This is a genomic window from Pseudomonas sp. P4_D7 (assembly GCF_056401755.1).
In genome coordinates, this window is record NZ_JBFUIR010000011.1 from 1 (window position 1) to 56115 (window position 56115).

Annotated in this window: 54 protein-coding genes (1 of these 54 only partly in view); 38 read left to right on the forward strand and 16 right to left on the reverse strand. The window is 59.6% G+C overall.

Annotated elements, in window-relative coordinates; translation table 11 throughout:
- The first annotated feature begins 236 nt into the window (after positions 1-236).
- The 6 genes from dsbC to AC1DVF_RS09790 all read left to right on the forward strand — a co-directional run bounded on the left by dsbC (position 237) and on the right by AC1DVF_RS09790 (position 6344).
- A complete protein-coding gene (gene dsbC, locus AC1DVF_RS09765; RefSeq protein ID WP_007908974.1) occupies positions 237-968 on the forward strand; it encodes a bifunctional protein-disulfide isomerase/oxidoreductase DsbC in 732 nt (243 codons plus the stop codon).
- Positions 969-1098: 130 nt separating this feature from the next.
- A complete protein-coding gene (locus tag AC1DVF_RS09770) occupies positions 1099-2403 on the forward strand; it encodes a homoserine dehydrogenase (RefSeq protein WP_093436800.1) in 1305 nt (434 codons plus the stop codon).
- 66 nt (positions 2404-2469) lie between these two features.
- Positions 2470-3879, forward strand: a complete 1410-nt coding sequence (thrC, locus tag AC1DVF_RS09775) for a threonine synthase (RefSeq protein WP_186621967.1) — start codon at positions 2470-2472, stop codon at positions 3877-3879.
- 120 nt (positions 3880-3999) lie between these two features.
- A complete protein-coding gene (locus AC1DVF_RS09780) occupies positions 4000-5373 on the forward strand; it encodes a transporter substrate-binding domain-containing protein (RefSeq protein WP_320335728.1) in 1374 nt (457 codons plus the stop codon).
- Between the two features lie 117 nt (positions 5374-5490).
- Complete coding sequence (locus AC1DVF_RS09785) at positions 5491-5898, forward strand: response regulator (RefSeq protein WP_093436788.1); 408 nt, start codon at positions 5491-5493, stop codon at positions 5896-5898.
- 164 nt (positions 5899-6062) lie between these two features.
- Positions 6063-6344 (forward strand): DUF3509 domain-containing protein, encoded by a 282-nt coding sequence (locus AC1DVF_RS09790; RefSeq protein WP_093436783.1) that lies wholly within the window; start codon positions 6063-6065, stop codon positions 6342-6344.
- A gap of 176 nt (positions 6345-6520) precedes the next feature.
- On the opposite strand, the gene AC1DVF_RS09795 is transcribed toward AC1DVF_RS09790, so the two are convergent.
- Positions 6521-7501 (reverse strand): TIGR02285 family protein, encoded by a 981-nt coding sequence (locus AC1DVF_RS09795; RefSeq protein WP_460130931.1) that lies wholly within the window; start codon positions 7499-7501, stop codon positions 6521-6523.
- Positions 7428-8627 carry a CaiB/BaiF CoA transferase family protein gene (locus AC1DVF_RS09800; RefSeq protein WP_093436780.1) on the reverse strand — a complete coding sequence of 400 codons (1200 nt, stop codon included), beginning with the start codon at positions 8625-8627 and terminating at the stop codon, positions 7428-7430. Before AC1DVF_RS09800 ends, AC1DVF_RS09795 begins: the two co-directional genes overlap by 74 nt.
- 146 nt (positions 8628-8773) lie before the next feature.
- Between AC1DVF_RS09800 and AC1DVF_RS09805 the strand changes: the two genes are divergently transcribed.
- The 3 genes from AC1DVF_RS09805 (at position 8774) to AC1DVF_RS09815 (ending at position 12457) form a co-directional block, all read left to right on the forward strand.
- Positions 8774-9316: a YaeQ family protein gene (locus tag AC1DVF_RS09805; RefSeq protein ID WP_007908961.1), complete on the forward strand. Its 543-nt coding sequence runs from the start codon at positions 8774-8776 to the stop codon at positions 9314-9316.
- Positions 9317-9371: 55 nt separating this feature from the next.
- The gene (gene recJ / locus AC1DVF_RS09810) at positions 9372-11081 is read left to right on the forward strand and encodes a single-stranded-DNA-specific exonuclease RecJ (RefSeq protein WP_095050352.1); all 1710 of its coding nucleotides are present in this window, start codon (positions 9372-9374) and stop codon (positions 11079-11081) included.
- A gap of 269 nt (positions 11082-11350) precedes the next feature.
- Positions 11351-12457 carry an NADH:flavin oxidoreductase/NADH oxidase gene (locus AC1DVF_RS09815; RefSeq protein ID WP_477782388.1) on the forward strand — a complete coding sequence of 369 codons (1107 nt, stop codon included), beginning with the start codon at positions 11351-11353 and terminating at the stop codon, positions 12455-12457.
- A gap of 207 nt (positions 12458-12664) precedes the next feature.
- Here AC1DVF_RS09815 and AC1DVF_RS09820 read toward each other — a convergent pair whose 3' ends face one another.
- On the reverse strand, positions 12665-14293 hold the full coding sequence (locus AC1DVF_RS09820) for a glucan biosynthesis protein D (RefSeq protein ID WP_099758089.1): 1629 nt from the start codon (positions 14291-14293) through the stop codon (positions 12665-12667).
- 392 nt (positions 14294-14685) lie between these two features.
- Here AC1DVF_RS09820 and AC1DVF_RS09825 point away from each other — a divergent pair, with 392 nt between their 5' ends.
- Positions 14686-14871, forward strand: coding sequence for a hypothetical protein (locus AC1DVF_RS09825; protein ID WP_007908956.1), 186 nt, complete (start codon positions 14686-14688; stop codon positions 14869-14871).
- Positions 14872-14921: 50 nt separating this feature from the next.
- Here the strand turns inward: AC1DVF_RS09825 and AC1DVF_RS09830 are convergent, their stop codons facing one another.
- Complete coding sequence (locus AC1DVF_RS09830; RefSeq protein WP_477782389.1) at positions 14922-15434, reverse strand: BRO-N domain-containing protein; 513 nt, start codon at positions 15432-15434, stop codon at positions 14922-14924.
- Between the two features lie 300 nt (positions 15435-15734).
- Between AC1DVF_RS09830 and AC1DVF_RS09835 the strand changes: the two genes are divergently transcribed.
- The 4 genes from AC1DVF_RS09835 to AC1DVF_RS09850 all read left to right on the forward strand — a co-directional run bounded on the left by AC1DVF_RS09835 (position 15735) and on the right by AC1DVF_RS09850 (position 18495).
- Positions 15735-16988: an AAA family ATPase gene (locus AC1DVF_RS09835; RefSeq protein ID WP_186622144.1), complete on the forward strand. Its 1254-nt coding sequence runs from the start codon at positions 15735-15737 to the stop codon at positions 16986-16988.
- Positions 16985-17623, forward strand: coding sequence for an RloB family protein (locus AC1DVF_RS09840; RefSeq protein ID WP_186621975.1), 639 nt, complete (start codon positions 16985-16987; stop codon positions 17621-17623). The genes AC1DVF_RS09835 and AC1DVF_RS09840 overlap by 4 nt, the downstream gene beginning before the upstream one ends.
- 114 nt (positions 17624-17737) lie before the next feature.
- Positions 17738-17932: a phosphoribosyltransferase gene (locus AC1DVF_RS09845; protein ID WP_225919965.1), complete on the forward strand. Its 195-nt coding sequence runs from the start codon at positions 17738-17740 to the stop codon at positions 17930-17932.
- A 5-nt stretch (positions 17933-17937) separates the two neighbouring features.
- A complete protein-coding gene (locus AC1DVF_RS09850; RefSeq protein ID WP_186621977.1) occupies positions 17938-18495 on the forward strand; it encodes a hypothetical protein in 558 nt (185 codons plus the stop codon).
- A gap of 58 nt (positions 18496-18553) precedes the next feature.
- Here AC1DVF_RS09850 and AC1DVF_RS09855 read toward each other — a convergent pair whose 3' ends face one another.
- From AC1DVF_RS09855 to AC1DVF_RS09890, 8 genes are all read right to left on the reverse strand, one after another.
- A complete protein-coding gene (locus tag AC1DVF_RS09855) occupies positions 18554-20038 on the reverse strand; it encodes an APC family permease (RefSeq protein ID WP_460130940.1) in 1485 nt (494 codons plus the stop codon).
- 226 nt (positions 20039-20264) lie between these two features.
- Positions 20265-21689 carry a gamma-aminobutyraldehyde dehydrogenase gene (locus AC1DVF_RS09860; RefSeq protein WP_477782390.1) on the reverse strand — a complete coding sequence of 475 codons (1425 nt, stop codon included), beginning with the start codon at positions 21687-21689 and terminating at the stop codon, positions 20265-20267.
- Between the two features lie 165 nt (positions 21690-21854).
- A complete protein-coding gene (locus tag AC1DVF_RS09865) occupies positions 21855-22679 on the reverse strand; it encodes an ABC transporter permease (protein ID WP_093436751.1) in 825 nt (274 codons plus the stop codon).
- Positions 22669-23589, reverse strand: a complete 921-nt coding sequence (locus AC1DVF_RS09870; protein WP_007908947.1) for an ABC transporter permease — start codon at positions 23587-23589, stop codon at positions 22669-22671. Before AC1DVF_RS09870 ends, AC1DVF_RS09865 begins: the two co-directional genes overlap by 11 nt.
- 16 nt (positions 23590-23605) lie before the next feature.
- Entirely contained in the window at positions 23606-24643 is a 1038-nt protein-coding gene (locus tag AC1DVF_RS09875; RefSeq protein ID WP_477782391.1) for an ABC transporter ATP-binding protein, read from the reverse strand.
- Between the two features lie 277 nt (positions 24644-24920).
- Positions 24921-26072: a putative ABC transporter substrate-binding protein YdcS gene (gene ydcS / locus AC1DVF_RS09880; protein WP_186621988.1), complete on the reverse strand. Its 1152-nt coding sequence runs from the start codon at positions 26070-26072 to the stop codon at positions 24921-24923.
- 83 nt (positions 26073-26155) lie between these two features.
- Positions 26156-27613 carry a gamma-aminobutyraldehyde dehydrogenase gene (locus AC1DVF_RS09885; protein ID WP_093436741.1) on the reverse strand — a complete coding sequence of 486 codons (1458 nt, stop codon included), beginning with the start codon at positions 27611-27613 and terminating at the stop codon, positions 26156-26158.
- Positions 27614-27744: 131 nt separating this feature from the next.
- Positions 27745-28659 (reverse strand): LysR family transcriptional regulator, encoded by a 915-nt coding sequence (locus AC1DVF_RS09890; protein WP_007949637.1) that lies wholly within the window; start codon positions 28657-28659, stop codon positions 27745-27747.
- Positions 28660-28836: 177 nt separating this feature from the next.
- Here AC1DVF_RS09890 and AC1DVF_RS09895 point away from each other — a divergent pair, with 177 nt between their 5' ends.
- The 15 genes from AC1DVF_RS09895 (at position 28837) to AC1DVF_RS09965 (ending at position 45552) form a co-directional block, all read left to right on the forward strand.
- Complete coding sequence (locus AC1DVF_RS09895) at positions 28837-29559, forward strand: tellurite resistance TerB family protein (RefSeq protein ID WP_477782392.1); 723 nt, start codon at positions 28837-28839, stop codon at positions 29557-29559.
- 292 nt (positions 29560-29851) lie between these two features.
- Positions 29852-31474: a methyl-accepting chemotaxis protein gene (locus tag AC1DVF_RS09900; protein ID WP_099758097.1), complete on the forward strand. Its 1623-nt coding sequence runs from the start codon at positions 29852-29854 to the stop codon at positions 31472-31474.
- Complete coding sequence (locus tag AC1DVF_RS09905) at positions 31474-32010, forward strand: chemotaxis protein CheW (protein WP_116254587.1); 537 nt, start codon at positions 31474-31476, stop codon at positions 32008-32010. Before AC1DVF_RS09900 ends, AC1DVF_RS09905 begins: the two co-directional genes overlap by 1 nt.
- A complete protein-coding gene (locus tag AC1DVF_RS09910; protein ID WP_320335722.1) occupies positions 32007-33278 on the forward strand; it encodes a CheR family methyltransferase in 1272 nt (423 codons plus the stop codon). Before AC1DVF_RS09905 ends, AC1DVF_RS09910 begins: the two co-directional genes overlap by 4 nt.
- Entirely contained in the window at positions 33275-33958 is a 684-nt protein-coding gene (locus AC1DVF_RS09915) for a chemotaxis protein CheW (protein ID WP_093436721.1), read from the forward strand. Before AC1DVF_RS09910 ends, AC1DVF_RS09915 begins: the two co-directional genes overlap by 4 nt.
- Complete coding sequence (locus tag AC1DVF_RS09920; protein ID WP_477782393.1) at positions 33955-36243, forward strand: response regulator; 2289 nt, start codon at positions 33955-33957, stop codon at positions 36241-36243. The genes AC1DVF_RS09915 and AC1DVF_RS09920 overlap by 4 nt, the downstream gene beginning before the upstream one ends.
- Complete coding sequence (gene cheB, locus AC1DVF_RS09925; RefSeq protein WP_320335720.1) at positions 36240-37250, forward strand: chemotaxis response regulator protein-glutamate methylesterase; 1011 nt, start codon at positions 36240-36242, stop codon at positions 37248-37250. Before AC1DVF_RS09920 ends, cheB begins: the two co-directional genes overlap by 4 nt.
- Positions 37251-37298: 48 nt before the next feature.
- Positions 37299-38300 carry a response regulator gene (locus tag AC1DVF_RS09930; RefSeq protein ID WP_093436712.1) on the forward strand — a complete coding sequence of 334 codons (1002 nt, stop codon included), beginning with the start codon at positions 37299-37301 and terminating at the stop codon, positions 38298-38300.
- 310 nt (positions 38301-38610) lie between these two features.
- Positions 38611-39706 (forward strand): peptide chain release factor 2 gene (prfB, locus tag AC1DVF_RS09935; protein WP_102900567.1). Its coding sequence is split into 2 segments (ribosomal slippage): positions 38611-38682 and positions 38684-39706, totalling 1095 coding nucleotides; the frame shifts between segments, so codons are not numbered across the junction.
- Positions 39707-39820: 114 nt separating this feature from the next.
- A complete protein-coding gene (lysS, locus tag AC1DVF_RS09940; RefSeq protein ID WP_007908910.1) occupies positions 39821-41323 on the forward strand; it encodes a lysine--tRNA ligase in 1503 nt (500 codons plus the stop codon).
- A gap of 104 nt (positions 41324-41427) precedes the next feature.
- Positions 41428-42141 carry a TetR/AcrR family transcriptional regulator gene (locus AC1DVF_RS09945; RefSeq protein WP_034154855.1) on the forward strand — a complete coding sequence of 238 codons (714 nt, stop codon included), beginning with the start codon at positions 41428-41430 and terminating at the stop codon, positions 42139-42141.
- A gap of 161 nt (positions 42142-42302) precedes the next feature.
- Positions 42303-42857: a hypothetical protein gene (locus AC1DVF_RS09950; protein ID WP_093436706.1), complete on the forward strand. Its 555-nt coding sequence runs from the start codon at positions 42303-42305 to the stop codon at positions 42855-42857.
- A gap of 60 nt (positions 42858-42917) precedes the next feature.
- The gene (locus AC1DVF_RS09955) at positions 42918-44168 is read left to right on the forward strand and encodes a flavohemoglobin expression-modulating QEGLA motif protein (protein ID WP_175559644.1); all 1251 of its coding nucleotides are present in this window, start codon (positions 42918-42920) and stop codon (positions 44166-44168) included.
- Between the two features lie 152 nt (positions 44169-44320).
- Positions 44321-45226, forward strand: a complete 906-nt coding sequence (locus AC1DVF_RS09960; RefSeq protein WP_477782394.1) for an alpha/beta hydrolase — start codon at positions 44321-44323, stop codon at positions 45224-45226.
- Positions 45223-45552: a PA3694 family proteiin gene (locus AC1DVF_RS09965; protein WP_034154859.1), complete on the forward strand. Its 330-nt coding sequence runs from the start codon at positions 45223-45225 to the stop codon at positions 45550-45552. The genes AC1DVF_RS09960 and AC1DVF_RS09965 overlap by 4 nt, the downstream gene beginning before the upstream one ends.
- Positions 45553-45802: 250 nt before the next feature.
- Here AC1DVF_RS09965 and lptF read toward each other — a convergent pair whose 3' ends face one another.
- Both lptF and AC1DVF_RS09975 read right to left on the reverse strand, forming a co-directional pair.
- On the reverse strand, positions 45803-46591 hold the full coding sequence (lptF, locus tag AC1DVF_RS09970) for a lipotoxin F family OmpA-related lipoprotein LptF (protein WP_016983302.1): 789 nt from the start codon (positions 46589-46591) through the stop codon (positions 45803-45805).
- A 55-nt stretch (positions 46592-46646) separates the two neighbouring features.
- The gene (locus AC1DVF_RS09975) at positions 46647-47051 is read right to left on the reverse strand and encodes a DUF4398 domain-containing protein (protein WP_093436697.1); all 405 of its coding nucleotides are present in this window, start codon (positions 47049-47051) and stop codon (positions 46647-46649) included.
- Positions 47052-47107: 56 nt separating this feature from the next.
- On the opposite strand from AC1DVF_RS09975, the gene AC1DVF_RS09980 reads away from it, so the two are divergent.
- On the forward strand, positions 47108-47416 hold the full coding sequence (locus tag AC1DVF_RS09980; protein ID WP_477782395.1) for a hypothetical protein: 309 nt from the start codon (positions 47108-47110) through the stop codon (positions 47414-47416).
- Positions 47417-47427: 11 nt separating this feature from the next.
- On the opposite strand, the gene AC1DVF_RS09985 is transcribed toward AC1DVF_RS09980, so the two are convergent.
- Positions 47428-47772, reverse strand: coding sequence for a pilin assembly protein (locus AC1DVF_RS09985; RefSeq protein ID WP_099758109.1), 345 nt, complete (start codon positions 47770-47772; stop codon positions 47428-47430).
- 213 nt (positions 47773-47985) lie between these two features.
- Between AC1DVF_RS09985 and ppc the strand changes: the two genes are divergently transcribed.
- From ppc to AC1DVF_RS10020, 7 genes are all read left to right on the forward strand, one after another.
- Positions 47986-50616, forward strand: a complete 2631-nt coding sequence (ppc, locus tag AC1DVF_RS09990) for a phosphoenolpyruvate carboxylase (protein WP_477782396.1) — start codon at positions 47986-47988, stop codon at positions 50614-50616.
- A 299-nt stretch (positions 50617-50915) separates the two neighbouring features.
- A complete protein-coding gene (gene adk / locus AC1DVF_RS09995; protein ID WP_093436683.1) occupies positions 50916-51563 on the forward strand; it encodes an adenylate kinase in 648 nt (215 codons plus the stop codon).
- A 93-nt stretch (positions 51564-51656) separates the two neighbouring features.
- Positions 51657-52331, forward strand: coding sequence for a tRNA (adenosine(37)-N6)-threonylcarbamoyltransferase complex dimerization subunit type 1 TsaB (gene tsaB, locus AC1DVF_RS10000; protein WP_414926616.1), 675 nt, complete (start codon positions 51657-51659; stop codon positions 52329-52331).
- 256 nt (positions 52332-52587) lie between these two features.
- Positions 52588-52899 carry a hypothetical protein gene (locus AC1DVF_RS10005; RefSeq protein ID WP_477782397.1) on the forward strand — a complete coding sequence of 104 codons (312 nt, stop codon included), beginning with the start codon at positions 52588-52590 and terminating at the stop codon, positions 52897-52899.
- Positions 52899-53759, forward strand: a complete 861-nt coding sequence (locus AC1DVF_RS10010; RefSeq protein WP_477782398.1) for a DUF72 domain-containing protein — start codon at positions 52899-52901, stop codon at positions 53757-53759. Before AC1DVF_RS10005 ends, AC1DVF_RS10010 begins: the two co-directional genes overlap by 1 nt.
- A 31-nt stretch (positions 53760-53790) precedes the next feature.
- On the forward strand, positions 53791-54612 hold the full coding sequence (locus AC1DVF_RS10015) for an isocitrate lyase/PEP mutase family protein (protein ID WP_093436671.1): 822 nt from the start codon (positions 53791-53793) through the stop codon (positions 54610-54612).
- Positions 54613-54614: 2 nt separating this feature from the next.
- Positions 54615-55307: an extensin-like domain-containing protein gene (locus tag AC1DVF_RS10020; RefSeq protein ID WP_150792465.1), complete on the forward strand. Its 693-nt coding sequence runs from the start codon at positions 54615-54617 to the stop codon at positions 55305-55307.
- A gap of 3 nt (positions 55308-55310) precedes the next feature.
- Here the strand turns inward: AC1DVF_RS10020 and AC1DVF_RS10025 are convergent, their stop codons facing one another.
- Positions 55311-55931 carry an energy transducer TonB gene (locus AC1DVF_RS10025; RefSeq protein ID WP_150792466.1) on the reverse strand — a complete coding sequence of 207 codons (621 nt, stop codon included), beginning with the start codon at positions 55929-55931 and terminating at the stop codon, positions 55311-55313.
- A 92-nt stretch (positions 55932-56023) separates the two neighbouring features.
- Between AC1DVF_RS10025 and AC1DVF_RS10030 the strand changes: the two genes are divergently transcribed.
- A protein-coding gene (locus tag AC1DVF_RS10030; protein ID WP_116254674.1) for a class I SAM-dependent methyltransferase crosses the window boundary here: on the forward strand, positions 56024-56115 show its beginning. The gene runs 691 nt beyond the window's last position; only the first 92 of its 783 coding nucleotides appear in the window; it begins with the start codon at positions 56024-56026; its stop codon lies off the right edge, out of view.

A 56115-nucleotide genomic window follows, 5' to 3' on the forward strand; every position in this document is an offset into this window, starting at 1 on the left:
GCGCCTGCTCGCGATAGCGGTATTCCTGACAACACAGTGCTGAATGAAGGACCGCTATCGCGAGCAGGCTCACTCCTACAGGTTCTCCAGTGCTCTCAAAATCTATGGCGACAGGCGCATTCGGCCACCGTGACCTTATGTGTTAGGCTTTGCCGGTTTGCACGATGGACGGTTATGACCCGGTGTTCCGGCACGGGCGTTCTGATCGATCCATTTGTCCGCCTTCAGGAGTTCTCATGCGTCTGACCCAGATTTTCGCCGCCGCAGCCATTGCGTTGGTCAGTACCTTTGCCGTCGCCGATGACGCGGCCGACAAAGCCATTCGTCAAAGCCTGGAAAAACTCGAACTCGAGGTTCCGGTAGAAAGCATCAGCGCCAGCCCGTTGCCGGGCATGTACGAAGTCAAGCTCAAGGGCAGCCGCGTGCTCTACGCCAGCGCCGATGGTCAGTACATCGTTCAGGGTTACCTGTTCCAGCTCAAGGACGGCAAACCGGTCAACCTGACCGAGAAGACCGAACGCCTGGGCATCTCCAAACTGATCAATGCCATCCCGGTGGCCGAAACCGTGGTCTACCCGGCCGTGGGCGAAACCAAGTCGCACATCACCGTGTTCACCGACACCACCTGCCCGTACTGCCACAAGCTGCACGCCGAAGTGCCGGAGCTGAACAAGCGCGGCATCGAAGTGCGTTACGTTGCGTTCCCGCGCCAGGGTCTGAACTCGCCGGGTGACGAGCAACTGCAAGCCGTGTGGTGCTCGAAAGACAAGAAAGCCGCCATGGACAAAATGGTCGATGGCAAGGAGATCAAGGCCGCCAAGTGCGATAACCCGGTTTCCAAGCAGTTCGCCCTAGGTCAGTCGATCGGCGTGAACGGCACACCGGCCATCGTTTTGGCTGACGGACAAGTGATTCCGGGCTACCAGCCTGCGCCACAAGTCGCCAAACTGGCGCTGGGCGCGAAGTGATTCGCATCGTCACGGTCAGCCGTGACGATCATGGTCCGGCAGCTGCATCGCCGGGCCATCAATAGAGAGCCGCGAGCACGCGGTTGTTTTCCGGCCGACCCCGCGTCGGCCGTTTTATGGGGAGTTCACAGTGAATCCGGTCAAAGTAGGCATCTGTGGGTTAGGGACCGTCGGTGGCGGTACCTTCAACGTACTTCAGCGCAACGCCGAGGAAATTGCTCGTCGTGCCGGGCGTGGAATCGAAGTGGCACAAATTGCCATGCGCACGCCAAAGCCTCAGTTCCAGACGACCGGTATTGCGATTACCAACGATGTCTTCGAAGTGGCCACGAACCCTGAGATCGACATCGTCATAGAGCTGATGGGCGGCTACACCGTTGCCCGCGAGCTGGTACTCAAGGCCATCGAGAATGGCAAGCATGTGGTCACCGCGAACAAGGCTCTGATTGCCGTTCACGGTAATGAAATTTTCGCCAAGGCACGCGAGAAAGGCGTGATCGTGGCATTCGAAGCGGCCGTGGCCGGTGGCATTCCGGTGATCAAGGCGATCCGTGAAGGCTTGTCCGCCAACCGCATCAACTGGGTGGCCGGGATCATCAACGGCACCGGTAACTTCATCCTCACCGAAATGCGCGAGAAGGGCCGTACCTTCGAAGACGTGCTGGCCGAAGCCCAGGCACTGGGTTACGCCGAAGTCGATCCGACCTTCGACGTTGAAGGCATCGACGCCGCGCACAAACTGACGATTCTGGCCTCCATCGCGTTCGGCATTCCGCTGCAATTCGACAAGGCTTACACCGAAGGCATCACCAAACTGACCACCGCCGACGTCAACTACGCCGAAGCGCTGGGCTACCGCATCAAGCACCTCGGCGTGGCGCGCAGCACTGCCGCCGGCATCGAGTTGCGCGTGCACCCGACGCTGATCCCGGCCGATCGCCTGATCGCCAACGTCAACGGCGTGATGAACGCGGTGATGGTCAACGGTGATGCGGCTGGTTCGACGCTGTTCTACGGCGCTGGCGCCGGCATGGAGCCAACCGCCTCGTCGGTAATTGCCGACCTGATCGACGTGGTTCGCGCCATGACTTCCGACCCGGAAAACCGCGTACCGCACCTGGCCTTCCAGCCGGATTCGCTGTCGGCCCATCCGATCCTGCCGATCGAAGCCTGCGAAAGCGCCTACTACCTGCGCATCCAGGCCAAGGACCATCCGGGTGTACTGGCTCAGGTGGCGAGCATCCTCTCGGAGCGCGGCATCAACATCGAGTCGATCATGCAGAAGGAAGTTGAAGAGCAAGACGGTCTGGTGCCGATGATCCTGCTGACCCACCGGGTGGTCGAGCAACGTATCAACGATGCGATCGCCGCCCTCGAAGCCCTGGCCGGCGTGAATGGTCCGGTTGTCCGGATCCGCGTCGAGCACCTGAACTAAGTCGTTGTCCTGCACCCGTCCCGTGCACGGGGCGGGTGTCGTGAACACTCTCCATTGGAGTCAGTCATGCGTTACATCAGTACCCGCGGCCAGGCACCGGCCCTGAATTTCGAAGACGTCCTGCTGGCCGGTCTCGCCACCGACGGCGGTCTGTACGTTCCGGAAAACCTGCCACGTTTCACTCAGGAAGAAATCGCTTCGTGGGCCGGCCTGCCGTATCACGAACTGGCCTTCCGGGTGATGCGTCCGTTCGTTACCGGCAGCATTCCGGATGCCGATTTCAAAAAGATCCTTGAAGAAACCTACGGTGTGTTCGCCCACAGCGCCGTGGCGCCGCTGCGTCAGTTGAACGGCAACGAATGGGTGCTGGAGTTGTTCCACGGCCCGACTTTGGCGTTCAAGGACTTCGCTCTGCAACTGCTCGGTCGTCTGCTCGACTACGTGCTGGAAAAACGCGGTGAGCGCGTGGTCATCGTCGGCGCCACCTCGGGTGACACTGGCTCGGCGGCCATCGAAGGCTGCAAGCACTGCGAAAACGTCGACATCTTCATTCTGCACCCGCACAACCGTGTGTCCGAAGTGCAGCGTCGCCAGATGACCACGATTTTCGGCGAGAACATCCACAACATCGCCATCGAAGGCAACTTCGATGACTGCCAGGAAATGGTCAAGGCGAGCTTCGCCGACCAGAGCTTCCTCAAAGGCACGCGTCTGGTGGCGGTGAACTCGATCAACTGGGCGCGGATCATGGCCCAGATCGTCTACTACTTCCACGCGGCCCTGCAGTTGGGCGGTCCGGCGCGTTCGGTGTCGTTCTCGGTGCCGACCGGCAACTTTGGCGACATCTTCGCCGGTTACCTGGCGCGCAACATGGGCCTGCCGATCAACCAGTTGATCGTCGCCACCAACCGCAACGACATCCTGCACCGCTTCATGAGCGGCAATCAGTACGTCAAGGAAACCCTGCACGCCACGCTGTCGCCGTCGATGGACATCATGGTCTCGTCGAACTTCGAACGCCTGCTGTTCGACCTGCACGGTCGCAACGGCGCGGCCATCGCCGGTCTGATGGACACGTTCAAGCAGGGTGGTGGTTTCAGCGTCGAGCAAGAACGCTGGACCGAAGCCCGCAAGCTGTTCGACTCGCTGGCCGTGGACGACGCGCAAACCTGCGAAACCATCGCCGAAGTTTACGAGCAGACCGGTGAAGTGCTGGATCCGCATACCGCGATCGGCGTCAAGGCCGCGCGCGAATGCCGTCGTAGCCTCGATATCCCGATGGTGATTCTCGGCACCGCACATCCGGTGAAATTCCCGGATGCGGTAGAGAAAGCCGGTGTAGGAAAAGCGCTCGAGCTACCTGCACATCTTTCTGATTTGTTTGAGCGAAACGAGCGTTGCACCGTTTTGCCAAACGAGCTGAAAGCCGTGCAAGCCTTTGTCAGCCAGCATGGCAACCGCGGCAAGCCGCTTTAAGCCGGTAAAAGCTGTCACATTTTGAAGCCCGTCTCCTGACGGGCTTTTTTGTTTCTGCTGCCACACTGTGCGGGTTTTCACCCACGAAGGACGGGTGAGTCGATCACGAAGGAAGTGGCAATGCTGTTTTATAGAGGTTTGAAACCGGCACTGAGTGGGCTGTTCTTGTTCGGATTACTGTCTTTGATGCGCAGCAGCGAGGCGGCGCAACTGGCGCTGCATGACGATGCCGCGACTTCCAGGGTCCAGCCCATCGAACTGGCTGCGCACGAGCGTCAGTGGATTCGAGACAACCCCGAGGTGAAGGTGACGTCGTTGCAGTACCCGTTGTATCTGTTCCAGGATGAGCACGGGCAGTGGAGCGGCTTGAATAATGATGTACTCAAGCGCGTGACGGCGATGACCGGGTTGCGTTTTGTGCATCAGGAGTCGTTTTCCACCGATCACATGCTCGAACGTCTGGAAAGCGGATCGGCGGATATCAGTACGACCCTGGCCATGAGCGAGGAGCGCAAGGCGTTTCTGGATTACAGCCATGCATTTGGTGGTGCGGGCTGGGTGTTTGTCGGCCGCGCTGACGCGCCCCGGCTGGAGGCTTTTGAGCAATTGAGTCAACGGGTGTTGGTGCTGCCGGCCCGGCATGCGCTGGAAGACATGATCCGGCGTGACTTCCCGTCGATCGAGATTCGCTCGGTCAAGACCTACGCTGAGGCGCGAGCACTGGTCGAGAGCGGTGAAGCTTACGCCACCATCGAGAACGAAATCGGCGCTCAGCTGTATCCTTTGGGGTTGCTCAAGGTGGGCGGTCTGGTCGAAGGTAAATGGGAAGCGGATAACCTGGCCGTGCGTAAAGGCATGCCAGTGCTCTTGAGTATTCTCAACAAGGCCCTTGAGGCTTTTCCTGCGGCGGAGTTACGGGCGATCCGCCTGAAATGGCTGGAGGGGGTTGCACCGGTGCCCGTGCCGTCGGTCTGGCAGCAGATGCTCGAATGGGGTTGCTGGGGCATGGGCGGACTCGGCGTGTTTGGCCTGCTTTTCCTGATATGGAATCGGCGACTGACGGCCGTGATCAAACTGCGTCGCGCGGCGGAAAAGGATCTGGGTGATCAACTGGCGTTTCAGCACGCGCTGATCGACTCCATGCCCGACCCGGTGTTCGTCCGTGATCTGCAAGGGCGGCTGATCATGTGCAATCGCAGCTATGAGGAGGCCTTGTCGATTCGACTGGATCAGGTGCTGGGGAAGTTGCTGATCGAGGTTGACGCGCTGCCGCAGGCTACGGCGCTGATGCTGCACGACGAGTTCCTGGTGCAGTTGCGTACCCGCAAGTCGCGCTTCAGCAAGCGCCGATTGCAATTCAAGAGTGGTCCCCGCGAGGTCTATCAGTGGACAGTGCCGTTCTACAGCGCCGACGGCAAACTGCGTGGACTTTTGGGGGGCTGGACGGACATCACCCTGCGTCGTACAGAGAGCGGGTGTCGATGTCTGCAATGAAGATGGGAAATGTCCTATAAGACGCGACTACTTTTCCGATGGGAGGCTTAGGACGGCTGCCCTAGAGTGACAACAACTGCGGTGAGAGTCCGCGATTGTCGCCTCCAGAGGTCGCTTATGCGCTCGCTTAAAGTCCTGATACTTGAACCCAATCCGTTCCAGCTGATGGCATTGCATCAAATGCTCAATGCCATTGGCATCTATGACGTGCTGACGGCGCCGTCGCTGGCCTCTGCGCTGTCTTCGCTGGGTCATCGCGGCGCGGTCGACATCGCCATTTGCGATCCGCAACTCAAGGGGGGCGATGGCCTGGCGCTGATTCATCATCTGGCGACACGGCATGAGGCGCGTGCGTTGATCCTGCTGGGGACGGTCGCACCAAGCCTGCTGAACGATCTAGAGCCTTTGCTGTGTGAACACCGCCTGCGGCTGCTGGGGCGCCTGCAAACCCCGGTGTCGGCGGTGCTGATGCGCGGTTTGCTCGACAGTTACCTGAGCGCCGCTTCGCCAACTCTCCAGGTTTGACGGGGACGGTTATTTTTCTGTCATCTTCGCCGTGCATGCTCTGACAGACCGGTGACTCCAGGAGCGGAGCGATCGGTATGCAGAACTTTCTTCTCGGGCCGGTGGTCATTTATTGTGAACACGCCCCAGGCACACAGTTTTCGGACTATTGAGTGGAGATCGAGATGGAAAGTATCAGTCTATTGCTCGGTGAGGCTCTGAGCCCGTATCAGGTTTCGTTGTCTCCAAACGGTTCCCATGGCGAATGCCTGGTGACTTTGAAGAACAGTCACGGCGCCATTGTGGTGGAACGCGAATTCAATCAGGCACAACTGACTGACAAGCGCCAGTTGACCGATGTCGTTGACGGCTTGCACCGCGACGTTCTGATTGCGGAGGGAAGGCTGGAACCCTGTGTGATCGCGGCATTGCGCAACGCCGCGCTGGATAAACGTGCGGCGCTGTAAAGATGAAATATTTTTTGTGGGAACCTTCCTGCATCCCTGTCAGTCAGACCCGGTAACAGCAGGATCAAGCATTGTGCTCCGGTGCTTGTCGCTTGCTGCTACGGGTCTTTATGTAGGCCACGTTTAACCCCGAGTCGTCTCCCCACTTCTCGGGGTTTCTTTTGTCTGCGATTTGCTCATGGCGCCGCTTGTTGCTCGAAGAACGATCGGGCCTGTTCGAGGTAGTCACTTCGCATCGCGGGGTCCAGCCAGTCGGCGTACAACTGGTTCAGTTGATCGTGGGGAAGGGTGCGCAGCAGTTGGTTTATTTCGCTGATTGCCTGACGGCCCTGGTGTGTGTCGGAGCAGCCGATGTAGCCCGACAGGTATTTACCGGTGCCGCGGATCGGATAAAACAGCAATTCGTCTTCGGCGATTTGCGCCAGATGAGCCTGATAACGAATTTCTGGCCAATAGCCCAGCACCACCTGTAATCGTCCCAGGCGCTGCATCAGCAGCAGATTGTTCAGGGCCTCGTTGCCGTAATGAGGCGTCAGGGCGTCCGTGGGGGCCTGGCGCAGCAAGTCATCGACTATTGCACCGTAACTGCGTTCCGCCACGACACCGATTTTCACTTGGCCATTGGCTAGCAGCGATGCCAGATCGATTTCACCTTCCACGAGAAACGGTGCCAACACTTCGCGATCTTTCTGACGCACCACCAGCCCATTACTGACGGCGCGGAAGGCCGGGATGGAGTACGCGATCCATTGCGCGCGCTCCTTGCTCCAGATCAGCGACGGGTCGCAGGTGAAGGAGGCTTCGTGAAGCATCTGGATGCCTCGGGCTCGATTGACTCGCATCAACTTGTGTTCGTATTGCGGCATGCCGGCAATCAGCATCGGCATGAGGTGATCAATGACACCCTGGCCTTTTTTCGGGCCTTCAAAAATGGTCAGGGGCGGCAGGTCGCGCAGTAACCAGGTCAGCGTCGGTTTCGCCTGCGCGCCGGTCGACAGCATGAGCAAAAACAACAAGCCGAACAACCGCCACGTCCACCAGTGATGGGCACGGTTGGCGTGCGATGTCTGCCGGCGTTTCAGCTTAAATGGCTCCGTCTTCGCGCAACTTGGCGATCTGGCGCTCGTCGTAGCCAAGATCGTGAAGTACCTGCGCATTGTGTTCACCCAATTGCGGTCCGACCCATTCCGAACTGCCGGGTGTCTCTGAGAGTTTCGGCACGATGCCCGGCATCTTGAAATCTTTGCCGCCGGGCAGCTTGGCCTGCAGGAACATCTCTCGGGCCAGGTACTGCGGATCGCTGAACATGTCCTCGGCGCTGAAGATCCGGCTGGCCGGTACTTCGGCCTGATTGAGCAGGTCGAGCACGGATTGCAGCGGCAACGAATTGACCCAGCGATCGATCACGCCGTACAACTCGTCGCGACGATTGTCACGCCCGTCGTTGCTGGCCAGCGTAGGGTCATTGGCCAGGTCTTCACGGCCGATGATCAGCATGAAGCGTTTGAAGATCGCGTCACCATTGGCGCCGATCTGCACGTGTTTGCCATCGGCACTGGTGTGGATAGAGGAGGGTGTGATGCCGGGCATGATGTTGCCGGTGCGCTCGCGGATAAAACCGAACACGTCGAACTCCGGCACCATGCTTTCCATCATCGCGAAAATCGCTTCATACAACGCGACATCGACAACCTGGCCTGTGCCGCCATTGACTTCGCGATGACGCAGCGCCATTAGCGCGCCGATCACGCCCCATAGCGCGGCAATCGAATCGCCGATGGAAATTCCGGTGCGCACCGGTGGGCGGTCCTCGAAACCGGTGATGTAGCGCAAGCCGCCCATGGACTCACCTACCGCACCGAAGCCGGGCTGATCCTTCATCGGCCCGGTCTGGCCAAAACCGGACAGGCGCACCATCACCAGTTTCGGGTTTAACGCGTGCAGGGTTTCCCAACCCAAGCCCAGTTTTTCCAGCACGCCGGGGCGGAAGTTCTCGATGAGGATGTCGGCTTCACTGAGCAGTTTTTTCAGGATCGCCAAGCCGTCAGGGTGTTTGAGGTTCAGCGTCAGCGACTTCTTGTTGCGTGCCTGGACGAACCACCACAACGACGTGCCTTCATACAGTTTTCGCCACTTGCGCAATGGATCCCCGCCGTCGGGCGACTCGATCTTGATTACTTCAGCGCCGAACTCGCCGCAAATACGCGAGGCAAACGGCCCGGCAATCAATGTACCCAATTCAATGACTTTCAGACCCGAGAGCGGTTTGCTAGTGAACGGCATGCGAAATCCTGTAGGACAAGGCTGAGCGGATACAGCGTTTTAACATAGCCGGCTGTCAGACGCCGCAGCTTGATCGCCATCAATTCGATGATTGCCTACCGCATCGGTTAGACTTGCCGACTTTCCTCGTATCAAGAAGCCCGTTCATGGCCCAGCCGTCCACTACCTACAAATTTGAACTGAACCTCACCGACCTCGACCGCAGTGTCTACGAGAGCGTCAAGCAGACCATCGCCCGTCACCCTTCGGAAACCGAAGAGCGTATGACCGTGCGCCTGCTGGCCTATGCCCTCTGGTACAACGAGCAGTTGTCGTTTGGTCGCGGTCTGTCAGACGTGGATGAACCTGCACTGTGGGAAAAGAGCCTGGACGACCGTGTTCTGCACTGGATCGAAGTTGGCCAGCCTGACGCTGATCGCCTGACCTGGTGCTCGCGTCGCACCGAGCGCACCAGCCTGCTGGCCTATGGCAGCCTGCGCGTCTGGGAAACCAAGGTGATCCCGGCGATCAAGAACCTGAAAAACGTCAACATCGCGGCCGTCCCTCAGGAAGTGCTGGAGACGCTGGCCAAGGACATGCCTCGCGTCATCAAGTGGGACGTGATGATCAGCGAAGGCACGATCTTCGTCACTGACGACCGTGGTCAGCACGAAGTCCAGTTGCAATGGCTGCAAGGTGAGCGCGGCTGATCCCGCGTCACCACCGCAATAATCCCACGTAATCAAGAGAAGTCTCTGTCACCCCATGCGTATCGAACCTCGTCAACTGCCTGCCACTCTGCCGTTTCTCGGTGATCTGCCACCCTTGCTGACCCGCTTGTACGCGGCGCGGGGCGTGCAGTCCGAGGCGGAGCTGGACAAGAGCCTGGCGCGGTTGATCCCGTTTCAGCAACTCAAGGGCATCGACGCGGCGGTGGACTTGCTGGTGACAGCGCTGGAGCAACGCCAGCGCATCCTCATCGTCGGCGACTTCGACGCGGACGGGGCGACCGCCAGTACCGTCGGCATGCTTGGTTTGCGCTTGCTCGGTGCGGCGCATGTCGACTATCTGGTGCCGAACCGCTTCGAATATGGCTACGGCCTGACCCCGGAAATCGTCGAGGTCGCACTGACCCGCGAACCGCAATTGCTGATCACCGTCGACAACGGCATCTCCAGCGTCGAAGGCGTGGCCGCTGCCAAAAAGGCCGGCCTCAAAGTACTGATCACCGACCACCACTTGCCTGGCGATGAACTGCCGCTGGCCGATGCGCTGGTCAACCCGAACCAGCCCGGCTGCGAATTCCCGAGCAAGGCACTGGCCGGCGTCGGGGTGATTTTCTATGTGTTGATGGCGTTGCGTGCACGTTTGCGCAGTCTCGGCTGGTACGAGAACAAGCCGCAGCCGAACATCGGTGAACTGCTCGACCTGGTGGCGCTGGGCAGCGTTGCCGATGTGGTGCCGCTGGACGCCAACAACCGGATTCTGGTGCATCAAGGTCTCGAGCGGATTCGCGCCGGGCGCGCACGGCCGGGGATCAAAGCGATCCTTGAAGTGGCCAAGCGAGACGCTGCGCGCATTACCTCCACCGATCTTGGCTTTATTGTCGGCCCGCGCCTGAATGCTGCCGGACGTCTGGATGACATGAGCCTGGGCATCGAATGCCTGCTCACTGCCGACGCCAACCTGGCCCGGGAAATGGCCGCGCAACTGGACGGCATGAACCAGGATCGCAAATCTATCGAACAAGGCATGCAGCGCGAGGCGCTGGCGCAGCTCAAGGACTTGCCGGTCGAATCGATGCCGTTTGGTCTGTGCCTGTTCGACCCGGAGTGGCACCAGGGTGTAATCGGGATTCTCGCGTCGCGGATGAAAGAGCGCTATTTCCGTCCGACCATTGCCTTCGCCGATGCCGGTGATGGCTTGCTCAAGGGCTCCGGGCGTTCGGTGCAAGGCTTCCACATTCGTGACGCGTTGAGCGTGGTGGCGGCGCAGCATCCGAACCTGATCGCCAAGTATGGTGGCCACGCAATGGCCGCTGGTCTTACCTTGCCGCAGGAGAATTTTCCGCTTTTCGCCGAGGCCTTTGACGCTGAGGTGCGTAGGCAACTTCGCGAAGAAGACCTGACCGGGCGCATGCTGACCGATGGCACGCTGGCGGTTGAAGAATTCCACCTCGAACTGGCCCGCGCCTTGCGCCATGCCGGGCCTTGGGGGCAGCACTTCCCGGAGCCGCTGTTTCACGGCGTGTTTCAGTTGGTCGAACAGCGAGTGGTCGGCGAACGGCACCTGAAAGTGGTGCTGAAGAGCGAATGTGGCTCGGTGAAGCTGGATGGTATTGCCTTCGGCGTTGATCGCGATATCTGGCCGAACCCGACGATTCAGTGGGTTGAACTGGCTTATAAGCTCGACGTTAACGAGTTTCGGGGTAACGAGACTGTTCAGTTGATGATTGCCCACATCGAACCGCGCTAAGCCCTTCGCGAGCAGGCCCGCTCCCACAGGTACGGTGTTGTCCTTTGTGGGAGCGAGCCTGCTCGCGAAAGCGTCCTTTCACACACTGAATCACTCTGAACCCTCCCTCATCCCCGGTTGTCGACTAGGCTCTAAGCACTGCTTGATTGGCCTTGTGACGTCTTGTCGAATTTTTTGCCCGCGGGGGCGGGTGCTGCATCTTTTTCCTGTCACTCGTCGACTATTCAAACAGAACCCTGGAGCCTGCCCACTGATTTGAGAGGTGCCCCATGAGTCTGCTGCTTGAACCCTTCACTCTGCGCCAACTGACCCTGCCCAACCGCATCGCGGTGTCACCGATGTGCCAATACTCCAGTGTCGACGGCCTCGCTAACGACTGGCATCTGGTACACCTCGGCAGTCGCGCGGTAGGTGGTGCGGGTCTGGTATTTACCGAAGCCACGGCGGTCACGGCCGACGGGCGGATCACCGCCGAAGACCTTGGCCTGTGGAACGACGAACAGATCGAGCCGCTACAACGCATCACCCGCTTCATCACCGCCCAAGGTGCGGTCGCCGGGATTCAACTGGCCCACGCCGGGCGCAAGGCCAGCACCCATCGGCCGTGGATCGGCAAGCATGGCAGCGTCAAACCGGAGGATGGCGGTTGGACCCCGGTCGGGCCGTCGCCGATTGCCTTCGATCCCCAACACACGCAACCGAAACAGCTGGATGAAGGGCAAATCGCCGATGTTATTCAGGCGTTTGTCGATGCCGCCAAACGCGCGTTGAAAGCCGGTTTCAGTGTGGTTGAGGTGCATGCGGCGCATGGTTATCTGTTGCATCAGTTTCTTTCGCCGTTGAGTAATCAGCGTCGCGATCAGTACGGGGGATCGTTCGAGAACCGTATTCGTCTGGTGCTGCAAGTGACTGAAGCGGTGAGGGCGGTCTGGCCTGAGGAGTTGCCGCTGTTTGTTCGCGTATCGGCCACTGACTGGGTAGAGGATGGCTGGAACCCGGATGAAACCGTGGAGCTGGCGCGCCGTCTGCATACCCTTGGCGCAGATCTGATCGACGTGTCGTCGGGCGGGACGGCAGCCAACGCGGAAATTCCGGTCGGGCCGGGTTATCAGACGCGCTTCGCCGAACGTGTGCGCAAGGAGTCAGGCATCGCCACTGGCACCGTGGGAATGATTACCGAGCCTGCACAGGCCGAGCACATTCTGCGCACCTGTCAGGCCGACATCATCTTCCTCGCTCGGGAGTTGCTGCGTGATCCGTACTGGCCGCTGCATGCCGACGATGATCTCGGTGGGCGCAAAGCGGTGTGGCCGGCGCAATATCAACGGGCAACGCATCGTGATCAGCCGATTCATGAGTCTGATTTGCGCGATTGAGTGAGTTGTGAAAAAGCAAAAAGCCCCGGTCAGTGATGGCCGGGGCTTTGTTTCTGTTGGGTGTTTTTGTGCTGACTGGGCGGATGCTATCGCGAGCAGGCTCACTCCTACAGTTGATCTGCGTCGCACACACATCTTGTTAACGACACATAACCCTGTAGGAGTGAGCCTGCTCGCGATGAGGCCCAATCAGACGCCGGAGAACCCTCAAGGGTACTTACGCTTGTCCGGCGCCGGCGGGAAATACTGGTACAACCAGGTCTCGCTCAACGTGCGATCGTTGGTGCGAATAAACAACCGCAGCTCCACCGGCTCCACGCTGTCACTGGTCGGGTACCAGTCAAACAGAATCCGATAGCCCTTGATGTCATCCAGCACCAGTACGCTGAAATCCTGCACCTTGCCGTTCGAGCACGTCACCACCGGTTCGATTCCGGTGCCTTGCGGCAGTCGATCCAGACCACCGCCAGTGAAGTCCACGGCAAAACGACGCGCCCACACCGGCGGGTAATGCTCGCCCGGTGCCCAGCCTTCGGTGAATCCGCCCATGCCGGAACGGGTCGCGTGCACCCTTGCCAACGGCGTGCCCACGGGCGGCAATGCGCTCCAGTAAAGCTTGTAGCCGTAGTTCAGCGAATCCCCGGCAGCCACCGGTTTTTTCGGGGTCCAGAACGCGACGATGTTATCGAGAGTCTCGCCGGTGGTAGGGATTTCCAGCAGATCGATAGAGCCTTCGCCCCACGCCGTGGTCGGTTCTACCCACAGGCTCGGGCGCTTGCTGTACCAGTCCACGGTGTCCTGATAGTTGGCGAATTCATGGTCGGTCTGCACCAGACCGAAGCCTTTCGGATCGGTGTCGGCAAACGCATTGAATTGCAGGGTCGCCGGGTTGTTCAGCGGGCGGCAGATCCACTCGCCGTTGCCGCGCCACATCGCCAGACGATCCGAGTCGTGGATCTGCGGGTGGATGGTGTCGCACATGCGGCGCTCGTGGGTGCCACAACTGAACATACTGGTCATCGGCGAGATGCCCAATTGCTCGATCGCCGTACGCGCATTGATGTGCGCATCGACTTCCATCACCACGCGCTCGGCCTGGCAGTCGATGTCGAAACGGTAAGCGCCAGTGGCACTCGGCGAGTCGAGCAGGGCATACACCACAAATCGGGTGGCGTTCTTGTCCGGTGTCTCGAACCAGAACTTGGTGAAGTCAGGGAATTCTTCGCGTTTCTTGGCGTAAGTGTCGATCGCCAGGCCGCGCGCCGAGAGGCCATATTGGCCAGTAGCGTCTACCGCACGGAAATAGCTGGCGCCGAGGAACGACAACACATCGTGACGATCCAGCTCCGGCGCTTTGAACAGCTTGAAGCCGGCAAAACCGAGGTCACCCTTGAGCTGCTGGGTGTCGACCGAAGTGTTTTCATAGTTGAACAGCGCCGGGCGGAAATGCACCTCGCGGGCAGTGCGCGTCTTGGCGTCGACGCTGTACATGCGCACCGGCTGACGGAACCCCATGCCGACGTGGAAGAACTGCACGTCCAGCTGACCCTTGTTTTCCTTCCACAGCGAATGCTCGCCGTCGTAGCGGATCGCATTGAAGTTCTGCGGGGTCATGGTCGCCAGAGTTGGCGGCAGCACCTGTTTGGTGTCCTGATAGGCGCTGCCGGCCAGTTGCTTGGCCTGGCGCTTAAGCGCTTCGAAGTCGAAGGCCTGAGCCTCGCCATCGGCGGCGCCGCCATTCGCCGCCCATGCACGGCTGGCCAGCAGGCCAGTGGCCGATAGACCGGTGTAAGCCGCAATGGCCATGGACGCTTTGAGCAAATTCCTGCGGTGCATATATACAACCTGTCGTGTGCAATCCCGCGCCGTTCCTGGCACGTGCTGGATCAGAAATAACGGTTCGGACAAGCCTTCGGCCAAACGCAACGGACTATTAACAGATGCCAGCTAGCTTAAACGGTTCGCTCGCAATGCAAAATTTGTTGATTCACCGCGCCAGTGTGTCAATGAAACAAGACATGTCGGTTAAAAGTCTGACAGGGCGTTCTGATTTACACGGCATATCTGCTTTTTTCGACTAATTACTCTAAAAACCGCTTTTCAGCGCCGATTTAATTTCTATTCTATGGGCATGACCGGTGCTGACCGGTAGGGCACACGGCGCTGCTGTAAGGGGCAGGGCGATGTGGTGGTTTAGCAATTCTTTGAAGTATTGAAGGACATCGTCCATGGCAAAAATACAAGGGATCACCGACATGTTGGGCATCTTTCCTTGCCTGGGCAGCGGCCGCAAAAGGCGCCGGCTCAGCTCTGACGAAGTGAAGCTGGTGGAGCGTTATCGGGAGCTTTCGGAGAATGACCGGATTGCGATGCGGTATCTGGTGGATGCGATGCGGAGTGTTTCGCGGTTTTGAGTGGAAATTAAAAGGGGCGGACTGAAATGTTCGCCCCTTTTTTATTTGGATCAGCTACACGTTCCCAGAACCGGATACGGCCGCTGGCCGTGCATCAACTCCGGCACATCCCGCCATTTGACCCACGCCTGCTGTTGCCAGTGCAGCAGCGGCACGGTGACGCCTGCCCAATGCATCGAACTGAGGCTCGGGTGGTTTTCCACAGGGCTTGATTGGGTTTCGCGCAGCATCGGGATGACTTCATGGCTCAACCACTGGCGCAGGTGACGGTTTTCCGGGACGAAGTGATGGACGAGCAGGGCGAACAGGCCGGACTCGCTGACCATCGCGCAATCGATGATTTCGCCGTCCCGACGCAGAAGGACATGGCGACGCTGATCGGGATCGAGTTTCAGGGTGAGGCGTTCGTTCAGGGGGTAACCCATCAAGCGACCGAGATCTTGCACGCAGAACCAGGATTCGTGGTCTTGCATGAAGGCGTGGAGGAAGTGGTTGTGGCGGGTGAAGGCGGTGGGGGTGAAGAAAGCGGAGCTTTCAGAAGGAATTTTTACGTGGTTAGGCATTTTTCGACTCCAATATTGAGAATAGAGCCGCCACTCAAATGAGTGCGGTTGCGCCATGTTGATTTTTTTCCGGCTTCGACACCGGGCCGCTGATGTCACAGCCGGAAAGAAGACTATCTGCCGTGTGCTCTACGCACCAAGTCTGTTCTATCGACAATAACTGTAGGAAATGGGGCTTTTTCATGAAGGCTGCATCTGTAGGAAATGCCTGTTTTTGCACTCGCTGCAGTCCGTCTGCATCTGAATCCTGTTTTTTCGTTTATTCATGAAAACCCAAGCAATGAACTGCAGGTTTTCTTCATGTTGATCGAATTCTCGGTATCCAATTACCGCTCATTTCGGGACAGGCAAACCCTGTCCATGGCGGCGAGCCCTCGTCTGAGCAAAACACGCAATACGTTCAAAGCCTCCACGAGCACGGAAAAGCTTCCGGAGCTGTTGAAGGTTGCAGCTATTTACGGTCCGAACGCCTCCGGAAAGTCTTCACTGATCCGCGCAATGGGCATCGTCGGACGCTTGCTAACGACACCACGTGGTTCAAATGACGAAGCGCTGCCTGTTTCACCCTTTCGATTTGATTGCACTCTGAGCGATGCGCCCAGTGTCTTTGAGTACGACTTTATTCAGGGCGGACTGCGCTATCGGTTTGTCCTCGGGCTGACCGCGCAGAGGATTGTTCAGGAACAACTGACTGCTTACCCGAAAGGTAAGGAAACACTGCTTTATGACCGCCGGTTTGATGCTGAAGGTGAGCATTACCTGTTTGGTAAAACCCTTGAGGGCGGCAAGGAAGTGCATTGCGCCTGGCGCCGATTGACCAGTCCGACGATGCTGTTTATTGCACAAGCCGTCACTCATAGCAGCGAAGAGTTGAGTCAACTGCGCACTCCATTCAGTTGGTTTCAAACCGGTCTGCTAGTCATTGAACAAAACAACATGCTTGGCTTATCCACAGCCTCGATTCGCTTTCTGCGAATGGTCAAAAATCATACGAGCAACCTGCGCGATTTTCTCAGTGCGCTGGATATTCCTGTGTCTGCGATACAGCTCGACCCGGATGACGCCTGTGCAGACTTGAGCAACAGAAAACTGACCTTGAAGGAGTTCTTCGCGGCGGCTCAAAGGGACAAACTGACCCTCACGCATTCCAGCATTTCAGGCGATGCGCAGTTCGACTTCTCGGAGGAGTCTTGCGGAACCAAAAACCTGATTGGCTTCTGGTTGCCCTGGTTCATGATGAATCAGGCCGGTGGCAGTGGGATCCTCTGCGTCGACGAACTGAATAGCAGTCTTCATCCCGAAATCGTCGCTGATTTGATCGCAAAGCATCTGGACAGTGGGTTGGATACCCAACTGATTTTCACGACACACGATACCCATCTGATGAATGAAAAGATTCTGCGGCGTGACCAGTTCTGGATTACAGAACGTGATGCTCATGGCGCCACGAGCTTGTTTTCCGTACACGATTTTGAAGGCCGGGAAAGCGAGGATGTCGAGAAGCGTTACTTCGAAGGGCGTTATCGCGGGCTGCCGCTGATAAGGCAGGGGTGAGGGTAGTGAGTTCGTTCAAATCGTTTGATCGCAAGGCTTCCCGCTTCAAACCGCAGCCTAAGGTGCTGGTGTTGTGTGAAGACAGTAAGTCAGGGAAACGTTATCTGGAGGAAGCCGCGTTTTATTTTCGGGCCAAGGCCCAGGTTGAGATCGTTCACTGCGGTGTTACACATCCAAGCGGCATTGTTGAGCGAGCAGTCGTAAGGCAAAAAAGCTTCGATAAGGTGTTCTGTGTTTTGGATCGAGACACCCACATGTGCTTCGAGCGAGCGTTGAATGTGGCGAAGTCTTATCCAAAAATCCAAGTCATCGCATCTTATCCGTGCTTCGAGTTTTGGCTACTACTGCACTTTGGCTACAGTCGAAAACCGTTCAGCACAGCCGGGAAGAACTCTCCGGCTGATTTGGTGACCAAGAGCCTCAGAGCAAAACCCAGCATGGCTGACTATCAGAAAGGCAAAGACGTCAGCTACTTCGCTCAGCTACTCGGAAAGCCATTTCAGCAGGCAAGAGCGCTGGCCCCCAAAGTTCTTGAGGATGTCGCCCTCAGTGGCGAACACAACCCAAGCACTGAAATTCACCTATTGATGGATGAGTTCGAAGCCCTCTCAAAGCACCAGCCGATTGACACATAAGCCCTTTCCGAGCCCCCCAGTAGCTGAGACGAGACGAGACGAGACGTTGCTGGCAGGCGCTGGCTGAACCAAGGCCATTCAGTCGCCATCCACTGTAGGAAACAAGATTTTTCCTTGAAGGTCACAAAGTTTGCCGCGATTGGAGACAGTTTCAGCGTCAATGATGAAATCACCACCGATGGAAGCTGGAATGTTTTGGTTGTAGACGATTTGTTTGATAGTGGGGCGTCGATGGACGCGGCATGCGCTGTTCTGCGTAAATATCCGAAAGTAGGGAAAATTTACGTCGCAGCGCTAACTTGGAAGTGAATTCAATGACCACTGTATTTATTGCTGGCTCTATCAACATCAAGAACCTTGATCCGAAGGTTAAAGAGCGCATCAATAATATCGTCGCGTCAGATTTTGAGGTGGTGGTTGGGGATGCAGGTGGCGCCGATACCTCCATTCAGGAGTACCTGCTGAGTCTCGAACGATCCAGAACCACAGTGTTCTGCAGCGGTTCTGCTCCGAGGAACAACCTTGGACAGTGGCCCGCCAGAACAGTCGACTCCAAGCATTCCAAGGGGTCGAGAGCCTTCTTCACCGAGAAAGACGTCGTCATGGCCGAAACTGCTGACTACGGCTTGATGATCTGGGACGCAAAGAGCACCGGCACGCTCAGCAACGTCATTGAATTGTTGTCGAGAAAGAAGAAGTCGCTTGTTTTCGTCAACAAGGAAAAGGAATTCAAAGTAGTCGGAGACGTCAGTCAGCTCGAAGAATTGGTTGCATTCATGTCCGATCACGCCAAGCAAAAAGCCAATGAAAAAATCAAACTGTTCGACCGTATTTCCCTATTGAAGCACGATCAGGCAGAGCTTTCTTTTTGATGATGTTTCACGGCTTACCTGAACCCCGGCACCTTGTCGGTGCCGGGATCGCAGGCTCTTAGCGACTGACCTTCCACGCATCCCCAGCCGGCGCCTTGCCATGGTCATACGGCTTGCCAATCCACATATAAACCAGCCCCAAGCCAATCACGATCGCAGTACTCAACACCATCGCATAGTTCACATACCACGCTGCATCCGGCGTACGTGGCCAGGCCATGTTGATGATCGCGCCAACGCCATACACCAGCGCGCCAATGTTCACCGGCCAGCCCCACGCGCCGAGGGTGAATTTGCCGCTGGGTTTCCAGCCTTTGCTGCGGGCGTACAGCGCGGCCAGCACGATCATCTGGAACGCGAGGTAGATGCCGATGGCGGCGAAGCTGACGATGGTGGCCACGGCGTCTTGCAGGAAGAAGCCGAGGGCGATGATCAGGGCCGGCAGGACGCCGGACACGAACAGCGCGGCAACTGGTACTTGGGTGGTAGGAGAAATCTTTTTCAGCAGTCGGCTGCCGATGACCATTTCGTCGCGAGCGTAGGAGTACAGCAGACGGCTCGCCGCTGCTTGCAGGCTGATGACGCAGGAGATGAAGGAAATCATCACCACGCCCATCACCACTTTCGAACCGACCGGGCCGAAGGCGTTGTTGAGGATGGTGGTGACCGGGTCTTTGTCGGTGCCGTTGATCACCGCTTGCATGTCCGGCACGGCGAGAATCAGCGCCAGGCAGGCGAACATTGCCGCGATGCCGCCGATGTAGATGGTCATGCGCATGGCCACCGGGATTTTCGCGCTCGGGTTCGGGGTTTCTTCGGCGACATCGCCGCAGGCCTCGAAGCCGTAGTAGAGGAACATCCCCGCCAGCGAGGCAGTGAGAAACGCCGGCAGGTACGAGCCGTCGACGCGGATGTCGAAGGTGTTGAACAGCACGCTCAGCGGTTGATGGCGTTCGAATACCAGCAAGTAAACACCGACGATCACTGCGCCAACCAGTTCGCAGAGGAAGCCGAACATAGCGATACGCGCCAGCACTTTGGTGCCGCTGAGGTTGACCAGTGTGGCGAACAGGGTCAGCACCAGGGCGATGACGATGTTGGTGTTGTTGCTTGGCTCAAAACCGAGCATGGCGGCCAGATACGGGCCAGCGCCGACCGCAACGGCTGCGATGGTGACGCAGAGGGCGATGGAGTAGATCCAGCCGACCATCCATGCCCATTTCTTGCCGACCAATCGGCGTGCCCAAGGGTAAACACCGCCTGAAATCGGGAACTGCGAAACCACTTCGCCGAAGATCAGGCACACCAGCAACTGGCCGCAACCGACCAGCAAGTAGGCCCAGAACATCGGAGGGCCGCCAGCGGCAAGGCACAGGCCGAAGAGGGTATAAACCCCTACGACCGGTGACAGATAAGTGAAGCCCAAGGCGAAGTTTTCCCACAGGCTCATGCTGCGGTTGAAGTTCGAGGTGTAGCCCAGTTTGCGCAGTTGTTCGGCATCGCTGTCGGCGACGGCTGCGGCGAGATCGGGTGAGGAACTCATGTGTGTTTTGCTCCGTGAAATCGGCAGATTTCGGATGGCCGAGGCCGTGACGGGGCTTTTTGGGCGCCGCCCGGTTCGGTAGTTGTTGTTAGGTGTGGAATCCTGGTGGTGCGTAGTGCCGGTTTCTTTCCTGATACCGGGGTGACGCCTTCGCGAACAGGCTCGCTCCCACATTTGGAATACTTACTCCTGTGGGCGCGAGCCTGCTCGCGAAGCTTTTAAAGGCTTAGTGCTTGAACATCACATGCCGAACCGTGGTGTAGTCCTCCAGTCCATACATCGACATGTCTTTCCCGTAACCAGACAATTTCTGACCGCCATGGGGCATTTCGCTGACAAGCATGAAGTGCGTATTCACCCACGTGCAGCCGTACTGCAACCGCGCCGACATGCGATGCGCGCGTCCTACATCTGCCGTCCACACGGAGGAGGCGAGGCCGTAGTCGGAATCGTTAGCCCATTCCAACGCCTGCGCTTCATCAGTGAACTTGGTCACTGAAACCACCGGCCCAAACACTTCGCGGCGGACGATTTCGTCGTCCTGCTGCGCATCGGCCAACACCGTCGGCTCGAAGAAGAAGCCGTTACCGTCAACAGCCTTACCGCCAGTGATCAAACGAATGTGGGGCTGCGCCACAGCACGCTCGACAAACCCGGCCACACGGTCGCGATGTTGCGCGGTGATCAACGGCCCCAGTTCAGTCGACGGATCATCCTGCAAGCCATACTTGATGCTGCTGACCGCCGCGCCGAGCTTCTCGACGAATTTGTCGTAAATGCCTTGCTGCGCGTAGATCCGACAGGCCGCCGTGCAATCCTGCCCGGCGTTGTAGAAACCGAAGGTACGAATACCTTCCACCGCCGCATCAATATCGGCGTCGTCGAAGATGATCACCGGCGCCTTGCCGCCCAGTTCCATGTGCATGCGTTTAACGCTGTCGGCAGTGCTGGAAATGATGTTGGCGCCCGTGGCGATCGAACCGGTCAGCGAAACCATGCGCACTTTCGGGTGCGTAACCAATGGGCTGCCAACGGTAGGACCGCGACCAAACACCAGATTGAGTACACCGGCCGGGAATATTTCCGACGCCAGTTCGGCCAGACGCAACGCGGTCAGCGGGGTTTGTTCCGACGGCTTGAGCACCACGGTATTACCTGCCGCCAGCGCCGGGGCGATTTTCCAGGCAACCATCATCAGCGGGTAGTTCCACGGCGCGATGGAGGCGATCACGCCGACCGGGTCGCGGCGGATCATCGAGGTGTGGCCGGGCAGGTATTCTCCAGCGGCCGAACCGCTCATGCAACGGCTGGCGCCGGCGAAGAAACGGAACACGTCGGCARTCGCCGGGATCTCGTCGTTGAGCGCGGCGCTGTAGGGTTTGCCGCAGTTGTCGGATTCGAGCTTGGCCAGTTCTTCGCCGTGGGCTTCGATGGCGTCGGCGAGTTTGAGCAGCAGTAGCGAACGGTCTTTCGGAGCGGTTTGCGACCAGTCGGCGAAGGCGTTGTCGGCAGCGCGTACGGCGGCGTCGACCTGAGCTTCAGTGGCTTCGTTGATCTCTACCAGGACCTCGCCAAGCGACGGGTTGAGCACCGGTTGCGCCGGGCCTTCGCCATTGACCAGTTGGCCGTTGATCAAGAGTTTGGTTTGCATGTCTGTTGTCCTCACTAACACTTTTATTGTTCTGGCCGAATCGAGAACCCTGTGGGAGCGAGCCTGCTAGCGAAAGCGGTGTATCAGTCGACATCAATGTTGGATGTGACGGCCTCTTCGCGAGCAGGCTCGCTCCCACAGGGAGTTGTGGTGTCTGTTATGAGTTTATTTACCGCCGCTACCGGCAACGCTTTCGCCACCACGCGTCAGGTAATACGCGCCCAAAATCGGCAACATCGTCACCATCATCACCAGCATCGCGACGACGTTGGTCACCGGTACATCCCGTGGGCGGCTAAGTTGATTGAGCAACCACAACGGCAACGTGCGCTCATGCCCGGCGGTGAACGTGGTGACGATGATTTCGTCGAACGACAGCGCAAACGCCAACATGCCGCCGGCCAGCAGCGCCGAGCCAAGGTTCGGCAGGATGATGTAGCGAAACGTCTGCCAGCCATCGGCGCCGAGGTCCATCGAGGCCTCGATCAAACTGTGCGAAGTGCGGCGCAGGCGGGCGATGACGTTGTTGTAGACGATCACCACGCAGAAGGTCGCGTGGCCGACGATGATGGTGAACATCCCCGGTTCGATCCCCAGCGTCTTGAAGGTTGCCAGCAGCGCGATCCCGGTGATGATCCCCGGTAACGCGATCGGCAAAATCAGCATCAGCGAGATGCCCTGCTTGCCGAAGAAATCCCGGCGATAAAGCGCGGCTGACGCGAGCGTACCGAGCACCATGGCAATCAACGTGGCGATGGCTGCGATCTGCAATGAAAGCTTGATCGCCTCCAGAACATCCGGCCGCGAAAACGCCACGCTGAACCAGTGCAGCGTGAAGCCCTTCGGCGGAAAGCTGAACGCGGCTTCTTCAGTGTTGAAGGCGTAAAGGAAGATGATCAGGATCGGGAAGTGCAAAAACACCAACCCGCCCCAGGCTGCGATTTTTAAGCCCAGTGAGGCCTGCCCTTGTGATGAAGAGTCAGAGCGCATCGAAAGCCCCCAATCGTTTGACAATGGACAGGTAAACCGCGATCAACACAATCGGCACCAACGTAAACGCGGCGGCCATCGGCATATTGCCGATCGCCCCTTGCTGCGCGTACACCATGCTGCCGACAAAGTAGCCCGGTGGCCCGACCAGTTGCGGCACGATGAAATCGCCCAGGGTCAGCGAAAACGTGAAGATCGAACCGGCCGCAATGCCCGGAATCGACAGCGGCAAAATCACCTGCATAAAAGTCTGACGCGGCTTCGCACCAAGGTCAGCGGAGGCCTGTAACAGCGACGGTGGCAGACGTTCCAGCGACGCCTGAATCGGCAGAATCATGAACGGCAGCCAGATATAAACGAACACCATGAACCGCCCCAGATGCGAGGTCGACAAGGTGCTACCGCCCACCCCGGGAATCCCCAGAATGAACTGCAACACCGGCTCCAATCCAAGGTGTTGCACAAACCACTGCGCCACGCCTCCCTTGGCCAACAGCAACGTCCACGCATACGCCTTGACGATATAACTGGCCCACATCGGCATCATCACCGCGATGTAGAAAAACGCCTTGGTCTTGCCGGTGGTGTAGCGCGCCATGTAGTAGGCAATCGGGAACGCGACGATGGCGCTGGCGATCGACACAACGATGGCCATGCTTAGCGTGCGCAGGATGATGTCGAAGTTCGACGGCTGAAACAGTGCGGCAAAATTTGCCAGGGTCAGGTCGGGAGTGACCGCCATGGTGAAGTCGTCGAAGGTGTAGAAACCTTGCCACAGCAGCACCAGCAACGAGCCGAGATAAATCGCGCCAAACCACAGCAGCGGCGGCACCAGCAGCATCGACAGATACAGGTTCGGCTTGCGATAGAGCAGGTTGGAAAACCTGCGCAACGGCGGCGATGCAGTCATCGCGAGCGTGCTCATGTCACACCCCGCTCGCCACGGTGTCGTGCAGTGCAATCATCGCTTCCCGCGCCCAACGCGCGCTCAGGCGCTGGCCGGTCTGGTGCTGCGCGCTGCTGTCGACCCACTGAGTGTTGGCGTGGCTGATGCTCAGGGTCTGGCCGTTTTCCAGTTTCAGTTCATAACGCGTGGCGCTGCCCTGATATTGGATGTCGTGGAGTAACCCGCTGACTTCGATTTCGTGGCTGGCCAATGGGCCTTCGGCAAACCGCACGTGTTCCGGGCGGATCGAAAACGGCTGCGGATGACCGTTGATTTCACGCGCCAGATCGCCACGAATCACGTTCGAGGTACCGACGAATTCAGCGACAAATGTGGTGGTGGGTTTCATGTACAGGTTGCGCGGCGTGTCGACCTGCTCGATGCGGCCCTTGTTGAACACGGCGACGCGATCGGACATCGACAGCGCTTCGGTTTGATCGTGAGTGACGAAGATGAAAGTGATGCCGAGCTGGCGTTGCAGCTTCTTCAGTTCGCTCTGCATTTGTTCGCGCAGTTTCAGGTCGAGGGCGCCAAGCGGCTCGTCGAGCAGCAGCACACGCGGGCGATTGACCAAGGCGCGGGCGAGGGCGACACGTTGGCGCTGACCGCCGGACAACTGCACCGGTTTGCGTGCGCCGTAACCGCCGAGGGCGACCATGTCCAAAGCTTCTTCGGCGCGTTTATGCCGTTCGGTTTTGCCGATGCCTTTGACCTTCAAACCGTAGGCGACGTTGTCGAGGACTTTCATGTGCGGGAACAGCGCGTAATCCTGAAACACTGTATTGACGTCACGTTGATACGGCGGCAAACCGGCCGCCTCGGCCCCGTGAATGCGGATCGAACCGGCGCTCGGTTGTTCGAACCCGGCGATCAGCCGCAGGCAGGTGGTTTTGCCCGAGCCGGATGGGCCGAGCATGGAAAAGAACTCGCCGTCCTCGATATCGATGGAAACCCGGTCAACGGCTTTTACGTCGCCGAACTGCCGGGAAACGTTGGTGAACTGGACTGCAAGCGTCATGGTGCGGTGCTCCAAAAAGGCGAAGGCCGTCGCAGCGGCCCTGCCTGGACTTCTGAAAAATCTGAAACGTTTTACGGTTTGCTTGGCTCACACATTCGGCGGACGAGATGCGATCTGCTTTTAGCTCCCTCTCCCTCCGGGAGAGGGCGGGGGGTGAGGGTGGCTTATTGGCCGTTGCTCTGAAGTCAAAGGCAAGGTCAAAAGCTACCCCCTCACCCCAGCCCTCCCCCCCAGGGGGGCGAGGGGGAAAGGGAGCAGACCGCGTCGTTATTGAGAGCTAGCGGCCGCCCATGATCGCGATGTAGTCCTGGGTCCAGCGGCTATACGGCACAAATTTGCCACCCTCGGCCTGCGGGGTTTTCCAGAAGGCGATCTTGTCGAACTGGTCGAAACCGTTGGTCTTGCAACCTTCAGCGCCAAGCAACTCACTTTCTTTGCACGCCGCAGGAACGGCCGGCAACGAACCAAACCACGCCGCCACATCGCCCTGGACTTTCGGTTTCAGCGACCAGTCCATCCACTTGTACGCGCAGTTCGGGTGCTTGGCTTCGGCGTGGAGCATGGTGGTGTCGGCCCAGCCGGTGGCGCCTTCTTTGGGAATGGTCGAAGCAATCGGCTGTTTCTCGTTCATCAGGCCGTTGACCTGATACGGCCAGGCGCTGGAGGCGACCACGCCTTCGTTTTTGAAGTCGCTCATCTGCACCGTGGTGTCGTGCCAGTAGCGGTGGATCAGCGGCTGCTGTGCGCGCAACAGATCAAGCACGGCTTTGTACTGATCTTCGGTCAGTTGATACGGATCCTTGATACCCAGTTCAGGCTTGGTCGACTTCAGATACAGCGCCGCATCTGCGATGTAGATCGGGCCGTCATACGCCTGCACGCGGCCCTTGTTCGGCTTGCCGTCGGGCAGATCCTGAGCGGTGAACACCACGTTCCAACTGCTCGGCGCAGTCTTGAACACGTTGGTGTTGTACATCAGCACGTTCGGTCCCCACTGGTACGGGGTGCCGTAAGTCTGCTGGTTGACCACGTACCACGGCGCATCTTTCAGGCGCGGGTCGAGGGTGTTCCAGTTCGGGATCAACGCGGTGTTGATCGGTTGCACACGCTTGCCGACGATCAACCGCAGTGAGGCATCGCCTGATGCGGTGACCAGGTCGTAACCGCCCTTGGCCATCAGGCTGACCATTTCGTCCGAGGTAGCGGCGGTTTTCACATTGACCTTGCAGCCGGTCTCTTTCTCGAAACCGGTCACCCAGTCATAGGCTTTGTCGCTCTCACCACGTTCGATGTAACCCGGCCACGCAACGATATCCAGCTGACCTTCGCCAGCACCGACAGCCTTTAACGGCTCGGCCGCTTGCAGGCTGGCGCTGGCCAGCAGGGCCGTGGTGATTGCACTGAGCAGTGCGGTCTTGTGCACGAACATGGTTGAACCCTCTTCTTTAAATTATGGTCGGGGCAGTTGTGAACGCGGTGAAGCATGCCGTTGGCGGCTTGTTATTAGCGTAGTCAGAGATGCTGGCCGTGGCGGGCCATGATGTGCCGCACCACGCTGTAGTCCTGCAGCGAATCACTGGATAAGTCTTTGCCGTAACCGGAGCGTTTCAGCCCACCGTGGGGCATTTCGCTGACCAGCATGAAATGGCTGTTTATCCACGTGCAGCCGTACTGCAAGCGCGCGGCAACCTGCATGGCCTTGTCGAGATTCTGTGTCCACACCGACGAGGCGAGGCCGTATTCGGAGTCGTTGGCCCAGTCGACGGCTTGCGCGAGTTCGTCGAAACGGGTCACGGTGACCACCGGGCCGAACACTTCGCGCTGAACGATTTCGTCGCTCTGTTTGCAACCGGCGAGCAGCGTCGGCTGATAGTAGAAACCGGCACCGGAGTGCACCGCCGCACCGGTCACGCGTTCGATGTGCGGCTGGCCGAGGGCGCGCTCGACGAAACTGGCGACGCGGTCGCGCTGACGGGTGCTGATCAGCGGGCCGATCTCATTATCGGCATCACGTTTGCCGGCGAAGCGCAGGCTGCTGACGGCGGCGCCGAGTTCGGCGACCAATTTGTCGTGAATCCCGGCCTGCGCGTAGATCCGGCAGGCAGCGGTGCAGTCCTGCCCGGCGTTGTAGTAACCGTAAGTGCGCACGCCATCGACCACGGCCTGGATGTCGGCGTCGTTGCAGACGATCACCGGGGCTTTGCCGCCGAGTTCGAGGTGCGTGCGTTTCAGGGTTTTCGCGGCGGCCTGGAGGATTTTCTGCCCGGTAACGATATCGCCGGTCAGCGAGACCATGCGCACCTTGGCGTGGCCGACCAAATGGCTGCCGACGCCTTCGCCGCCACCGCAGATGATGTTGATGACCCCGCGCGGGAGGATTTCGGCCAGCGCTGGCGCCAGAGCGAGGATCGACAGCGGCGTGTGTTCGGACGGTTTGAACACCAGCGTGTTGCCGGCGGCGAGGGCCGGGGCGATTTTCCACGCGGCCATCATGATCGGGTAATTCCACGGCGCAATCGAGGCGACCACGCCAATCGGATCGCGACGGACCATGCTGGTGTAGCCCGGCAGGTATTCGCCACTGAGCTGCCCGGTCTGGCAGCGTACGGCGCCAGCGAAGAAACGGAACACATCGACCGTCGCGGTCAAATCGTCCTGACGCGCCAGGTGCAACGGCTTGCCGCAGTTCAGCGATTCGAGGCGGGCGAGGTGGTCGGCGTGTTTTTCCACGGCGTTGGCGATCTCGAGCAACAGGTTCGAACGTTGCTGAGGCGTGGTGCGCGACCAATCGGCGAAGGCGCGGTGGGCGGCGAGGATGGCGGCTTCGACTTGCTCGGTGCTGGCTTCGGCGATGTGCGTGAGGATTTCGCCGGTGGCCGGATTGAGAATCGGCTCGACAAAACCTTCCCCGGCGACCAGTTCGCCATCGATCAACAACGCGGTACACATCGGGGTCTGCGCGCCAGCCATTTTCCGCGATCTCTTTTCTTGTGTGGCCATTGTTGCTCCCTGAAACCGGGAGCCGACCGTCTTATAGATGCAGCAAGACTAGTGCGCGGCTCCGAGGTCGACAAATACTAAATACTGAAGGCAGCATTCGATTAAATAGATGGCTTGCGCCCGCCGTGGGGTTGCTCACGGGCTACGGTCAGGAATGGGTCGACAAGAGCGGGGCGCGCAGTGCCACGTCGCCAGGCCAGGCCCACGTCCAAGGTCTGATTGAGGTCGGCGATGGGACGCGCTTCGATGATGTCGCCCTCCAGCGACCATGGGCGATAAGTCATGTCCGGCTGGATCGACACGCCCAATCCGGCGGCGACCAGACTTCGCACGGCCTCGGTGGACGCGGTTCTCAGAGTGATTTTCGGTTGCAGCCCGGAACCGCGCCAGAAACGCTGGGCGTTGCGATCCATTTCATCGACGTTTAGCTGAATCAACGGTTCGCGGGCGACGTCGGCGAGGTTGATGCTGTCGTGCTCCAGCAGTGGATGCTGGGCCGGAAGCCACAAACGGTGCGGTGAGTGAGTCAGTACTTCAGTCTGCAAAGCGTGGCGATCTTCGAGGTTGGAGAGGATCAATACGCCGACATCGATCTCGCCACTGACCAGCAAATGCTCGATGTAGGGCCGTTCGTCTTCCATCACTCTGATTTCGACATTGGGATACGCGCGCTGAAACCGGGTGAGCAGATCCGCCAGGTAATAACCGGCGACCAGACTGGTTACGCCGACGATCAACTGCCCGGCGACCTGATCGGTACTCTGTTGCAGGCTGCGTTTGGCGTTGTCCACGGTCGCCAGAATCAGGTGCGCCTGGCGTAGGAATTGATGACCTTGGTGTGTCAGCGTCATGCCCTTGGCGTGGCGGCTGAACAGGCTGACGCCGATTTCCTCTTCCAGTTGCTGGATCGCCAGGGTCAGGGTCGATTGGGATATGAACGCGGTTTGCGCGGCGGCGGAGATCGAGCCGGTCTCGGCCACGGCGATGAAGTGACGAATCTGACGCAGGGTCATCATGAGAAGGGCTACCCAGTGGGCGGTTTTTATAGATTGGCCTGAGTGTATATCTATTTTCACGAAGGGCTGCTGCAGGGCGAGCAACATCTGGAAGCACACTCGCAGGTCGGACAGGGGCACTTTCGAACTAGGCTGAGGGCCTTATAGATCCGGATAACCCCTGTTTGGAGGCGGAACATGAACACCCGTGGATTGCTCGATCAACTGYTCAAGTCCGGCCAGGATCTATTGCAGAACAAGGCTGGCGGAACGCAGAACAAACCGGCTGCCGGTGGCTTGGGCGGTTTGCTCGGCGGCGCATCAGGCTCTGGTGGCCTCGGCAGTCTGCTGTCAGGTGCAGGTGGTGGTGCATTGGCCGCAGGTGCGATGGGCCTGCTGCTCGGTAACAAGAAAGTGCGCAAGGTCGGCGGCAAAGTTGCGATCTACGGCGGCCTCGCGGCGCTGGGTGTGTTGGCCTACAAGGCTTACGGCAACTACAACGCCCAGAAAGGCACCGCTCCACAAAGCGAACCGCAGACCCTCGATCGCTTGCCACCGGCACAAGCCGAACAGCACAGTCAGGCCATTCTCAAAGCACTGGTGGCGGCCGCCAAGGCTGACGGCCATATCGATGACCGTGAACGCCAACTGATCGAAGGCGAATTCACCAAACTCGACAACGATCAGGAATTGCAACACTGGCTGCACGCCGAGCTCAACAAACCCTTGGACCCGACCGACGTCGCCCGGGCCGCGAGCACGCCGGAGATGGCGGCAGAAATGTACATCGCCAGTGTGATGCTGGTGGATGAGGAAAGCTTTATGGAGAAGAGCTATCTGGATGAACTGGCGCGGCAACTGAAGCTGGAGCCGGGGTTGAAGGTGGAGTTGGAGAAGCAGGTGCGCATCGCATCGGTGTAAACCCGGCTGGCCCTTTCGCGAGCAAGCTCGCTCCCACAGGGGATTGCGTTCCAATGTGGGAGCGAGCTTGCTCGCCAAGGCATTTTCCGCCGCACCCCGGCGGCAATGACAGATCTATCGCCTCTTTTTGCCATTACCCCACTGGCACGCCCACCCGCAATTGTCGGACAGTCCTAGCCCAGAGCCCTCCCGCGACCAAGGCGGACAGGCCCGAGGGTTACAAAGCGTCTTATAAATGAAACACCGCCCTCGGCTATACTCCCCGCATTTCGACTAGGCACGAGGAATCACTGTGAAGAACTGGACGTTGCGCCAACGCATTTTGGCGAGCTTTGCGGTGATTATCGCCATCATGTTGCTGATGGTTGTCGTCTCTTATTCGCGGTTGCTGAAGATCGAGGCCAGTGAAAACAGCGTGCGTGATGACGCGATTCCCGGCGTCTATTACAGCTCGATGATCCGTGGCGCGTGGGTCGACAGTTACATGCAGACGCAAGAACTGCTCGGACTCAAGGAAGGTCAGGGGATTTCCAGCGAGGACGCGGCCGACTACAAGGCTTTCGAGGCGCGTTTGCAGGAGCAGATGGAGAACTATCGCAAGACGATGGCGACCGACGAGGATCGTCTCGAGTTTGCCGCGTTCGAGAAGTACCACGACGCCTACCTCCAGATTCAGGATGCCGTGCTGGACCTGCACAAGCGCAACCTGGAAGCGGACGCGGTCAGGATGTTCCACGAAAAGCTGACGCCAGCCTGGTATTCCGGGCGTATGAAGCTCAACGACATCATCGGCGAGAACAAGAGAGTCGCCGATCAGGCCATGAACAACATCGACGAGGCGGTGGCGGCGGCCAAGGTCAGCATGTTCGTCTCGCTGCTGGTGGCTGTGCTGGCGGCCGGTGCCTGCGGCTTGCTGTTGATGCGCGCGATCATGGCGCCGATGAACCGCATTGTGCAGATTCTCGAAACCATGCGTACCGGCGACCTCAGTTCGCGTCTCAACCTCGACCGCAAGGACGAGTTCGGCGCCGTCGAAACCGGCTTCAACGACATGATGACCGAGCTGACTGCGCTGGTATCCCAGGCGCAACGTTCGTCGGTGCAGGTCACCACCTCGGTGACCGAAATCGCTGCCACCTCCAAGCAACAACAAGCCACCGCTACCGAAACCGCCGCGACCACCACCGAGATCGGCGCGACTTCGCGCGAGATCGCCGCTACCTCGCGCGATCTGGTACGCACCATGACCGAAGTGTCCACCGCCGCCGATCAGGCCTCGGTGCTGGCCGGCTCCGGCCAGCAAGGCCTGGCGCGCATGGAAGACACCATGCACTCGGTGATGGGCGCGGCCGATCTGGTCAACGCCAAACTGGCGATCCTCAATGAGAAGGCCGGCAACATCAATCAGGTGGTGGTGACTATCGTCAAGGTTGCCGACCAGACCAACCTGTTGTCGCTCAACGCAGCGATTGAAGCCGAAAAGGCCGGTGAATACGGTCGCGGTTTTGCCGTGGTTGCCACCGAAGTGCGGCGTCTGGCGGATCAGACCGCTGTCGCCACTTACGACATCGAGCAAATGGTCCGTGAGATCCAGTCGGCGGTGTCGGCGGGTGTCATGGGCATGGACAAGTTCTCCGAAGAAGTGCGCCGTGGCATGTCCGAAGTGCAGCAGGTCGGCGAGCAGTTGTCGCAGATCATCCATCAAGTGCAGGCGCTGGCGCCGCGGGTGTTGATGGTCAACGAAGGCATGCAGGCCCAGGCCACCGGCGCCGAGCAGATCAACCATGCGCTGGTGCAGTTGGGCGACGCCAGCAGCCAGACCGTCGAGTCGTTGCGTCAGGCCAGTTTCGCCATCGACGAACTGAGCCAGGTAGCCGTCGGGCTGCGCAGCGGCGTTTCGCGATTCAAAGTCTGATGAGCGAAATCCTCGCCAAACGCAGCGCCGCGCAGGTGGCGAAGCCGGCGTTATTCCTGCTGTTTCGCATCGGCAGCGAGCGCTACGCCTTGCGCGCCACCGAAGTGGCGGAAGTGCTGCCGCGCCTGCCGCTCAAGCCAATCGCCCGGGCGCCGCAGTGGGTCGCCGGGGTGTTCGCCTATCGCGGTGCGGTGGTGCCGGTGATCGACCTCAGCGCATTGACCTTCGGTCATCCCGCCGAGGCGCGCACCAGCACCCGTCTGGTATTGGTCAATTATCGGCCGGATGAAGCGCAACCCGCGCAATGGCTCGGGCTGATTCTCGAACAGGCCACCGACACCCTGCGTTGCCATCCGCAAGAGTTTCAGCCTTACGGCCTCGACAACCGCGCGGCGCCTTACCTCGGCCCGGTGCGTGAAGATGCCCAGGGATTGGTGCAATGGGTACGGGTCAATGACTTGCTCGATGACGCCGTGCGTACTTTGCTGTTCCCCGATCCGCCGCTGAGTCCGGCGCAGCTTGAGGCGCAGTCATGAGCAGTGATCAGCGCTTTTTCGACTTTCTCAAGGAGCGCATCGGCCTCGATGTGACCTCGGTTGGCCCGGCGATCATCGAGCGCGCTGTGCGCCAGCGCACGACACTCTCGCAAGCCGCGCATGCCGATGAGTATTGGCAATTGCTGCAAGGCTCGCGAGACGAACAACAGGCGCTGATCGAAGCGGTGATCGTCCCCGAGACGTGGTTTTTCCGTTATCCAGAGTCCTTTGCCACGCTGGGCAAACTGGCGCGCAATCGCCTCGCTGAACTGAACAATATGCGTGCTTTGCGCATTCTCAGCCTGCCATGTTCCACCGGCGAAGAACCCTATTCGATTGCCATGGCCTTGCTCGATGCCGGGCTCAAACCGCATCAGTTCAAGGTCGATGGCATGGACGTCAGCCCGCTGTCGGTGGAGAAGGCGCGGCGTGCGCTGTACGGCAAGAATTCGTTTCGCGGCCAGGATCTGGACTTTCGCGAACGGCACTTCACGCCTGAGCAGGACGGCCATCGGGTCAATGACTATGTGCGTGAGCAAGTGCGTTTGCAGGTCGGCAATGTGCTCGATCCGACGCTGCTGACCAGCGAGCCAGCGTTCGATTTCGTGTTCTGCCGCAACCTGCTGATCTATTTCGACCAGCCGACGCAGAAGCAGGTGTTCGAGGTGCTCAAGCGCCTGACCCATTTCGATGGCGTGCTGTTTATCGGCCCGGCCGAGGGCAGTTTGCTCGGGCGTCTGGGCATGCGTTCGATCGGTATCCCGCAATCCTTCGCGTTCAGTCGCCACAGCGATCCGCACCCCGAGCCGTTGCCAACGCCCAAGCCCATCGTGGTGCCGGTCAGCCAACCGCCTCGCAGCACGCAGCCAGCACCAGTGCGCACTCGACCGTTTGCCGCCGTAACGCCACTGCCGACCGCCAGCAAAAGTGCCAACCCGGATGCGGCGACCCTGCTGGCCAATATCGCCGCGCTGGCCAACGAAGGCAAAAGCGCTGAAGCCCGGGCGGCCTGCGAACAGTATTTGCGTAGCCATGAACCGGTGGCTCAGGTGTTTTACTGGCTCGGTCTGCTCAGCGACGTCGCCGGCCTGACCCTCGAAGCTCAGGGCTTCTACCGCAAGGCGTTGTACCTCGAACCGCAACACCCTGAAGCGTTGATGCACCTGGCCGCGTTGTTGCAGGCTCAGGGCGATACAGCGGGTGCCAGACGATTGCAGGAGCGTGCCGCCCGCAGCGGCCGCACCGCCGACAGTGAGCGTAAACGATGATCCCGTCCGACACCTTGAACGTCACCCACGAAGACGCCCGGGCCATCGACGATTGCTGGAACCGCATCGGCATTCACGGCGACAAGTCCTGTCCGCTGCTCGAAGACCACATTCATTGCCGCAATTGTTCGGTGTATTCCGCCGCCGCCACGCGCCTGCTCGACCGTTATGCGTTGCAACAGGACGAACGCGACCCGGTGGCGATCGCTGTCGAAAGCGATGTGAAAACCCGCTCGCTACTGATGTTCCGGCTCGGTGAAGAATGGCTGGGGCTGGCGACGCGCAGTCTCGTCGAAGTCGCGCCACTGCAGGCGATTCATTCATTGCCGCACCAGCGCTCACGCGCATTGCTCGGTGTGGCCAATGTGCGTGGTGCGCTGGTGGCCTGCCTGTCGCTGGTTGAATTGCTCGATCTGGATGGCAACGCCGCGCCAGCCACCGGCGCGCGCATTATGCCGCGGATGCTGATCATCGCCGCCCGTGGCGGGCCGGTGGTGGTGCCGGTGGATGAGGTCGACGGTATTCATGCCATCGACGAGCGCATTCTTGATGCCGCCTCGCAATCCGGCGCGCAAGCCAGTGCCAAATACACCCGTGGTGTTCTGCAGTATCGCGGTCGCAGCCTGCGTTGGCTGGATGAAGAACAGCTGCTGTCCGCCGTGACCCGGAGCCTCACATGACCCCCGAGCAAATGCGCGACGCCTCGCTGCTGGAGCTGTTCAGCCTCGAAGCCGAAGCCCAGACCCAAGTGCTCAGCGCCGGATTGCTGGCCCTGGAGCGCAACCCGACCCAGGCCGATCAACTGGAATCGTGCATGCGCGCGGCGCATTCGCTCAAAGGCGCGGCGCGAATTGTTGGCATCGATAGCGGCGTCAGCGTCGCCCATGTCATGGAAGATTGCCTGGTCAGCGCCCAGGAGGGGCGCTTGTTGCTGCGGCCCGAACACATCGATGCGCTGTTGCAGGGCACCGATTTGCTGATGCGCATCGCCACACCGACCAATGCGCCGCAGCCGAGCGATATTGAAACTTATGTGGCGTTGATGGCGGGTTTGCTCGATCCGTCGACGCCGCCGGCAGCGTTCGTTGCGCCGCCGATGGCCGAGTTGCAACTTCAAGCGCCGCCCGTATTTGAACTGACGCCAGCGCCGATCATCGAAGCCCCGGTCGAAACCTCTGAGCCGGCGCCACGCAAAAGCAAACGCACCACCGAAGGTGGCGAGCGGGTGCTGCGGGTCACCGCTGAACGGCTGAACAGTTTGCTCGATCTGTCGAGCAAGTCGCTGGTGGAAACCCAGCGCCTCAAACCGCATCTGGCGACCATGCAGCGCCTCAAACGCATGCAGAACAACGGCTTGCGTGCGCTGGAAAATCTCAACGTGCACCTCAAGGAGCACGCGCTGAGCCTTGAAGCGCTCGAAGCCTTGGAAGACGCGCGCCGTTTGCTCGCCGAATCCCAGCAATTGCTGAGCGAGAAAAACGCCGAACTCGACGAGTTCGCCTGGCAGGCCAGCCAGCGCGCACAAGTGCTCTACGACACGGCGTTGGCCTGCCGCATGCGACCCTTTGCGGACGTGCTGACCGGTCAGGTGCGCATGGTCCGCGATCTGGGCCGCAGCCTCGGCAAGCAGGTGCGGCTGGAGATCGAAGGCGAGAAAACCCAGGTTGATCGCGATGTGCTGGAAAAACTCGAAGCACCGCTGACGCATTTGCTGCGCAATGCGGTCGATCACGGCATCGAAACCCCGGAACAACGGCTGCTCAAGGGCAAACCGGAAGAAGGCTTGATCCGCCTGCGCGCCTCGCATCAGGCCGGTCTGCTAGTGCTGGAGTTGAGCGATGACGGCAATGGCGTCGACCTGGAGAAGGTCCGCCGCAGTATTGTCGAGCGGCAGTTATCTCCAGCCGAAACCGCTGCGCAACTGAGCGAAGAAGAACTGCTGACGTTCCTGTTCCTGCCCGGTTTCAGCTTGCGCGACACGGTCACCGAAGTGTCTGGACGGGGCGTTGGCCTCGATGCCGTTCAGCACATGGTTCGCCAGTTGCGCGGGGCCGTGGTGCTGGAGCAAACGGCGGGAGAGGGCAGTCGCTTTCATCTGGAAGTACCGCTGACCTTGTCGGTGGTGCGCAGTCTGGTGGTGGAAGTTGGCGAAGAGGCCTACGCCTTCCCGCTGGCGCACATCGAACGCATGTGTGATCTGGCGCCGGAGGACATCGTGCAGGTCGAAGGCCGTCAGCATTTCTGGCACGAAGGCCAGCACGTCGGGCTGGTTGCGGCCAGCCAGTTGCTCAACCGCCCGGCCAGCCAAAACAGTGGCGAAACCCTTAAAGTTGTGGTGATCCGTGAGCGCGATGCGGTTTACGGGGTTGCCGTGGAGCGCTTTATTGGCGAACGCACGCTGGTGGTCTTGCCGCTCGATGAGCGTCTGGGCAAAGTGCAGGACATCTCCGCCGGCGCCTTGCTTGATGACGGCTCGGTGGTGCTGATCGTCGACGTCGAAGACATGCTGCGCTCGGTGGACAAACTGCTCAATACCGGGCGCCTTGAGCGCATCGCGCGTCACGGCAATCAAGCTGCCGAGGCGGCGCGCAAGCGGGTGCTGGTGGTCGACGACTCGCTGACCGTGCGCGAGCTGCAACGCAAACTGCTGCTCAATCGCGGCTACGATGTCGCCGTGGCGGTGGACGGCATGGACGGTTGGAACGCGCTGCGCTCGGAGGACTTCGATTTGCTGATCACCGACATCGACATGCCGCGCATGGACGGCATCGAGCTGGTCACCCTGCTGCGCCGCGACAACCGTCTGCAATCGCTGCCGGTGATGGTTGTGTCATACAAGGATCGGGAAGAGGACCGCCGCCGTGGCCTCGATGCCGGCGCCGACTATTATTTAGCCAAAGCCAGTTTTCATGACGACGCCCTGCTCGACGCAGTGGTCGAGCTTATTGGAGGAGCGCGGGCATGAAGATCGCCATCGTCAACGACATGCCCATGGCGGTGGAGGCCCTGCGCCGGGCGCTGGCCTTCGAGCCGGCGCATCAGGTGGTCTGGGTCGCCCGCAACGGCGCCGAGGCAGTGCAGCGGTGCGCTGAAAATACTCCGGATCTGATCCTGATGGATCTGATCATGCCGGTGATGGACGGCGTCGAAGCCACGCGCCGGATCATGGCCGAAACCCCGTGCGCGATCGTCATTGTGACGGTCGATCGCCAGCAGAACGTGCACCGGGTCTTCGAAGCCATGGGCCACGGCGCGCTGGACGTGGTCGATACCCCGGCGCTCGGCGCCGGCAATGCCCAGGAAGCGGCGGCGCCGTTGCTGCGCAAGATCCTCAATATCGGCTGGCTGATCGGCGAGAAACCCACGCGCTCGCGTCCGACGCCGACGGCCCAGCGCAGTTCTGCGTCGTGTCAGCGACTGGTGGCGATCGGCTCATCTGCAGGCGGGCCGGCGGCGCTGGAGGTGCTGCTCAAAGGCTTGCCCAAGGATTTCTCGGCGGCGATTGTGCTAGTGCAGCATGTCGATCAGGTCTTTGCTGCCGGCATGGCCGAATGGCTGGCCAGCGCCAGTGGCCTCGATGTGCGTCTGGCCCGTGAAGGCGAACCGCCGCAGGCCGGCGCCGTGTTGCTGGCCGGCACCAACCACCATATTCGCTTGTTGAAAAACGGCACGCTGGCCTACACCGCCGAGCCGGTCAACGAGATCTACCGCCCCTCTATCGATGTGTTTTTCGAAAGTGTCGCCAGTTATTGGAATGGCGACGCGATCGGGGTTTTATTGACCGGGATGGGACGCGACGGCGCGCAAGGGCTTAAGCTCATGCGCCAGCAGGGTTACCTGACCATCGCGCAGGATCAGCAAAGCAGTGCGGTGTACGGCATGCCCAAAGCCGCCGCGGCGATTGATGCCGCGGTTGAAATCCGTGCGCTGGAAAAGATAGCGCCACGATTGCTGGAGGTTTTTCCCAAATGAACAGGTTTATCCGCAATCCTGGCCCCCGCAGTACTCAGGTGACCGCCCATGAATGACTTACAGATCGACGACATTAAAACCGACGAAAACGCCGCCATGGTGTTGTTGGTGGACGATCAAGCGATGATCGGCGAAGCGGTGCGCCGTGGGCTGTCGAATCAAGAAAACATCGACTTCCACTTCTGCTCCGACCCGCAGCAGGCCATTGCCCAGGCGGTGCGGATCAAACCGACGGTGATTCTCCAGGACCTGGTGATGCCCGGCCTCGATGGCCTGAGCCTAGTGCGCGAATACCGCAATCACCCGGCGACCAAGGACATTCCGATCATCGTCCTGTCGACCAAGGAAGACCCGCTGATCAAGAGCGCGGCGTTCTCTGCCGGCGCCAACGATTACCTGGTGAAACTGCCGGATACCATCGAGCTGGTGGCGCGCATCCGCTATCACTCGCGTTCCTACATGACCTTGCTGCAGCGCGACGCGGCGTACCGCGCGCTGCGCGTCAGCCAGCAGCAATTGCTCGACACCAATCTGGTGCTGCAACGCCTGATGAACTCCGACGGCCTGACCGGGCTGTCCAACCGCCGGCACTTCGACGAGTACCTGGAACTGGAGTGGCGCCGCTCACTGCGGGAACAGAGTCAGTTGTCGCTGTTGATGATCGACGTCGATTACTTCAAGTCCTACAACGACAGCTTTGGTCACGTTGAAGGCGACGAAGCGTTACGCAAGGTCGCTACGGCGATCCGCGAGGCCAGCGCACGACCGTCAGATCTGCCGGCGCGTTATGGCGGTGAGGAGTTTGTGCTGGTGCTGCCGAACACCTCGCCGGGCGGCGCGCGGCTGGTCGCGGAGAAGCTACGGCAGACCGTGGCATCCTTGAAAATCCCGCACAACACCCCGGCGGAAGGGGCGAGCCTGACCATCAGTATTGGTCTGGCGACCATGGTGCCGCAGGCGGGTAGTGATTGTCGGTTGCTGATTTCGGCGGCGGATCGTGGCCTTTACCTGGCGAAGAACAATGGGCGTAATCAGGTCGGGATCGAGTAAACGCTGACCCTCACCCCAGCCCTCTCCCAATGGGAGAGGGGGCCGACCGGGGTGTCTGGCGCTGAACATCGACCTGATCGACCGAGTCGATTATGGATCTTCAAGCTTGGCGATCATGGATTCGGCAAAGCCATTTCACGTCGGCGTACCTCCCGAGCAAACCCGAATCAGTCCCCTCTACCTCTGGGAGAGGGTTAGGGTGAGGGCAAAGGTTTTAATGATCCCCACACCCGCCAGACGGGCTGCCGTCACAGCCTGATTACGTTATACTCGCCGGCTTTCAAAAGTTCGCCAACGAGTGCTGCCCGTCATGGAAATCAACCCGATCCTGAACACCATCAAGGACCTGTCCGAGCGCTCCGAAACTATTCGGGGGTATCTTTGACTACGATCAAAAGCATGAGCGTCTGACCGAAGTCAATCGCGAGCTTGAAGATCCGAGCGTCTGGAACAAACCTGAATACGCCCAGGAACTGGGCCGCGAGCGCGCTGCGCTGGCGCAGATCGTCGATACCCTCGATGAACTGAACGGCGGTCTGGCCGATTGCCGCGACCTGCTGGACATGGCCGTCGAAGAAAACGACGAAGGCGCAGTGGGCGATGTCGTCGCCGAGCTGGCCCGTCTCGAGGAGAATCTGGCCAAGCTGGAATTCCGCCGCATGTTCAGCCATGAAATGGACCCGAACAACGCCTACCTGGACATCCAGGCCGGTTCCGGCGGCACTGAAGCCCAGGACTGGGCCAACATCCTACTGCGCATGTACCTGCGCTGGGCGGACAAACGCGGTTTCGACGCGACCATCATGGAACTGTCGGCCGGTGAAGTTGCCGGTATCAAAGGTGCGACCGTGCACATCAAGGGCGAATACGCCTTTGGCTGGCTGCGTACCGAAATCGGCGTACACCGTCTGGTGCGCAAGAGCCCGTTCGACTCCGGCAACCGTCGTCACACCTCGTTCTCCGCGGTTTTCGTCTCGCCAGAGATCGATGACAAGGTCGAAATCGAAATCAACCCGGCAGACCTGCGTATCGACACCTATCGTTCCTCCGGTGCCGGTGGTCAGCACGTAAACACCACCGACTCGGCCGTACGTATCACTCACGTACCGACCAACACCGTGGTCAGCTGCCAGAACGAACGTTCCCAGCACGCCAACAAGGACACCGCCATGAAAATGCTGCGGGCCAAGTTGTACGAGCAGGAAATGCAGAAACGCAACGCCGCGTCGCAAGCGCTGGAAGACACCAAGTCGGACATCGGTTGGGGTCACCAGATTCGCTCGTACGTGCTCGATGCGTCGCGGATCAAGGATCTGCGCACCAACATCGAACGCAGCGACTGCGACAAGGTACTCGACGGCGATATCGACGAATACCTGTATGCCAGCCTGAAATCCGGGCTGTAAAAGACGCATTACAGGATCGGCTGATTCAACCCGATCCCTGTAGGAGCCAGCCCTGCTGGCGATCCCCGGGCCGTAAGGCCCGGGGGCAACGAACCTGATGGAATATCTAAAGACATGAGCGACCAACAACTCGACCCGCAAGCCCTGCAACAGGAAGAAAACTCCCTGATCGCCCTGCGCAAGGAAAAGCTGGCTGCCGAGCGCGCCAAGGGCAACGCCTTCCCGAACGACTTCCGCCGCGAAAACTACTGCGAAGATCTGCAGAAGAAATACGCGGACAAGACCAAGGAAGAGCTGGCAGAGGCTGCAATCCCGGTCAAGGTTGCCGGTCGCATCATGCTCAACCGTGGCTCGTTCATGGTGATCCAGGACATGACCGGTCGCATCCAGGTCTACGTCAACCGTAAAACCCTGTCGGAAGACACCCTCGCCGCGGTGAAAACCTGGGACATGGGCGACATCATTGCCGCTGAAGGCACCCTGGCGCGTTCCGGCAAGGGCGACCTGTACGTTGAAATGACCAGCGTGCGTCTGCTGACCAAATCTCTGCGTCCGCTGCCGGATAAGCACCACGGCCTGACCGACACCGAACAGCGCTACCGTCAGCGCTACGTTGACCTGATCGTCAACGAAGACGTGCGCCAGACCTTCCGCGTGCGTTCGCAAGTGATCGCGCACATCCGCAGCTTCCTGATGAAGCGCGACTTCCTCGAAGTCGAAACGCCGATGCTGCAGACCATTCCGGGCGGCGCTGCGGCCAAGCCGTTCGAAACCCACCACAACGCGCTGGACATGGAAATGTTCCTGCGTATCGCGCCAGAGCTGTATCTGAAGCGTCTGGTGGTCGGTGGTTTTGAAAAGGTCTTCGAGATCAACCGCAACTTCCGTAACGAAGGCGTTTCGACTCGTCACAACCCTGAATTCACCATGTTGGAGTTCTATCAGGCGTACGCCGATTACGAAGACAACATGGACCTGACCGAAGAACTGTTCCGTGAACTGGCGCAGCTGGTACTGGGCAGCACCGACGTGCCGTACGGCGACAAGGTGTTCCACTTCGGCGAGCCGTTCGTGCGCCTGTCGGTGTTCGACTCGATCCTCAAGTACAACCCTGAGCTGACCGCCGATGATCTGAACGACATCGACAAGGCGCGCGCCATCGCCAAGAAGGCCGGCGCCAAGGTGCTGGGCTTCGAAGGTCTGGGCAAACTGCAGGTGATGATTTTCGAAGAGCTGGTCGAGCACAAGCTGGAACAGCCGCACTTCATCACCCAGTACCCGTTCGAAGTGTCGCCGCTTGCGCGTCGCAACGACGACAACCCGAACGTCACCGACCGCTTCGAGCTGTTCATCGGTGGCCGTGAAATCGCCAACGCCTACTCCGAGTTGAACGACGCGGAAGACCAGGCCGAGCGCTTCATGGCGCAGGTGGCCGACAAGGACGCCGGCGACGACGAAGCCATGCACTACGACGCCGACTTCGTGCGCGCGCTGGAGTACGGCATGCCGCCAACGGCCGGTGAAGGTATCGGCATCGATCGTCTGGTGATGTTGCTGACCAACTCGCCGTCGATTCGCGATGTGATCCTGTTCCCGCACATGCGACCGCAAGCGTAAACGTTTCAGTTAAAAAGCCGCCTAAAACAGGCGGCTTTTTATTGCCTGTCTGGTACAAATGTATCAATTGGTTACTTTTGAATTGCAGAGGAAGTTCTGTCGTGATGGGTGCAATAGCTCAAGAAGGTGCAGCGGGTATCGCCACTGCGGTCGCTGAAAGCGTTCAGTACCAGGGTCGCAAGGCCAGCCGACAGGGCAGTGAGCAGCGTCGCCAGGACATTCTCGACGCGGCGATGCGCATTGTCGTGCGTGACGGTGTGCGTGCCGTGCGCCACCGCGCGGTGGCGGCCGAGGCCGGAGTGCCGCTGTCGGCGACCACCTATTACTTCAAGGATATCGACGACCTGCTCACCGATACCTTCGCTCAATACGTTGAACGCAGCGCGGCGTACATGGCCAAGCTGTGGGTCAACAACGAAGGTTTGCTGCGCGAAATGGTCGTCAGTGGGGACGGCAGCCCGGAGTCGCGCTCGCAACTGGCTGATGACATCGCGCGGTTGATGGCTGACTACGTGCATCGTCAGTTGGTTAACCGTCGTGAACATTTGATGGCTGAACAGGCGTTCCGTCAGGAAGCATTGCTTAATCCGCGTCTGGCGATTCTGGTGCGCTCGCATCAGCAGATTCTGTTGCAGGGCACCTGCCAGTTGTTCCAGGTGCTGGGCTCGCGTGAACCGCAACAGGATGCCAAGGTGTTGACGGCGATTATCGGTCGGATGGAATATCAGGGCCTGCTCAACGACGCCGAGCCTTTGGCCGAAGAGGACATGCTCGGCATTCTGACGCGCTATATGCATCTGGTGCTTGCGTCGGTCTGATCCTCTGGGGAAACATTGAACCCTGTGGGAGCGAGCTTGCTCGCGAAGACGGACTGACATTCAACATTAATGTTGGCTGTGCTGACGCTTTCGCGAGCAAGCTCGCTCCCACAGGTTCGGTGGCGTATTCAAGGGCGGCGAATGTTCATAGGGAGTATTGAATGAAAGCCTGGCGTGGCGTGCTGATCGCCTTGTCGTTCCTGCTGCTCAGTGGCTGTCTGGTGACCTTCAAGGAGCCGCTGACCGCCAGTGACCCGGCGCCCAAGGGCCTGCTCGGCAAATGGTCGAGCACCAACGCCTGGGGCGAGCCGATGAACCTTGAGCTGACGCGCCTGGGCAAGGACCGCTATCAGGCTGTCACGTACTTCAAGGCCAAACCCCGCGAACGCGAAGCCTATCCCTTCACTGTGTCGCGCCATGGCAGCCGCTGGTATCTGTCGGCGAAAGTCCCGGCGCAGTACGGTGGCCACTTCACCATCGCCGGCTTCGAACTCACCGACAAACACGAACTGGTGGTCTACAACCTCGATCTCGAGCAGATCAACCAGGCGATCAAACAAAAAGCCCTCGACGGTCAGGCCTTCCAGACCGACGATGGCGACGGCGTGCAAGTCGACAGTAACCTCGATAAGGTCTTTGCTTACCTCGATGATCCGGCCAATTCCGATGTCTTCGTGGAAGCCGTGCGCTACCAGCGCCAGGCCCGCGCCCAATAATTCAGAACGTCAGGTTTCCTACAGGAGTTTCGGGTGGACGATTACCAGCAGACGATACGCATGTTGTCCGATCGCATTGTGCTGGCGCAGACGCCGATCCGTGTGCTCGACGCCGTCAAGTGGGACGAGAACATTCGCAAGGGGTTCCTCAAGGCCAAAGGCAAGGAAATGCCGGCGGTGGATCGCGACTACTACCTCAATCGGCCGCTGAGTTTCGATTCGAGCAAGGTCAAGCTGGAGTTCCAGAACATCGAGCGCGACATCACCCGCCAGCTTGGCCAGTTCAACCCGGTCGGGCAGATCATGCGGCGCATGTGCAAGGAATACCGCATGGTGGTGCGCATGCTCGAAGCGCGCGGTACCGAAGATTTCGGTCTGATCTCCCAAGAGTTGTATGGCGCCGCGTCTGATGCGTTCCACGCCGGTGACCCGACCCTGGCCGACCTCGGCCTGATGATGTCCGACTACCTGAACAACATTGATGGCCGTGGCGATTTGAAGGACGAGCCGAAGATCCTCACCGCCAAGGACGCCGTGCATCTGCTGCAAACCCGTCTGAACAAAGTGTTCGGCGAGGCCGAAGAAACCATCCGCGTGTTCGAGTCCGACGGTATCGTTGCTGACGCGGCGGCCGGTGCGGACTACATCAAGATCCGCACCGATGCGATGTTCAACGACCGCGACGTGCGCGCGCTGGAAGTCCACGAAGGCCTGGTCCACGTCGGCACCACGCTCAACGGTTTGAACCAGCCGATCTGCACCTTCCTGTCCAAAGGCCCACCGTCGTCGACGGTGACCCAGGAAGGCCTGGCGATCCTGATGGAAATCATCACCTTCGCCTCCTACCCGAGCCGCCTGCGCAAACTGACCAACCGCACCCGCGCCATTCACATGGTCGAGGAGGGCGCGGACTTCCTGCAGGTTTTCGAATTCTTCCGTGAGCAGGGCTTCGAGATGGCGGAAAGTTACGGCAACGCCAGTCGCGTTTTCCGTGGATCGACACCGACCGGTCTGCCATTTACCAAAGACTTGTCCTACCTCAAGGGCTTTATCATGGTTTACAACTACATTCAGTTGGCCGTGCGTAAGGGCAAGCTTGAGCAGATTCCGTTGTTGTTCTGCGGCAAGACCACGCTGGAAGACATGCGTACCTTGCGCCAACTGGTGGATGAAGGATTGGTGGTACCGCCGAAGTATCTGCCTGACCAGTTCCGCGATTTGAATGCGTTGTCGGCGTGGATGTGCTTCTCCAACTTCCTCAACCATTTGAGTCTGGACCGGATCGAAGCGGATTACTCCAATATCCTCTAGCCCACACAATAAACCCCTGTAGGAGTGAGCCTGCTCGCGATAGCGGTGTGTCAACCAACACAAATAGCGACTGACACACCGCTATCGCGAGCAGGCTCGCTCCCACAGTTTTGATTTGTGTCTGACTCCCTATTTTCGCGAGGTTTCACCGGATGAGAATCCTCGGCATCATTTGCCTGCTCCTGACCCTCGGCGGTTGCAGTTCGCTGTTGTTCTACCCTGAGCCGGGCCAGATATTCACCCCGGAAAAAGCCAAGCTCGAATACCGCACCGTCACCCTGGTCACGGCGGATGGCTTGAAGCTCAACGCCTGGTGGCTGCCGGCCAAACCCGGCGTAGAGGTCAAAGGCACCGTCCTGCACCTGCACGGCAATGGCGGCAATCTGCCTATGCATTTGGGCGGGAGCTGGTGGCTGCCAAAAAACGGCTATCAAGTGCTGCTGGTCGACTATCGCGGTTATGGCTTGTCCGAAGGCAAACCGAGCCTGCCGGCGATCTATCAGGACATCGACGCCGCGTTCGCATGGCTGGACAAGGCGCCGGAAGTCAAAGGCAAGCCGCTGATCCTGCTCGGCCAAAGCCTCGGCGGTTCGATGGCGGTGCATTGGCTGGTGCAGCATCCCGAGCGACAGAAACAGCTGAAAGCGCTGGTGCTCGACGGCGTGCCCGCGAGCTATCGCAGCGTCGGCCAATACGCGCTCAGCACTTCGTGGCTGACCTGGCCATTTCAGGTGCCGTTGTCGTGGCTGGTGCCGGACAGCGACAGCGCGATCAACTCGATGCCGCAACTCAACGGCGTGCCGAAACTGATCTTCCACAGTATCGACGATCCACTGGTGCCGCTGTCCAACGGCATCCGTCTGTATCAAGCGGCGCCACCGCCGCGCGTGCTGCAACTGACCCGTGGCGGCCATGTGCAGACCTTCGGCGACCCGGTGTGGCGCCTGGTCATGCTGCGCTACCTCGACGATCCCGAGCATTTCAACGGCCTGCGCCGCCTCGGCGAAATCCCCAATTATCCGACACCCCCGAATTCTGAAGACGAGAGTCCGCAATGACTGAAGAACGCAACGCCATCCCGCTGATCATCACCGGTATCTGCAGCATCCTCGGCACCGTTGGAGCGCTGTGGTACTACGGCTACCTGCACTTCGCCAAACCCGAGGATGCGTTGCTGCTCAACGAATTCACCATGCTCAAGACTGTTCCGGGTGAGGATTACAAGGTTTCGCTGGATCCCGCGCCGCAGGTGGCGCAGTGCATTGATGGGGTGCTGGTGTTGTTCGATACCGAGCAGAAAGGTCTGACCGGTGTGTTGATCAACGCACAGAAAAAAGCCGTGCGCTGCATGGGCGAAGAAACCCCGCAGAAGCTTGAGCAGTGATTCTGCAGGACCAGCCCTCACCCTAACCCTCCCGAAACGTCGGACCGCCCAGAGGGAGAGGGGACTGACCGAGGTGTTCTTTCGCTATACGCCGACCTGATCCATCGCGTCGAACACAAACTCTGAAAGCGCCATAAATCGGCTCCCTCTCCCTCGGGAGAGGGCTGGGGTGAGGGGCCACCATTTCAGCCCGCACAAAAAAGCCCCGCCTGACTCAGTCAGGCGGGGCTTTCGCGTTACAGCAGTGCGCTTAGTTCGAGCTGACCGCCGAACGTGGCATCACTGGTTGGTTGTCGTTGGAAATGGTCACTTCCACACGACGGTTCATCGCACGGCCGGAAGCGCTGCCGTTCTCGGCAACCGGGTATTCCTTGCCGTAGCCTTGGGTGACGATGCGCGCTGGATCAACGCCCATTTTCACCAGTGCGGTGCGCACGGAGTTGGCGCGACGCTCGGACAGCGACTGGTTGTGGCTGGCGGTCCCGGTGCTGTCGGTGTAACCCTCGACGATCACTTTGCGATCCGGGTTTTCCTGAAGGAACTGCGCCAGTTTGTTGATGTTGACCAAACCGCTGGACTTGAGGTCAGCACGGTCGGTGGCGAACAGTACGTCACCGAAAGTCACCAGCGTACCGCGATCGGTCTGCTTGGCGTTCAGGCTGTCCTGCAGTTGTTTGATCTGCTGATCGCGAGCATCCAGACGCGCCTGGGCACGTTGGGCGGCGGCGTTCTTCAGGTTATTTTCCGCAGTGCGCAGGGCGATGGTCTGCTTGGCCACTTCCACACGCTGGTTGGTCAGGTAGGCCAGTTGGTCAACCTTGGCAGCGTCTTGCTTGTCCAGGTAGGCCTTGTCGGCCTTGTCCAGGTAATCGCTGGCGTCTTTGGTTTCCAGTGCCGCGACTTTGCTCGCCTGTGGGTTGGCTTGCAGGCCGGCGTAGTTGGTGCGTGCCTGTTCCAGGTTCGGGTTAGGCGGGGTGGAGCAGGCAGCCAGAGCAACACTTGCGGCGAGGAGAGCGGGGATCATCAGTTGCTTACGCATAATTTGTCGTCCTTTCTATCGGTAAGAGATTCAGCTTTGCGGTCGGGATGCGCGCTTACTGCACGGTGCGCTGACTTTCCTGACGCAGTTCCTGAACACCTTTCTGGGAATCCTTCACAGCCTGTTCGGCTTTAGCGGCCTGAGCCTTGCGTTCGGCGACGCGAGCGTCCCACTCGGCTTGCTCGGACAGGATGCGAGCTTCGTCATACTTCTTGTCGTGCATGGCGATTTCGGCTTGTTTCAGTTTGTCCTGTGCTTGCTTCATCTCAACGGCAGCGAACTCGGTACCGCCAGCGCTGACGGCGCTGTTCACCGCCGACTGGGTCACGGCGTATTGCTCGGTCGGTGGGTTACCGGCGCAACCGGCCAGTACGAAGCTGGTGCCGATGGCCAGAGCCGCCAGTTTCAGACCGCGCAGGTGGGTAAACGAGGTTTGGTTTTTCATGGTCTTCAACTCCATTAGGCATCTCCTGAAAACAACTGAATCCATCCTGGTCGAGGAGCCGAAAGCGTCGTGTGAAAGGCGTTTTTGAAACGCTCGTTCCAGGCGTGGTTACAGGTTCCGACCGGAGGCGTTTTTCAAAAGTTCAGAAAAGATGGCCTATCGCCAAAATAATTTTTGACCGAATGGATAAGGCTCTAGAGCGGGAACTTTGGCGGGATGAAGCGGTACGCGCGGAGTTTTCGGATCCCGAAAACACACTGATTTTGAACTGGAATACGATCTTTGTAGGAGTGAGCCTGCTCGCGATAGCGGTGTATCAGACAACAAAAATGGCGACTGAAAATCCGCCATCGCGAGCAGGCTCGCTCCCACAGTTTTGATCTGTGTGGTGTCAGTGTTTTTGCTTGCCTGCTGCGGCCGAGAGGTCATGCAAATGCCGGCGCGAAAGGGCCAGAAAACGCGGTGTAGGCCCGACGTCTTCATACAACGGATCACCCTCCTCATCGGTCGCCACCACCGTCGAACCTTTCACATACGGCAGGCTCGCTTCAAACTCTTCAAGCGCCGCGCCGATCAGTTCGCCAAGCAATTCTTCGACATGCCGTTTGGGGTACATCTCGGTAATCGCTGCCAGACGCGCCGCAGCTTCAACGTCCAGATGAATCGCGTAGCCAGTGTCGGTCATACGACCTTTGGCGTTTTCTTCCCAATGCTGGGCGAGTTCACGAATTTTCATGATGACCTCATTTCGCACCTGCTCATGGCAGGTCTGGGTGAGTGTCCGCCGGGGCCGGCGGCAAGCCGTTGTGCGGCTTACTGTTGAGACTAGCTTTCGCCCACAAGGTTTAACGTCCCTTCGTCGGCTGCTTGTAAGAAGCGTCGTAGAGCGGCACTCTCTAGGTCATGCACTCGTTTCTAAGCCGTCCGGATTACTGCTGGGGAATTGCTGATGACCGATATTGATGCACGCTTGCGCGAAGACGTTCACCTGCTCGGAGAGCTGCTGGGCAATACCATTCGAGATCAGTACGGCGAGGATTTCCTCGACAAGATCGAGCAGATTCGTAAGGGCGCCAAGGCCGATCGGCGTGGTTCGATGGACGCCGAACTGAGCGCCAGCCTCAATCAATTGAGCGAAGACGAATTGCTCCCCGTGGCGCGCGCGTTCAACCAGTTTCTCAACCTGGCGAACATCGCCGAGCAGTATCAGTTGATTCATCGTCGCGAGGAGTCGCAGCCGGCGCCGTTCGAATCCCGCGTGCTGCCGGAATTGCTCGCGCGTTTGCGCAGTGAAGGCCACAGCGCCGAATCGCTGGCGCGGCAACTGGCGCGGCTGGAAATCGAGCTGGTGCTTACTGCGCACCCGACCGAAGTGGCGCGGCGCACGCTGATCCAGAAGTACGACGCGATCGCCGGGCAACTCGCCGCGCAGGATCATCGCGACCTGACCAGCGCCGAACGCGAACAGATTCAAAACACCCTGCAACGGCTGATCGCCGAAGCCTGGCACACCGAAGAAATCCGCCGCACGCGCCCCACACCAGTCGATGAAGCCAAATGGGGTTTCGCGGTCATCGAGCACTCACTGTGGCAGGCGATTCCCAACCATATGCGCAAGGCCGACAAGGCGTTGTATGAAGCGACCGGCCTGCGTCTGCCATTGGAAGCCGCGCCGATTCGCTTCGCCTCATGGATGGGTGGCGACCGTGATGGCAACCCCAACGTTACCGCTGCGGTGACTCGCGAAGTGTTGCTGCTGGCGCGCTGGATGGCCGCCGATTTGTACCTGCGTGATGTCGATCATTTGGCAGCCGAGCTGTCGATGCAACAGGCCAGCGACGCCCTCAAAGCCAAGGCCGGCGACAGCGCCGAACCGTATCGTGCGGTGCTCAAGCAACTGCGCGAACGCCTGCGCGCCACGCGCAATTGGGCACACGCTGCGCTGACTGCACCGACGCCAGCGCCGACAGACGTGCTGCACAACAACCGCGATCTGCTCGATCCGCTGGAGCTGTGCTTCAACTCGCTGCACGAGTGCGGCATGGGCGTGATCGCTGATGGTCCGTTGCTCGACTGCCTGCGTCGGGCGGTGACCTTCGGCCTGTTCCTTGTGCGTCTGGATGTGCGCCAGGACTCGTCACGCCATAGCTCGGCGATGACTGAAATCACCGATTACCTCGGCCTCGGTCGCTACGAAGACTGGGACGAAGAGCAGCGCATCACCTTTCTGACCCGCGAACTGAGCAATCGTCGGCCACTGCTGCCAGCGCATTTCAAACCGTCCGCTGACACCTCCGAAGTGCTCAACACCTGCAAGGAAATTGCCGCGGCGCCGGGCGCTTCGCTCGGTTCCTACGTGATCTCCATGGCCGGTGCAGCTTCCGATGTGCTCGCCGTGCAACTGCTGCTCAAAGAGTCTGGCGTGCTGCGGCCGATGCGCGTGGTGCCGTTGTTCGAAACCCTTGCCGACCTCGACAACGCCGGGCCGGTGATGGAGCGGCTGTTGCTGCTGCCGGGTTACCGTGCACGGCTGCAAGGCCCGCAGGAAGTGATGATCGGTTATTCCGACTCGGCCAAGGACGCTGGCACCACGGCGGCGGCCTGGGCGCAATATCGTGCGCAGGAACGCTTGGTGGAAATCTGCCGCGAGCAACAAGTCGAACTGCTGCTGTTCCACGGTCGCGGCGGCACCGTGGGCCGTGGCGGTGGTCCGGCGCATGCGGCGATTCTGTCGCAACCGCCGGGCTCGGTGGCCGGGCGTTTCCGCACCACTGAGCAGGGGGAAATGATTCGATTCAAATTCGGCCTGCCGGACATCGCCGAGCAAAACCTCAATCTGTATCTGGCGGCGGTGCTTGAAGCAACGCTGCTGCCTCCGCCGCCGCCGACACCAGAGTGGCGTCACTTGATGGACGAATTGGCCGCCGATGGCGTCAGCGCTTATCGCCAGGTCGTGCGGGAAAATCCGCAATTCGTCGAGTACTTCCGTCAGTCCACGCCAGAGCAGGAGTTGGGTCGCTTGCCACTGGGCAGTCGTCCGGCCAAACGCCGCGCCGGCGGGATCGAAAGTCTGCGGGCGATTCCGTGGATCTTCGGCTGGACGCAAACGCGGCTGATGCTGCCGGCGTGGCTGGGGTGGGAGTCGGCGCTGAGCAAGGCGCTGGAGCGCGGCGAGGGCGAGTTGCTCGGGCAGATGCGCGAACAATGGCCGTTCTTCCGTACGCGTATCGACATGCTGGAAATGGTTCTGGCCAAGGCTGATGCGGATATTGCGCTGTCCTACGATCAGCGTCTGGTCGAGCCTGATCTGCTGCCGTTGGGCGCGCAGTTACGCGACCTATTGTCGCAGGCGTGCGCGGTGGTGCTCGGCCTGACTGGCCAGTCGCAACTGCTGGCACATAGCCCTGACACCCTTGAATTCATCCGCCTGCGCAACACCTACCTCGACCCGCTGCATCTATTGCAGGCCGAACTGCTGGCCCGTTCGCGGCAGCAGGATGTCGAGCAGGGCAGCCCGGTGGAACAGGCGTTGCTGGTGTCTGTGGCGGGGATTGCCGCTGGTTTGCGAAATACCGGCTAAGGTTTTTGTCGGGTGCGCGGTAGCCGGACGAAGACTTGGCTGTCGCGTTGCCTGACCGGCGAAAGTGCCGCGAGGCGACAGTTAATGATGGGGTTGCGACTTGGGTTACCGCGTCGCGAGGTCGCGGGGGGCGTCGGTTTCTCCGACTTTTGGCGTCTTGTGTGGGCGCAGCCTGCTGTGTATCTTGATCAGCCTTTGGCCGTTTATGCGGCCACGACCCGTATTTTCAGGATTCGTCCCAAGAGGCGAATCCTTTGTTTTGTAAAAGCTTTTTATAAAAAAATTGAGGAGCACATCTAATGCGCGTCATTCTGCTGGGAGCTCCCGGGGCCGGTAAAGGTACTCAGGCTAAGTTCATCACCGAAAAATTCGGCATTCCACAAATTTCCACCGGCGACATGCTGCGTGCAGCGGTCAAGGCCGGTACTCCACTGGGCGTTCAAGCCAAGAGCATCATGGATGCCGGCGGCCTGGTGTCGGATGACCTGATCATCGCACTGGTTCAGGACCGCATCGCTCAGCCAGACTGCGCCAACGGTTTCCTGTTCGACGGCTTCCCGCGCACCATTCCGCAGGCTGAAGCTCTGGTTTCTGCCGGCGTCGAACTGGATGCAGTGGTTGAAATCGCTGTTGAAGACGAAGAAATCGTTCAACGCATCGCCGGCCGTCGTGTTCACGAAGCCAGCGGCCGCGTTTACCACATCGTCTACAACCCGCCGAAAATCGCAGGCAAAGACGACATCACCGGCGAAGAGCTGGTACAGCGCAAGGACGACACCGAAGAAACCGTGCGTCATCGCCTGTCGGTCTACCATTCGCAGACCAAGCCGCTGGTGGATTTCTACCAGAAGCTGTCGGCTGCCAACGGCAAGCCAAAGTACAGCCACATCGAAGGCGTTGGTTCGGTTGATGCAATCACCACCAAGGTGCTGGCAGCGCTGAGCTGAAAAGTCTGATCGGCTGCATCATCCACGGCCCGCTTGCGGGCCGTAGTTGTTTATACTGACGCCCTTTTTCCCACACCTGTTTTGGAAACATCGATGAGCACCTTGCTGGCCCTGGACACCGCGACTGAAGCTTGCTCCGTTGCCTTGCTGCATGACGGCAAGGTCACGAGCCATTACGAGGTGATCCCGCGCCTGCACGCGCAGAAACTGCTGCCGATGATCCAGCAACTGCTGGCCGACGCCGGCACCACGTTGCAAGCGGTCGATGCGATTGCTTTTGGTCGCGGGCCTGGCGCGTTCACTGGTGTGCGGATTGCCATCGGTGTGGTGCAGGGTCTGGCGTTTGCGCTGGATCGTCCGGTATTGCCAGTGTCCAACCTGGCCGTGCTGGCGCAGCGGGCGTTGCGTGAGCACGGTGTGAGCCAGGTCGCGGCGGCCATCGATGCGCGGATGGATGAAGTGTATTGGGGCTGCTACCGCGAGACGGCGGGGGAGATGCGTCTGGTTGGTGCCGAAGCGGTGTTGCCGCCGGAAGTCGCGGCGCTGCCGGCCGATGCCAGTGGTGAGTGGTTCGGTGCTGGCACGGGTTGGAGTTATGCCGAGCGCATCGCGGTCAATCTGACCGGTTCCGATGCCGCCATGCTGCCCCACGCCGAAGACTTGCTGACCCTGGCGCGCTTCGCCTGGGAGCGCGGCGAGTCGATCCCGGCTGACGATGCGCAACCGGTTTACCTGCGCGATAAAGTCGCCACCCCGAAAGCCCGCTAACTCGTCACGAACCCTGTGGGAGCGAGCTTGCTCGCGAAGGCTTCTGGTCAGCCAATATCAATGTTGAATGTGCTGAACTCTTCGCGAGCAAGCTCGCTCCCACAGGGAATTAAGTCGCCCGCGAATCCGCCAATCGTCAGTTTCTAATCCCTCGCTTTAAACCTTTTGCGCTTTATGTGTTCTAGTTATCACTCGGCAGTTTGCTAAGTCGGTCAAGTGCCGCTAAATTGCCATCATCGATACCGAGCATGAAATTATGCGTATAGACGGCCTTTCCTCTCAGTCCTACCCCATCAAGCGCAAGCCTCGCAAAGGCCATGTGACTGTGGATGAGTCCGTCGATGACATCGACGGTGAGCTGGAATTTCCGACTGAAGAGCAACGGGCTGCCCGTGCTGCCGCCAAAGCCGCCGCGCAACGCCTGAGCAATCTGCCCGCCCGCCAACAAGACATGATTTACCACCGCGCCATGAGCAAAAGCGTAGCGATGGCCCTCGCCAGCTACCTGAGCACCGCCGGTTTTGTCGATTGGGATGCAGACGTGCTGGGCCTCGATCTGTATATCTGATGGATCTGCCTTACTACCTCGGTTGTCCGTCCTGGAGCGAAAACGCCTGGCGCGAGTATCTGTACCCGGTAGACGCCAAAACCTCAGATTTCCTCGGTCTCTATTCCCAAGTGTTCAACGCCGTTGAAGGCAACACGACCTTCTACGCCAGCCCGTCGCCCGCCACGGTGCAGCGTTGGGCCGAGGTCATGCCCGAGCACTTCCGCTTCACCGCCAAATTCCCCGGCGACATCAGCCACAGCGGTGACCTGCGCGAGCAACTGACCGCCGCCGAAACATTTCTGCAATTACTCAAACCCCTCGGTGAGCGCGTCTCGCCGATGTGGTTGCAACTGTCGAAAAGCTTCACGCCGTATCGACTGCCGGAACTGGCGGCGTTTATTGATGCGCTGGATTGCCCGTTGGCGGTGGAAGTGCGCCATGAACAGTTCTTCGCCAAGGGCGAGAGCGAACGTCTGCTCAATCGCCTGCTGCTGGATCGTGGCGTTGAGCGCATCTGCCTCGACCCGCGTGCGCTGTTCAGTTGCCTGTCGACTGAATCTTCGGTAATCCACGCGCAATCGAAAAAGCCACGCGTGCCGACGCGCCCGGCGGCGTTCACCCAGTTCCCGCAAGTGCGTTTTATTGGCCATCCGGAACTGGAAGCCAACGACCCGTTCCTAGTGCCGTGGGTGGCGAAAATCGCCGAGTGGATCGAAGAGGGCCGCACGCCGTACATCTTCCTGCACACCGCCGATAACCTGCTTGCGGCGAAACTGGCGCAACGTTTTCACGCACAACTGATGCAACGTTTGCCTGGCCTGCCAGCGCTGCCTGCGCTATACAGAGAACCCGCCGCGGAGCAACTTGGCCTGCTCTGAAGCGGATTTTTTTCTGCCCAGGAGTCTGCCGATGGATGCCCAAGCCCGTAAAGCCCACGCCTTCAAAGCCCTGCATGACCAATCGGGGATTTTCGTGATTCCTAATCCGTGGGATGCGGGGTCGGCAAAAATGCTCGCCAGTCTTGGCTATCAGGCCTTGGCGACCACCAGTGCCGGTTATGCGTTTTCCCAAGGCAAGGCCGATGGCGCGTTGAGCCTTGATGAGACCTTGGCCAATGTCCGCGCGATTGTCGCTGCCACCGATTTGCCGGTAGCGGTGGATCTGGAAAACGGTTTCGCTGATGACCCGGCTGAATGCGCCAAGAGTCTGCTGCGTGCTGCCGAGGCCGGCGCTGTTGGTGGTTCGATTGAAGACGCCACGGGCCGCGCGGATGCGCCAATCTACTGCTTCGAACACGCTGTGGCGCGCATCGAGGCCGCTGTCGCTGCGGTGCGCACGCTACCTTTTCCCTTCATCCTCACCGCGCGGGCGGAAAACTACCTGCACGGTAATCCCGATCTCAACGACACCATTCGCCGCCTGCAGGCCTTCGCCGAGGCAGGGGCCGACGTGTTGTATGCGCCAGGTTTGCGCAACGCCGAAGAAGTGCTGGCAGTGGTGCGTGCGGTGGCGCCGAAACCGGTCAATGTGCTGATGTCCGGCGGTTTGAAACTGACCGTGCAGGAGCTGCAAGAAATGGGCGTGCGGCGCATCAGTACCGGTTCGGCACTGGCGTTGGCGGCGTTCGGCGAATTCTTCCGTGCCGCTGAAGAAATCCAGCAATCCGGCACCTTCGGGTTTACCTCGCAGTCGATGCCGTACGCCAAAGCCAATCAATTCTTCAAAGGCTGAGCATGGGGCGGTGGATCGCACTGACCGTGTTGCTGATCACTGGCGGCGCGTTGATCAGTGTGTGGCGCGGTTGGCTGGACGTGCCGCCGTCATGGAATCCATGGGCGCCACTGGACGTAAAAGCCGCGCCCAACTGGCTGACCGGCTACAAGCTGATGCGTTTGCGCAGTGACCCCGAACTCTGTGCCCAGGCGTTGAACAGCTCTGATCTTCGCGTCACGCGGCAAGCCGACAGTCCCGACGCCAAGTGCCCGCTGATCGGTGCCTTGCGCGTACAGGGCGGTGAGGTGGCGCTGAGCAGCAGTTTCCTCGCCAGTTGTCCGCTGGCGGTGGCCTACGCGATGTTTGAACAGCACACGCTGCAACCTGCTGCACAATCCGTGTACGGGCAGAAGGTCGCACGCCTTGATCACCTCGGCAGCTTCGCCTGTCGCAATATCTACAATCGCGAAAGCGGCGCGCTCAGCCGCCATGCCAGTGCCGATGCGCTGGACATCGCCGGGTTTCGTCTCGCCGACGGCCGCAGCATCAGTGTGCTCAAGGACTGGCCGAAGCAAAATCAGGACGCACAATTTCTGCGTCAGGTGCGCGATGGCGCCTGCGAGGCGTTCAGTGTGGTTTTGGGTCCGGATTACAACACCGCCCACCGCAATCACTTTCATGTCGATGTCGGACGCTGGAGCGTGTGTCGCTGAGGCTTAGGCGGCGAGGCGCAGGTTCTGCAGAACGATCGGGCGGGCCCAACCGTTATCAAAATCCAGTGCTTTCTGTTGCTCGACGATTTCTTCCGGCGGGAACGGCGGGTAAGGCTTCTGCAGCAGATCCAGATCGAACTCGGCAATCGGCAAGTACAGCGGCTTCTTCTGCGGGGCCGGGCCAGGCTCTGGAACGGGCTGACCATTGTTGATCACCACCGGGCGAACCCAACTGCTGTCGAAATCCTGATGCGCCTGCTGAGCTTGCAGTTCTTCTGGCGGGAATGGCGGGAACGGCTTTTCCAGCAGTTCCATTTCGAATTCGGCGATTGGCAGGAACAGCGGCTCTGGCGGACGCACTTCGGTTTCCACCACATCGCACTCGCGCTGGCTGACGATGTGCGCGTGCAGCTCGCTGCCGATGGTCGGTTCTTCCGGGCTGCTCAGGTCAACCGGCGGAAATGTACCGCAGGCAGGCACCACTTCACTCGTCTGTTCGGCCATCGCTTGGGCAAAGAAATCCTGCCACAGGTGACTGACGCCGCTCAGTGCTTGAGTGTTGTGACGGCTAAAGTCGCCATGGGGCGAGATGTAGCCAATCGATGTGGGAAGAATGCCTGACATTTTTTTCGGTTGACGCTCAGCTCTGGCAAAATGCGCGTTGAATGAATTATCGGCGGTTTTTGCCGATCCTTGAATTTTTGAGCGTGTTTTCCATGATCGAGCAACCCGCGGCCTGCCGCATCCATGTCCAGGCCCTCGGCCCGACGTTTGAAGCGCAAGCCGAGCAGTGGGCCGAACGCCTCGG

What these genes read in the sequence shown, in the direction of transcription:
- dsbC (WP_007908974.1), top strand. Translation starts at nt 237, where the DNA reads ATGCGTCTGACCCAGATTTTCGCCGCCGCAGCCATTGCGTTGGTCAGT.
- thrC (WP_186621967.1), top strand. Translation starts at nt 2,470, where the DNA reads ATGCGTTACATCAGTACCCGCGGCCAGGCACCGGCCCTGAATTTCGAA.
- AC1DVF_RS09780 (WP_320335728.1), top strand. Translation starts at nt 4,000, where the DNA reads ATGCTGTTTTATAGAGGTTTGAAACCGGCACTGAGTGGGCTGTTCTTG.
- AC1DVF_RS09785 (WP_093436788.1), top strand. Translation starts at nt 5,491, where the DNA reads ATGCGCTCGCTTAAAGTCCTGATACTTGAACCCAATCCGTTCCAGCTG.
- AC1DVF_RS09790 (WP_093436783.1), top strand. Translation starts at nt 6,063, where the DNA reads ATGGAAAGTATCAGTCTATTGCTCGGTGAGGCTCTGAGCCCGTATCAG.
- AC1DVF_RS09795 (WP_460130931.1), bottom strand. Translation starts at nt 7,501, where the DNA reads ATGCGCAGGTACTTCACGATCTTGGCTACGACGAGCGCCAGATCGCCA.
- AC1DVF_RS09800 (WP_093436780.1), bottom strand. Translation starts at nt 8,627, where the DNA reads ATGCCGTTCACTAGCAAACCGCTCTCGGGTCTGAAAGTCATTGAATTG.
- AC1DVF_RS09805 (WP_007908961.1), top strand. Translation starts at nt 8,774, where the DNA reads ATGGCCCAGCCGTCCACTACCTACAAATTTGAACTGAACCTCACCGAC.
- recJ (WP_095050352.1), top strand. Translation starts at nt 9,372, where the DNA reads ATGCGTATCGAACCTCGTCAACTGCCTGCCACTCTGCCGTTTCTCGGT.
- AC1DVF_RS09815 (WP_477782388.1), top strand. Translation starts at nt 11,351, where the DNA reads ATGAGTCTGCTGCTTGAACCCTTCACTCTGCGCCAACTGACCCTGCCC.
- AC1DVF_RS09820 (WP_099758089.1), bottom strand. Translation starts at nt 14,293, where the DNA reads ATGCACCGCAGGAATTTGCTCAAAGCGTCCATGGCCATTGCGGCTTAC.
- AC1DVF_RS09825 (WP_007908956.1), top strand. Translation starts at nt 14,686, where the DNA reads ATGGCAAAAATACAAGGGATCACCGACATGTTGGGCATCTTTCCTTGC.
- AC1DVF_RS09830 (WP_477782389.1), bottom strand. Translation starts at nt 15,434, where the DNA reads ATGCCTAACCACGTAAAAATTCCTTCTGAAAGCTCCGCTTTCTTCACC.
- AC1DVF_RS09835 (WP_186622144.1), top strand. Translation starts at nt 15,735, where the DNA reads ATGTTGATCGAATTCTCGGTATCCAATTACCGCTCATTTCGGGACAGG.
- AC1DVF_RS09850 (WP_186621977.1), top strand. Translation starts at nt 17,938, where the DNA reads ATGACCACTGTATTTATTGCTGGCTCTATCAACATCAAGAACCTTGAT.
- AC1DVF_RS09855 (WP_460130940.1), bottom strand. Translation starts at nt 20,038, where the DNA reads ATGAGTTCCTCACCCGATCTCGCCGCAGCCGTCGCCGACAGCGATGCC.
- AC1DVF_RS09865 (WP_093436751.1), bottom strand. Translation starts at nt 22,679, where the DNA reads ATGCGCTCTGACTCTTCATCACAAGGGCAGGCCTCACTGGGCTTAAAA.
- AC1DVF_RS09870 (WP_007908947.1), bottom strand. Translation starts at nt 23,589, where the DNA reads ATGACTGCATCGCCGCCGTTGCGCAGGTTTTCCAACCTGCTCTATCGC.
- AC1DVF_RS09875 (WP_477782391.1), bottom strand. Translation starts at nt 24,643, where the DNA reads ATGACGCTTGCAGTCCAGTTCACCAACGTTTCCCGGCAGTTCGGCGAC.
- ydcS (WP_186621988.1), bottom strand. Translation starts at nt 26,072, where the DNA reads ATGTTCGTGCACAAGACCGCACTGCTCAGTGCAATCACCACGGCCCTG.
- AC1DVF_RS09885 (WP_093436741.1), bottom strand. Translation starts at nt 27,613, where the DNA reads ATGGCTGGCGCGCAGACCCCGATGTGTACCGCGTTGTTGATCGATGGC.
- AC1DVF_RS09890 (WP_007949637.1), bottom strand. Translation starts at nt 28,659, where the DNA reads ATGATGACCCTGCGTCAGATTCGTCACTTCATCGCCGTGGCCGAGACC.
- AC1DVF_RS09905 (WP_116254587.1), top strand. Translation starts at nt 31,474, where the DNA reads ATGAGCGAAATCCTCGCCAAACGCAGCGCCGCGCAGGTGGCGAAGCCG.
- AC1DVF_RS09910 (WP_320335722.1), top strand. Translation starts at nt 32,007, where the DNA reads ATGAGCAGTGATCAGCGCTTTTTCGACTTTCTCAAGGAGCGCATCGGC.
- AC1DVF_RS09915 (WP_093436721.1), top strand. Translation starts at nt 33,275, where the DNA reads ATGATCCCGTCCGACACCTTGAACGTCACCCACGAAGACGCCCGGGCC.
- AC1DVF_RS09920 (WP_477782393.1), top strand. Translation starts at nt 33,955, where the DNA reads ATGACCCCCGAGCAAATGCGCGACGCCTCGCTGCTGGAGCTGTTCAGC.
- cheB (WP_320335720.1), top strand. Translation starts at nt 36,240, where the DNA reads ATGAAGATCGCCATCGTCAACGACATGCCCATGGCGGTGGAGGCCCTG.
- AC1DVF_RS09930 (WP_093436712.1), top strand. Translation starts at nt 37,299, where the DNA reads ATGAATGACTTACAGATCGACGACATTAAAACCGACGAAAACGCCGCC.
- lysS (WP_007908910.1), top strand. Translation starts at nt 39,821, where the DNA reads ATGAGCGACCAACAACTCGACCCGCAAGCCCTGCAACAGGAAGAAAAC.
- AC1DVF_RS09945 (WP_034154855.1), top strand. Translation starts at nt 41,428, where the DNA reads ATGGGTGCAATAGCTCAAGAAGGTGCAGCGGGTATCGCCACTGCGGTC.
- AC1DVF_RS09950 (WP_093436706.1), top strand. Translation starts at nt 42,303, where the DNA reads ATGAAAGCCTGGCGTGGCGTGCTGATCGCCTTGTCGTTCCTGCTGCTC.
- AC1DVF_RS09955 (WP_175559644.1), top strand. Translation starts at nt 42,918, where the DNA reads ATGTTGTCCGATCGCATTGTGCTGGCGCAGACGCCGATCCGTGTGCTC.
- AC1DVF_RS09960 (WP_477782394.1), top strand. Translation starts at nt 44,321, where the DNA reads ATGAGAATCCTCGGCATCATTTGCCTGCTCCTGACCCTCGGCGGTTGC.
- AC1DVF_RS09965 (WP_034154859.1), top strand. Translation starts at nt 45,223, where the DNA reads ATGACTGAAGAACGCAACGCCATCCCGCTGATCATCACCGGTATCTGC.
- lptF (WP_016983302.1), bottom strand. Translation starts at nt 46,591, where the DNA reads ATGCGTAAGCAACTGATGATCCCCGCTCTCCTCGCCGCAAGTGTTGCT.
- AC1DVF_RS09975 (WP_093436697.1), bottom strand. Translation starts at nt 47,051, where the DNA reads ATGGAGTTGAAGACCATGAAAAACCAAACCTCGTTTACCCACCTGCGC.
- AC1DVF_RS09985 (WP_099758109.1), bottom strand. Translation starts at nt 47,772, where the DNA reads ATGAAAATTCGTGAACTCGCCCAGCATTGGGAAGAAAACGCCAAAGGT.
- ppc (WP_477782396.1), top strand. Translation starts at nt 47,986, where the DNA reads ATGACCGATATTGATGCACGCTTGCGCGAAGACGTTCACCTGCTCGGA.
- adk (WP_093436683.1), top strand. Translation starts at nt 50,916, where the DNA reads ATGCGCGTCATTCTGCTGGGAGCTCCCGGGGCCGGTAAAGGTACTCAG.
- tsaB (WP_414926616.1), top strand. Translation starts at nt 51,657, where the DNA reads ATGAGCACCTTGCTGGCCCTGGACACCGCGACTGAAGCTTGCTCCGTT.
- AC1DVF_RS10005 (WP_477782397.1), top strand. Translation starts at nt 52,588, where the DNA reads ATGCGTATAGACGGCCTTTCCTCTCAGTCCTACCCCATCAAGCGCAAG.
- AC1DVF_RS10010 (WP_477782398.1), top strand. Translation starts at nt 52,899, where the DNA reads ATGGATCTGCCTTACTACCTCGGTTGTCCGTCCTGGAGCGAAAACGCC.
- AC1DVF_RS10015 (WP_093436671.1), top strand. Translation starts at nt 53,791, where the DNA reads ATGGATGCCCAAGCCCGTAAAGCCCACGCCTTCAAAGCCCTGCATGAC.
- AC1DVF_RS10020 (WP_150792465.1), top strand. Translation starts at nt 54,615, where the DNA reads ATGGGGCGGTGGATCGCACTGACCGTGTTGCTGATCACTGGCGGCGCG.
- AC1DVF_RS10025 (WP_150792466.1), bottom strand. Translation starts at nt 55,931, where the DNA reads ATGTCAGGCATTCTTCCCACATCGATTGGCTACATCTCGCCCCATGGC.